Raw genomic sequence first — 55,408 nt, 5'->3', positions numbered from 1 at the left:
GCTCGCCGATCGCGTGCTCGACCTTGACCGGGTCCTCCTCGGTCGTCCAGCCCCAGCGCCGGACCAGCCGGCCGAAGTGGGTGTCGACGGTGATGCCCGGGATGTCGAAGGCGTTGCCGAGGACGACGTTGGCCGTCTTGCGGCCGACGCCGGGCAGGGTGACCAGGTCCTCGAGCTTGGCCGGGACCTCGCCGTCGAAGCGCTCGACCAGCGCCGCGCCGAGGCCCATCACGGAGTTCGCCTTGGCCCGGTAGAAGCCGGTGCTCCGGAGGTATTCCTCCAGCTCGGTGCGGTCGGCACCGGCGTAGTCGGCGGCGGTCCGGTAGCGCTTGAACAGCGCGGGCGTGACGAGGTTCACCCGGACGTCGGTGGTCTGGGCGGACAGCACGACCGCGACCAGCAGTTCCAGTGGTGTGGTGAAGTCGAGCTCGCAGTGGGCGTCCGGATACACGTCGTCGAGGCAACGCTTCATCCGCCTGGCGCGTCTCACCAGAGCTAACCGGCTTTCACCAGCGCCCGCACGGGGGGCGTTCGTGGTGGCAGGTGGCACCCCGATAGCCTACGGGCGCCGTCGGACGAGCCGGGCACTGCACCGGTGGACGACCGACACGCCAGAGCACCACCTCGGCGCGTTTTCCGGCCGCCATGAGCGAGGATCTGGAGTACATGCTTCTCACTGAGTGTTTCGGGATGTGTCTGGGGGTTCGGTCGTGACCGTCTGGTTCGTCATCCTGGTCCCCCTGGTCATCATGTTCTTCGCGCTCTTCATGGAGCGGGTGGAGAGCCGGCTCAAGCACGTCGCGGTGCAGGAGAACGAGGTCGAAGAGTTCCTCGAGCAGGCGCAGCCCAACGAGGTCAGGGCGCTCTACGGGCACGGCATCGGCCGCGCGCTGGAGCTGTTCCGGCTGCGTAGGCTGGGCGGACGGGCAGCCAGGCTACGCGCGCGTCGCGTGCGGAGTTAGGCTCCACGTTCGAACGAGATCGTTTCCGCCGTGCGCGAGTCCGGCGAGCGATCTCGGGAGTACGCCCTAGACTGACGCGCAAGTGATCGGCGTCACGCTCCTCCAGCCAAGGGGGAGCGTGATCGTTTCTCGACGAGGAGGCACCCGAGGTGGACGAAACCCTGGCCCGTGCGGGCATTTTCCAGGGTGTGGAGCCGGCAGCGGCGGAGGCGCTGGCCCAGACCTTGGAATCCGTGGAGTTCCCCCGCGGCCATGTCATCTTCAACGAGGGTGAGCCCGGCGACAAGCTGTACATCATCCAGTCCGGCAAGGTGAAGATCGGCCGCAAGTCCCCGGACGGCCGCGAGAACCTGCTGGGCATCTTCGGCCCGTCCGACATGTTCGGCGAGCTGTCCATCTTCGACCCCGGCCCCCGGACGTCGAGCGCGACCACGGTCACCGAGGTCCGCGCGGTCACCATGGATCGCCCGGCCCTTCGCCAGTGGATCTCGACCCGCCCGGAGATCGCCGAGCAGCTGCTGCGCGTCGTCGCGCGCCGCCTGCGCCGGACGAACAACATGGTCGCCGAGCTGATCTTCACCGACGTCCCGGGCCGCGTGGCGCGGGCGCTGCTGCAGCTCGCGCAGCGGTTCGGCAGCCAGGAGGCGGGTCTGCTGCGGGTCACGCACGACCTGACCCAGGAAGAGATCGCCCAGTACGTCGGGGCGTCGCGCGAGACCGTCAACAAGGCGCTCGCCGACTTCGCCCACCGCGGCTGGCTGCGGCTCGAGGGCAAGAGCGTGCTGATCCTGGACCCGGAGCGCCTGGCCCGCCGCGCTCGCTAGCCGTCTTACGTCGAAGGCCTCCTCACCCAGGCAGGGTGAGGAGGCCTTCTTCATGGCACACAACTCTTCTTGACACATAACAAAGAGCCGGGCGCCACCCCCGACGTGGCGCACCGGCTCTTCGTTGTTGCGCGGACCATCCCCCGACGATCCGCGCTCCCCGCCCTCCGGGCCAGGCCCCGACCCGTGTGCCGGAGGGAGCTGGGTTTTTCTGTGCTGTTGTTCAACCATCACGGCCCATACCCACGAATTCAAGGCCATTCACTCTCAAGGACGCCGCCTGGGCCGTTTCGTTGCAGGAGTCCACGGAGAATATCGTGAGTGTTACCTGATCGAGACCTGCGCCTCGATCCGAAGATCTGCCACCAGTCTGCCGGTGACGCACCTGACCGTCAAATAACTGGTACTGACGTACCAGTATGCGGCATACTTGTACGCGTGTCCCAGTCTGTCTCGAACCACGAAAGCCGCACTTCTCTCGCCGACTACCGCACCGCGCTGACGACCCGCGCGGCCCGGTGGCCGGTCGTCGCGGCCGTGCTCGCCCGCCTGCCGATCGCCATGATCGGCATCTCCGCCCTGCTCTACGTCCAGCGGGAGACGGGCTCCTTCGCCGTCGCCGGGCTCGTCTCGGCCGGTTCACTCGTCGGTGTGTCGGTGGGTGCGGTGGTGCAGGGCAGGCTGATCGACCGGTTCGGGCCGACACGGCCGCTGCTCACCGTCGCGGTTCTGCTGGCGCTGTCGATGACCGCGCTGGTCACGGCCATCGAGTCGCACGCCGCGACCGCCGTGCTGGTCCCGCTCGCCACCCTCACCGGGCTGACCGAGCCGATGGTCGGGTCGGCGTCGCGGGCGCTGTGGGGGCGGCTGCTCCCGCCGGGCGGCCCGCGCAACGCCGCCTACTCGTACGAGGCGATCAGCATGGAGGTCTTCTTCATCCTCGGCCCCGGCGTGGCCGGGCTGCTGGTCATGGCGCCGTGGGCGGGCACCGGCCTGGTGCTCGGGGTCGCCCTGCAGTTCACCGGGGCGGTGCTGTTCGCGCTGAGCCCGGCTGTGCGGCAGTGGGGCCCGGTTCCGGGTTCTTCGGGGTCGCTGCTGGGCGCGCTGGCCGGCCCGGGCATGCGCACGTTGGCCATCGCCGCGCTGGGCTTCGGCGTCGTGATCGGGTTCGTCGAGGTCGCGGTGCCGGCGGCGGCCACCGAGGCGGGCTCCCCTTCGACGGGCGGGTTGCTGCTGTCGGCGTGGTCGCTGAGCTCGGTGGCGTTCGGCGTCGCCTACAGCCTGCGCCCGTGGCCGCGGCAGCTGGGCCTGCGGCTGCCGGTGCTGCTGGGCGGGTTCGGCGCGCTGGTCGCGCTGCTCGCGTGGCCGTCCTCGCTGTGGGGCCTGGCGCTGATGATGCTGCTGGCGGGCGCGTTGATCACGCCGCAGTCGACGTCCCACTCGGCGGCGATCGAGGTGGTCGCCCCCGCGGGGACGGCGGCGGAGGCGTTCGGCTGGGTCCTCACCGCCGTGACGCTGGGGCTGGCGGCCGGCCAGTCGATCAGCGGGTACGTCGTCGAGCACGCCGGCCCGGGCGCGGCCTTCCTGGCGGCGAGCGTGGCCGGGCTGGTGCTCGCGCTGGTCGTGTGGCTGCTGCGCGGCACGGTCCGGGCTCCCCGGTCCGCGCCCGTTCCCGAGCTGGTCAACGCGTAGCCCGCCGGTTTTTGTCGGTGCCGGCCGGTACCTTCCGGGCATGGACGTCACCGCGCCTGCCCACCGCCTCTCGGCGGCCGTCTCCGCCGCGTCACGCCTGCTCCCGGCCCGCGCCGGGCTGCGGCTGGCGGCGGACGCGGCCGGCCTAACGGTCGCCGGTGCGGCGCCGGACCTCGCCGTCCGGTTCGGCTGCCCGGCGACCACGCACACGGACGGTTCGGTCGTCATCCCCGCGGCCCCGCTGGCGGAGACGCTGAAGGTGCTCGAGACGGAGCTGGTCCGCTTGGTCGTCGAAGGCACCCGCCTGGCGTTGCGGCTGGACAACGCCCGGTTCGCGCTGCCGCTGCTGCCCGAAACCGGTGTCGTTCCGGACCCACCGGCCCAGGTGTCCGAAGTGGACGGAGCAGCGTTCGCATCGGCGTTGCGCATCGTCGCGGGCACGGCGGCGAAGGACGACCCGCTGCCGCTGTTCACCGGGGTCCGGGTCCAGGCGTCCGGTACTGGGTTGACGTTGACGGCGTCCGACCGCTACCGGATGGCGGTGGCCCGGCTGCCGCTGTCGTCCCCGGGTGCCCTGGACGTCCTGGTCCCGGCGGCACTGCTGTCGGAGGCGGCCCGGCAGGCGCGCGGCCGGGTGGGCCTGCACATCGGCCCGGGCCGGTTCGGGCTGAGCTGGCAGGAGGGCCTGGTCGCGACGGCGGTCCTCGACGCGGGCTTCCTCTCGGAGGACTCGATCCCGTCGGGCGCGGTGGACACGAAGGTGACGCTGCCGGCGGAAGCGCTGGCGGCGGCGGTCCGCCGGGTGGGGGTGTACGCGGAGGACAGGCGAGTGCTGACGCTCGAGGTCGGTGACGCCCAGGTCCGCTTGGCAAGCGCCCGGCAGGACACGGGCGAGGCGGAGGAAGTGCTGAAGGCCGACGTCAGCGGCGGTCGGACGTCACCGTCGTTCCAGGCGAGGTACCTGCTGGACGCGCTGGCGGCGTTCGCGGGTGAGCGGGTGGTGCTGTCGATCCAGCCGGGGATGCGGGCGTGCATCCTGCGGGCCGCGGAGCCTGGGGAGGTCGAGCTGACGTACTACCTGATGCCGATGCTCAGCCGATGATCTCGGTCCGGGAGGTGTGGGCCGCTTTCCTCAACGGAGAACGGCCCAGCACACTCACCCCGCCGAAGCTGAAGCTGCCTTGACCGCCGCCTCGACCTCGGCGAAGGAGGGGTTGACCATCGCCCGGGAGCCGACGATCACCGTCGGCACGGTCTCGTTGCCGTTCGCGACCTCGCGCACCCGCGCGGCCGCCGCCGGGTCCTCCCAGATGTTGATCGCGCGGATGGTGAAGCCGCTCTTCGACAACGGGCGCTCCAGCGCGGCGCAGAACCCGCACCCCGGCCGCCAATAGAACTCGACTTCGACGTTGCTCATCCGTTCTCCTCCGACCGCAAGTAGTCCAGCTGCGCCTGCACGCTCCACTCGGCGGGCGCCCACAGCGCCCGGTCGACGTCGGCGTAGACGACCTCGACGACCTGGCGCGGGGTGGCGTCCGCCCCGAGCGTCTTCAAGGCCGAACGCACCTGGTCGAGCCGCTGTTCCCGGTGGGCGAGGTATTCGCGTGCGGTCGCGGGCAGATCGGGGAGCTCCGGGCCGTGGCCGGGCAGGCCGGCCGTCCCGGCCGGCAGCTCGATCAGCTTCCGCAGCGAACGCAGGTAGTCGCCGAGGTCGTGCAGCACCGTCGTGCCGCGCCCGAGGATGGTGTCGCCGGTCAGCACCTGGCCGTCGAGGACCAGCGACACCGAGTCGCCGGTGTGCCCGGGGGTGTGCAGGACGCGGAGGGAAAGGCCGCCCGCCGAAATCACTTCGCCGTCCACAAAGGACGACGCGCCGAGGCACAGCGCGGGGTCGAACGCCCGCACCGGCGCGCCGGTGCGCTCGGCGAACCACGGCGCGCCCTCGGCGTGGTCGGGGTGGTGGTGCGTGAGCAGGATCAGCTCGACCGGAGCAACAGAAGCCAGCAGCTCGAGGTGCTCGAGGTCGCGGTAGCCCGGGTCGACGACCACGGCCGGGCTCGACGGCGTCGCCCGCAGCACCCAGCTGTTGGTGCCTTCGAGCGTCATCGACGACGGGTTGTTCTCCAGCAGCACCGACGCCGTCGCGGACACCTGGCGCAGCACGCCGTACGCCGGGGCGCTCATCGCCGCTCCAGCACGACGCGGACGTGGTCGTTCTCACGGATCAGCGTCGGGGCGATCCGGACGATTTCGCGCGGCGCGTTCAGGACGTCGTCCGCGGTGGCGAACGCCGCCAGCTCGCTCAACGTCAGCCAGGTCGGCGGCATCAGCATCCGGCGGCCCTCGCGCGCGTCGGCGATGGCGTCTTCCGGGCGCTGCCAGCCGGAGCTCGACGCCTCCGAAGTCGCCCCGTCGGCCTCCTGGCCTTCGGGCAGCTTCGCGACGTAGAACCGGGTGTCGTACCGGCGCGGTTCCTGCTCGGGCGTGATCCAGTGCGCCCACGGGCGCAGCAGATCGGCCCGCAGGGTCAGGCCCGCGCCGGCGAGGAACCCGGCCAGTGACACCTCCCGCGTCTCCAGGGCCTGGCGGGCCGCCGCGTACGGCGTGACGTCGGTGAGCACCGCGTTCGCGCCGCCCGCGAGCAGCACGCCGGACTCCTCGAACGTCTCGCGCACGGCCGCGCAGGTCAGTGCCCGCGCGAGCGCGTCGTCGCAGCCGAACCGCGAAGCCCACCACGACGGGTCGGGCCCGGCCCACGCCACCGACGTGTCGGCGTCGCGCCGGTCGACGCCGCCGCCGGGGAAGACGGTCATCCCGCCGGCGAACGGCATGCCCTTGACCCGGTGCTGGAGGAAGACCTCGACGCCGTCGGCGCCGTCCCGGACCAGGATGACGGTGGCCGCGTCCTTCGGCGTCGCCGGCGGGCCGTCGGCGTTGGCGCGGGTGGCTACCCCGGCGCCGACCGGGATGTCGAAGACGAACTCCGTTGGCTGCTCCACCCGGGCAACATACCTCCGCCACCCGACGTCCCGTCGCGCAGTTGTGGCACGCCGGACACGGAAAAGGCGGCACCTCCCGGAGGGGAAGTGCCGCCTTCTCACGAAAAGCGTCCTACGGAGCGGTCCAGCCGCGCTGGTCGCCACCGGAGCGGGACGCGCCGTTGAGACGCATCTTCGCCGCCTCGGCCCGTTCGCGCTCGGCCAGCTCGGCGTGCAGCTCGCGCAGCAGCGCCCGGTCGCGCTCGCTCAGGCTCGGGTCGTCCAGGTCCAGCGCCGGCAGCTCGACGACCTCGTGCATCGACGGCTTGCCCGCGGCGATCTCGCGGCCCTTCTCCGGGTCCTCGGCCAGCGCCTGCCGCAGCTGCGCCACCTCGGCCGGGGTCAGGTCGGCGGTGCGCTCCGCCCGCGTCTCGGACCGCGCCTTGCGGGGCGGCTCGGGTGCGGGCGGCGGCGACACGATCGGCACCACCGGGGCGACCGGCTCGGGCGGCGCCGTCGTGGTGCTGCTCGACCGCATGCTGTGCCGGCTGCCCGACTCCGCGAGCGGCTCCGACGTCACCGGGGGCGGCGGCTTCACGGGCTCCGAGCGGTACGACGACGAACTCGACGTCGTGCTCCCGGTCACCCACGCCGGCGACGCGGCGGCCGAAGCGGCCTGGTGGTACTCGGAGTGCGCGACGCCGGGGCCGCTGACCTCGACGACCGAGTGGATCCCGGCCCGGCGCAACGCCGTGTCGACGCGGAAGGCGACGGCGGGCGGGTTGCCCTCCGGCCCCAGCTCGACCAGCACCACCCGCTGCGGCAGCGCGCCCGGCACGCTGCCGGCCGGGGTGTTGCGCCACACCGCGTGCACCGACCGGACGTCCGGCAGCACCTGCAGGGTCCGGTCGAGCGCCTCGGCGATGCCGAACTCCGGGCCGTTCTCGCCGGTGAACCGGTGCGTGCTGACCGGCTCGGCCTCGTCGACCAGCAGATCGTTCGCCAGCGTCGCGTCCGACCGGCTCATCTCGAGGACCAGCGCCAGCTCGCGCTGCTCGGCGGAGCTGACCGGGATCCGGCCCGCGATGAGCGTGCCGGTGGTCAGCTCGACCGCCTCGTCGATGTGGGCCCGGGCGATCAGCTCACGGGCTTCCGTGAGCGCGCTGTCGTCGATCCGGCCCGCCAGGGCCAGCAACAGGTTGTGCAGGCGCAGGGGCACCGAGAACCCGTCCATGGGCGGGCCGTCGTGGACCTCCACCATTGCCTTGCTCCCTCCCAGCTCGCTGGCGGGCGAGCGTTATGCGGCTACTAGCCGGCTTCCCGTCACCGCGCCCACGCAGACCAGCTCTGAGTCGGCCAGCGCGGCCCGGTGGTAACCCGGCAGGTCGAAGCGCGGCGGGATGACCTCGACGCTGGGCTCTTCGTCGCCCAGAACGCGCAGCACGCGCTGCAGTTCGCCGGTCAGCCTCGGCAGCCCCGCCTGCGCGGTGATGAGCAGGACGCGCTTGGCGGTCCCCTGCCCGACCACACCGACGTGCCGCCAGCTCTGCCGCACTTCCCCCACGTCCGGGCGACCCCGCAACGTTGCGTGGATCAGAACGGACACGGAGTCGACCGAGTTAACCCATTCGGGCGCACTCGACGTGAATGTGTACCGGTTCTCGGAGACGTCGTCTACCCCCAGCGTCGAACTGACCTGGTGCCAGTCGGCGCCGTGCGGGATGAGCCCGGCCACGAGCAGGCGGTACTCCGTCTGGTCGAGGTCAATCCTGTGCTTAAGCAAAGACCTCGGCAGGGTCCGGGCGAGGGTGCCCATGGCCCCTTCGCCGAGCCAGTCGCGGAACCGCCACAGCAGCTGGTCGGGCAGCCGCCCGGCGAGCCGGATCAGCAGCTCGTGGGTGGACTGCTCGATGTCCGGGTCCATCACTGCACCTCCACGATCAGTTCGACCTCCACCGGCGAGCCGATGGGCAGCTCCGCGACGCCGACGGCCGAGCGGGCGTGGATGCCCGCGTCGCCGAAGACCTCGCCGAGCAGTTCGGACGCGCCGTTGACGACCGCGGGCTGACCGGTGAAGCCCTCCGCGGAAGCCACGAAGCCGACAACCTTGACGATCCGCGCGACGTTGTCAATGCCGACCAGCGCGTGCACGGCCGCGAGCGCGTTGAGCGCCGAGGTGCGGGCGTGGCCCTTCGCCTCTTCGGGGCTGATCTCCGCGCCGACCTTGCCGGTCGCGGCGAGCACGCCGTCGACGAAGGGCAGCTGGCCGGAGGTGTAGACGTGCTTCCCGCTCTGGACGGCGGGCACGTACGCGGCCAGCGGGGCCGCGACGCCGGGCAGCTCGATGCCGAGCTCCTTCAGCCGTTCGCTCCAGGTCACCGGGTCAGCCCTTCGGACGCTTCAGGTAGGCGACGTGCTGCTCGCCGCTCGGGTTCGGCAGCACGGTGACCAGCTCCCAGCCGTCCTCGCCCCACTGGTCGAGGATCTGCTTCGTGGCGTGGATCAGCAGAGGGACGGTGGCGTACTCCCACTTGGTGGCGCTCATGGATCGGAGCGTAGCCAAGCGGGCAAGACCGCCGGGGAGGGCCGCCGGATTTCGGTCCGCGACGCGCCGTCGCCACCCCGGACTGTGGCCCATCTCACGTCCGGTTCGAACCGCTAGCGTGGGTCCGTGGACACCTGGCGCGTGATCGCGACGGCACTGCTCGCGGCGGCCGGGCTGCCGCTGATGCTCGTCGTGATGGCGAAGGTGCGCGACCGGACGCAGAGTTCCGGCCAGGTCGCGCTCGGCGGGGTGATCACCTTCACCCTGCTGGCCGTGGTGGGCGTGCTCACCCTCACCGTGCTGCCCGGCCTCGTGAGCTGGGCGCTCGTCGCGGCGGTCGCCGCTGCGGTCAGCGTCATGCTGCTGGCCAGCTGAGCACTGATTTAGGGTGAAGAAGTGACCATTTCCCATGCCGGCTGGACCGACGAGCTTGCCCGCGCCCGGCTGCACTTCGTCACCGGCAAGGGCGGGACGGGCAAGACGACGCTGGCCGCCGCGCTCGGCCTCGCGCTCGCCCGCGAAGGCCGTCGCGTGCTGCTCATCGAGGTCGAGGGCCGCCAGGGCATCGCCCAGCTCTTCGACACCGAGCCGCTGCCCTACGCCGAGCAGCGCATCGCGTCCGTCCCGGGTGGCGGGGAGCTGCGCGCGCTGCACATCGACGTCGAAGCCGCGCTGCTCGAGTACTTCGAGATGTTCTACAACCTGGGCTTCGCCGGCCGGACGCTGCGGCGGATGGGCGCGATCGAGTTCGCGACCACGCTCGCGCCGGGCCTGCGTGACGTCCTGCTCACCGGGAAGATCAAGGAGTGCGTCGGCCGGACCGAGTCCGACGGGCGGCACACCTACGACGCCGTCGTCGTCGACTCGCCGCCGACCGGCCGGGTCGTCAAGTTCCTCGACGTCACCAAGGCGCTGACCGACCTCGCCAAGACCGGCCCGATCCGCGGCCAGGCCGACGGCGTCGTCCGCCTGCTGCACTCCGGGGAGACCGCCGTGCACCTGGCCACGCTGCTGGAGGAGATGCCGGTGCGCGAAACCGTCGAGGCCGTGGCCGAGCTGGACGGCGCCGACCTGCGCCCGGGCGCGGTGCTGGTCAACCGGGTCCGGCCGCCGCGGCTGCCCGCCCGTTCGGTGACCGCCGCCGCGGACGGGCGCGTCGACGCCTCCCGCGTCCGCACCGGGCTGGCCTCCGCCGGGTTGAAGCTGCCGCAGGAAACCCTGGACGCGCTGGTCGACGAGACCGTCGAGCACGCCGTGCGGGTCGCCGCCGAACAGCGGGCCCGCGAGCAGCTCGCCGAGGCCGACCTGCCGACCCTCGAGCTGCCCGACATCACCGACGGCATCGACGTCGCCGCCCTCTACGAGCTGGCCGAAGCCCTGACCGACCAGGGGGTGCGGTTGTGACCACCATCGACATCGACGCGTTGCTCGATGCCCCGGAAAGCCGCGTGATCGTCTGCTGCGGCTCCGGGGGCGTCGGCAAGACGACCACGGCCGCGGCACTGGCCCTGCGCGCGGCCGAGCGCGGCCGCCAGACCGTGGTGCTGACGATCGACCCCGCGCGCCGGCTGGCCCAGGCGCTCGGCCTGCGCGAACTCGGCAACCACCCGCGGCAGGTGCAGGTCGAGGGGTTCGAGCCGAAGGGCGAGCTCTGGGCGATGATGCTCGACATGCGCCGCACCTTCGACGACATGGTGCGCGTGCACGCCGGCCCCGAGCGCGCCGAGCAGCTGCTCCAGAACCCCTTCTACCAGACGATTTCCACGTCGTTCTCCGGCACGCAGGAGTACATGGCGATGGAGAAGCTGGGCCAGCTCGCCGCCACCGGCGAGTGGGACCTGATCATCGTGGACACCCCGCCGAGCCGGTCCGCGCTGGACTTCCTGGACGCGCCGACGCGGCTTTCCTCCGCGCTGGACGGCCGGATGATCCGGCTGCTCACCGCCCCGGCGAAGGCCGGCGGCTGGGGCCTGCGCAAGGTGGTCAACGCCGGGTTCTCGATGTTCGCCAAGGCGGTGTCGACGATCATCGGCGGCCAGCTGCTGACCGACGCGTCGGCGTTCATGCAGGCCTTCGACAGCATGTTCGGCGGCTTCCGCGAGCGCGCCCGCAAGACCGCGGAGCTGCTGCGTTCGTCCGGGACGTCGTTCCTGGTGGTGGCCGCGCCGGAGCCGGACGCGCTGCGCGAGGCGTCCTACTTCGTGGAGCGGCTGTCGGCCGAGTCGATGCCGCTGGGCGGGCTGATCGCGAACCGGACGCACCCGGTGCTCGCGAAGCTTTCGGGCGCGGAGGCGCTGGCGGCGGCCGAGTCGCTGCAGGAGGGCGACACGAACGCACCGCTGGCCGAGGCGGTGCTGCGACTGCACGCCGACCGCGTTGAGCTGGCGGCGCGCGAGGAACGGCTGCTGGCGCGCTTCACCCGGGCGCACCCGGAGGTGGCGCTGGCGAAGGTGCCGGCACTGGCCGGCGACGTGCACGACCTCGAGGGCCTGCACGACATCGGCGTGAAGCTCGCCGGCTGACCTGCCCACACCCGTCGTGAGTGGTAACGAGGGTTCTAACCCGCCTTACCACTCACGACCGGGTGCGGCAGGACGTTCAGCCGACCGAGACGCGCTCTTCCGCGTCCCTCTTGGCCGCTTCGAGCAGTTCGGCCCAGCTCACCACGTCGGGACGGCGGCGCAGCAGAGCTCGCCGCTCCCGTTCGGTCATGCCGCCCCAAACGCCGAAGTTGATCCGGCCGTCGAGCGCTTCGGCGAGGCATTCCGTGCGGACCGGGCAGCCCATGCAGACCGCTTTCGCGCGGTTCTGCTCCGCACCCCGGACGAACAGGCCGTCCGGATCGGCGTCCCGGCAGGACGCGTTGATTCGCCAGCTCGACTGGTTGGTTTCCATACCCCCAGCTCCCTACCCTGGTGATCGACGCACCAGCGGGGGAAAGGCACTGCGCTCCTTGCCCCCGCGAGCGTGTCTCCCTCAGCTCACGTCGGTTACCCGGGCACCTCCCCGGTGCCGGTGCCGCCGTTCGGACCAGGCGAGCTCCCACCCGCGTTGATCCATCCGTCGGCTTTTCTTCGTGAGACGTTGACGGACTGTAGGGGCCCTCGGTTCCCCCCGTCGAGACCCAGAATGCCCTCCGTTACCAGTTGTCACCGAAGGGGGGCTGTTTTGTCACTGAATTCACACCTCCGGAGACACGGCGTCACCGCCGCCCGATCCGTTCCGGGTAGCCTGGCCCTCGTGCGAAAAGCGGATGGTTTGTTCAAGCTCATCGGCCTCTGCCTGCTCGCGGGGGTGCTCGTCGCCGGCATGCTCTTCCCCGTCGTGGGGGCCGCCGGGGTCATGTCCAACCAGGCCAGCGAGACGGTGGAGAAGACCTCCTCCGACCTCGCGGACATCCCGCCACCGCTGGTGACGACGGTCACCGACAGCACCGGCAAGCCGATCGCGACCCTGTACAGCCAGTACCGGCTGCCGATCAACGAGAACCAGATCAACGAGGCCATGAAGTGGGCCCTGGTCTCGGTCGAGGACAAGCGGTTCTACGAGCACCACGGCGTCGACTGGCAGGGCACGCTGCGCGCGGCCGTCAGCAACAGCACCGGCGCCGACACCCAGGGCGCCTCGTCGCTGACCCAGCAGCTCACCAAGAACTACCTGATCAACGTCGTCTACCGGAACGACCCGATCGGCCAGAAGAAGGCTCAGGAACAGTCGATCTCCCGCAAGCTCAAGGAAGCGCGGATCGCGATCAACCTCGAGACGAAGCTGACCAAGCAGCAGATCCTGGCCAACTACCTCAACATCGTCGAATTCTCCCGGCAGATCTTCGGGATCGGCGCGGCGGCGCACGCGTACTTCGACACCACCCCGGAGAAGCTCACGGTGCCGCAGGCCGCGCTGCTGGCCGGCCTGGTGAACAACCCGATCAACAACGACCCGTGGAACCACCCGGACAAGGCCACCGCGCGCCGCAACCTGGTGCTCGACCGGATGGTGGACAACAAGAAGCTGGCGAAGGCCGACGCGGACCGCTTCAAGGCCGAGCCGCTGGGCGTGGTCCCGGACAACCCGAAGAAGCCGCCGGCCAACTGCATCGGCGCGGGCCCGGAGGCGGGCTTCTTCTGCCAGTACGTCGAGGACTACCTCCTCAAGGCCGGCGGGATGACGAAGGACCAGCTCTACTCCGGCGGCTACACGATCAAGAGCACGCTGGACGAGCGCGCCAACCACGAGGCGAAGGCCTCGGCGGAGGCGCAGGTCAACAAGACCCAGCCGTACGTCGCGAACACGTTGTCGCTGATCAAACCGGGCAAGGACCGGCACGAAGTGGTCGCCTTGGCGGCGAACCGCGACTACGGGCAGAACCAGGCCGCCGGTCAGACGACGTACGCGTTGCCGGCGGGTGTGTACAACACCGGTGGCGCGGGGTCGACGTTCAAGATCTTCACGTCCGCGGCCGTACTCGACAAGGGCATCGCGGGGATCTACTCACCGGTGGAAATGCCGGACAGTTACACCTCGCACGTGTTCACCACCCAGAAGGGCGGGTGCAGCACCATTCCGACCGGGAAGCCGGCCAGCTACTGGTACTGCGTCGGCAACGCGGGCGACTACAGCAAGGCCGCCGCGAACGCGACGCTCCAGACGGCGCTCGCGACGTCTCCGAACACCACGTTCGTGGGGCTCGAGGACCAGCTCGGCAGCACCGGGCCGGCCATCGACATGGCCAAGCGGCTCGGCCTGCGTGAAACGATGGCCAGCAACACCGGCGGCGGCCCCGTCGACCCGAACGTCAAGGCGAAGAGCCAGAGCCAGGCGGAGGCTTACGGCCCCACCGGGAACAGCCCGGGGCTCGGCGCGTTCACGCTCGGGTTCAGCCCGGTGAGCGGCTTGGAGATGGGCAACGTCGCCGCGACGATCCTCTCCGGCGGCGTCTGGTGCCCGCCGACACCGATCGCCGCGGTGACCGACCGCAACGGGGCACCGGTGCCGATCAAGGAAGCCCCGTGTGAGCAGGCGGTGCCGGAAGGCTTGGCGAACACCCTCGCTGTCGGCATGAGCAAGGACGACCAGCCGGGCGGCACCTCGTTCGCGGCGGCCAACGGCGTCGGCTGGGACCGCCCGCTGATCGGCAAGACGGGCACGACGCAGGGCAACGTGTCGGCGGCCTTCGTCGGCGGCACCCCCCAGCTGGCCGGCGCGGCGATGACGTTCAAGTTCGGCGGCGGCCAGGGCGGTATCTGCGACGCCGGCCCGGGCAACGTCCGCGTCTGCGGCGGCGGCAACATCTTCGGTGGCAAGTCCCCCGCGCGCACGTGGTTCGGCGCGATGAAGAACATCCTGGACGCCAGCCAGCCGGTGATGCAGCTGCCGGCTCCGGACCCGAAGTACATGGGCGGCGGCCCCCGCTAGATCCGGCCGCGGCGGCGGGGCGGGAGGTGCGGAACCTCCCGCCCCGCTTTCGTCTCGGTCAGCCGCTTCCCATGTCCACCAGGATCAACGAGTTCCACCACGCGTAGAGCTTGTCGAGGTCGTCGGCGGTGCTGACCTTCGTGGACAGCAGGATGCCCGCCACCAGGTTCTTCTTCTCGGTCCACACCAGCTGGGCCGGGTCGCCCAGGAAGCAGGTCAGGTACTCGCCCGGGACCGGGTTGCGGACCTCCGCCCGGTAGTACGTGCCCCAGATCTTGGGGTACGTCTTGGGGCGGCACGCACCTTGGGCGTCGTTGCGGGCGAGGCCCTGCGTCCTCACGATGTTCTGGAAGAACGCGTCCATCGCCGCGGCGTCGGCGAAGCGGAGGAATCGCGCGCCGGTCGGCTCGGCGAACCACACGTTGCCGATCTTGACGTCTCCGACGGTCGAACCGGCGCACTCGACCGCCGCGACCGCTCCGGCGGGCGCTGCCGCGTCGGTGCACGTCCGGTAGATCGGCGGTACCGCGGCGGCCAGGCGCTCGTCGTGGGCCGGCTTCGATTCCGAAGTGGACGGTGGAGCCGACGTCTCCGGGGACGGTTCCGTCGGCGGCGTGGACGGCTCACCGGTCGTCGGGGGGTTCGTCGTCGGTCCCGGTCCGGCCGTCTGCGTCGTCCTGTCCCGCGTCACGACGTACGTGATCACCAGCGCCACCACGACGATGCCCGCCAGCACGGCGCACAGCGCGATCCACCGGTTCCGCTGCGACTTCGCGGGCGGCGCCGGCGGCGGCGCGACCGGGGCCGGGAACCGGGCGCTCGGCGGTCCGGTGAACGGTCCCGTCGGCGGGCCCGGGTGCGGCGCGGTCGGGAGCGGCATCGGCCGCGGCGGGGTCATCGGCGCCGGAGCAGCTTGCGGCACCACGCCCGGCAGCGTCTTCTGCCACGTCGGGATGGGCGGTGCCGGTGCGGTCACCGCCGCGGAGACGGCGTCGGCGAACGCCCCCGCCGTCGGGTACCGGTCCGCCGGGTTCTTCGCCATCCCGCGCGCCACCACCGCGTCCAACGCCGGCGGCAGGCCCGGGCGCGCCCGGGAGAGCACCGGCGGCGGGGCGGTCAGGTGCGCACCCATCTGCGCCGCCGCGCCCTCCGCCGGGAACGGGCGGTGCCCGGTGAGGCACTCGAAGAACACGCACGCCAGCGCGTAGACGTCGACGAGCCCGGTGATCGGGGCGTCGCCGAAGCGTTCCGGCGCCATGTAGTCGAGGGTGCCGATCACGTTGCCGGTGCCGGTGATCGACGTCCCCTCGGCGGTCATCGACCGCGCGATGCCGAAGTCCACCAGGTACACGAAGCCGGCGCTCGTCACGAGCACGTTCGACGGCTTGACGTCGCGGTGCACCAGGCCGTCCACGTGAGCGGCGTCGAGCGCGCCCGCGACCTGCGCCACGATCCCGGCGGCCCGCGCGGGGTCGAGCGGCCCGTCCGCCAGGAGCTCCTTGAGGTCGCGGCCCTCGACCAGCCGCATGTCGAGGTACAGGCGGCCGTCGATCTCGCCGTAGGCGTGGATCGGAATCACGTGCGGTTCCCGCAGCCGCGCGACGATCTGCGACTCGCGGCGGAAGCGCGCGCGGAAGGCTTCGTCGGTGACGAACGGCTCGGACAACAGCTTCAGCGCGACGACGCGGTCGTGCGCCGTGTCGTAGGCGCGGTGGACCTCGCCCATGCCACCGCGGCCCAGCAGGCCCTCGATCCGGTACGGCCCGAACTGCTCCATCGTTCTCCCCAAGCCCCCCGGCTCAAGACCCGTGACAACCGGGGCTTCGCCCCGAGCCGGGGGCTCCGCCACCCGGAACCCCCGAAAGACCCCATTCAGGCCGACGCAGATGCTAAGCGCGAGGTTCCCCGGAACGGCGGCGAAGTCATCCAACTGTTGAGCACGTATCCTGGACTTCGTGAGCACGCTCAGTAACACACGCACGTCGGGGGCGACGGCCGCGCGCCTCGCCGCGGGGACGGTCGCGCTGGGAGCCGCGACCCTCGGTTACGCCGTGGGCATCGAACGGCGCCGCTGGACCCTCCGCACCGCCGAACTCCCGGTGCTGGCGCCCGGGTCCCGGCCGTTCACCATCCTGCACGTCTCGGACCTGCACATGCTGCCCGGCCACCACAGCAAGCAGCGCTGGGTCGCCGCGCTCGACGAGCTGAACCCGGACCTCGTCGTCAACACCGGCGACAACCTCTCGCACCGGACAGCCGTCCCGGCGGTGCTGCGGGCGCTGGGCCCGCTGCTCGACCGGCCCGGCGTGTTCATCTTCGGCAGCAACGACTACTACGCGCCCAAGCCGAAGAACCCGGCTCGCTACCTGATGCCGCGGGGCAAGAAGAAGCGCATCCACGGCGTCCAGCTGCCGTGGCGCGACCTGCGCGCGGCGTTCGTCGAACACGGCTGGACCGACCTGACGCACGTCCGCCGCACGATCGACGTCGGCGGGCAGCGGGTCTTCGCGGCCGGCGTCGACGACCCCCACCTGCGCCGCGACCGCTATGCCGACATCGCGGGCCCGGCCGACAGCGGCGCGGCCGTGCGCCTCGGCGTGACGCACTCGCCGGAGCCGCGGGTGCTGGACACGTTCGCCACGGACGGTTACGACCTCGTCCTCGCGGGCCACACCCACGGCGGCCAGCTCCGGCTCCCGGGCTACGGCGCCATCGTCACCAACTGTGACCTGGATCGCAGCCGGGCACGGGGGGCGTCGCGGTGGGGAGCGCACATGTGGCTGCACGTCTCGGCCGGGCTGGGGACGTCGCCGTGGGCCCCGGCCAGGTTCGCGTGCCCGCCGGAAGCGAGCCTGTTGACGCTGGTCCCGCGCGGATCAGGCACCGAGGAACCGCGTAAGGCGGCCCGCCGGAAAGCCCGTGACACGGTCCGCTAGACTTCTCCACGACCCGTTAAGCAGTACCTCGGGGTGTGGCGCAGCTTGGTAGCGTGCCTCGTTCGGGTCGAGGAGGTCGTGGGTTCGAATCCCGCCACCCCGACGAGAGCGCCGAGAGGGCCGGTGTGCTGGCGGAAAACGCCAACCACTCCGGCCCTCTCGGTGTTTTTTGGGGTCGAACCCCAAACCCCGCCGGGCGGCTTCGCCCCCGGACCCCCGCGCGTCCCGGCTATCGCGTGGCCGTCACCTCGACCCAGCACTGGCTGAAGTCGCCGTCCCCGCTGCGCACCCACGTCTGCGCCGAACGAGCTGCGCTCGCCAGCTGGTCGCGGTCGCGGCCGAACTGCGGGTCCGCCACCGCCTCGCTCAGCCGGGACTCCACGTACTTCGCCAGCCCCCGGTACGTCATGTCCTCGCGGTAGCGGGCGCGCGAGACGATCCCGGTGAACCCCGCGGACGCGCAGTGGTCCGTGATCGAGCGGCCGGCGAACGGGTCGCCGCCCGCGCGGCGGCGCAGCAGGTAGTGGCCGCGCAGCGCGGCGTCGACGTTCGCCGTCTTCGGGCGCAGGCGGGCCTTGCTCCAGTCCGATGTGGACAAGGCCAGCCGGCCGCCGGGGCGAAGCACCCGGTGCAGCTCGGCCAGCGCGTCCCGCGGGGCGGCCAGGTGCTCGAACAGCGCATGGGAAAACGCCACGTCCACGCTGCCGTCCGCGAACGGCAGGTCGTACGCCGACGCCACCAGGAAGTCCACTGTGGAGCGTCCAGCGCGGCGGGCCGCGTCCCGGGCCATCGCCACCTGGCCCGCGTCGCGGTCGACGCCCGTCACCCGGCCCTCCGCGGCCAGGCCCAGGGTGATCGAGCCGGGGCCGCAGCCGAGGTCGACCACCCACATCCCCGGCCGGAACAGGGGCTGGGCGAACGTCGCGCGCTCCGCCGACGTGCGCGCGGACATCATCGACACCGCGTCTCGCCCGTAGCCCGGCGCGTAACCCTCCAGCACCCCGCACACAGTACGGCCAGAAGGTGGCAGGATCGAGGGGTGAGCACGCAGTCAGCCAAGCAATTCCCGCCCGCGGTGGTCCCGGACCGGCTGTTCGACGACGCCGAAGCCGAAGCCCGCTGGCGCGCCCGCTTCCACGCCCCGCGCATCTCCGTGCCCGAGTGGGCCCGCGACGCCCCTGACGCCAACGTCTACGTCTCCAACGCCAGCGGCGTCTGGGAGGTGTACGCCTGGAACCGCGCGACGGACGAGCACCGCCGCGTCACCGACCGGCCCAACGGCACCCTGCACTCGACGCCGTCCCCGGACGGCGAGTGGATCTGGTGGTTCGACGACACCGACGGCGACGAGTTCGGCGCCTGGGTCCGCGAGCCGTTCGCCGCGACCGAGGGCAGCAAGCCGGAGAAGGCCGTCCCGGACGTCCACGACGGCTACCAGGCCGGGCTCGAGATCGGCGCGAAGATCGTCGCGGTCGGCGTCTCGACCGACGACGGCAGCGAGCTGTTCGCCCGGATCGGCGGCGAGACGCGCCGTTTCTACAGCCACCCGGACGACGCCGGCATCGCGTCCCTGTCCCGCGACGAGAGCCTGATCGCGATCTCGCACTCCGAGCACGGCGACTCGCGCCACCCCGCGCTGCGGGTGCTCGCGACCGACGGGTTCGAAGCCGTCGCCGAAAAGTGGGACGGCGAGGGCAAGGGTCTCTCCGCGCTCGAATTCTCCCCGCGGCCCGGCGACCAGCGGCTGCTGGTGGTGCACGAGCGGCGCGGCCGCGAGGAGCTGCTGGTCTGGGACGTCCAGGCGGACACCGAGACCGAAATCGAGCTGGACCTGCCCGGCGAGGTCGTCGCGGGCTGGTACCCGGACGCGCGCGCCCTGCTCGTCGTCCAGTTCCACGAGGGCCGCAGTTCGTTGTACCGCTACGACCTCGACACGGCTGCATTGTCCTCAGTGGACACTCCGGCCGGCCGGATCGGCGGGGCGGGCGTCCGCCCGGACGGCACGGTCGAGTACTCGTGGTCCAGTGCCGCCGAGCCGACCGCGGTGCGGGCGCGGACCACCGACGGCGCCGACGCGATCCTGCTCGAACCGCCGGGTGAGCGGGCGCCGGGGTCGGAGCCGGTGACCGACGCGTTCGTCGAAGGCGTCGGCGGCCGGATCCACGCGCTGTTCTCGCGGCCTTCGGGCGCGCCGGACGGCCCGCTGCCCACGGTGTTCTCCCTGCACGGCGGCCCGCACGCGGCGGACGAGGACCGCTTCTCCGCCTACCGCGCGACCTGGCTCGACGCCGGGTTCGCCGTGGTCGAGGTCAACTACCGCGGCTCGACCGGCTACGGCTCGGCCTGGCGCGACGCCATCGAGGGCCGTCCCGGGCTGACCGAGCTCGAGGACGTCGCCGCGGTCCACGACTGGGCCGTCCAAACCGGACTCAGCGACCCGGCGAAGTGCGTCGTGAACGGTGCTTCGTGGGGCGGCTACCTGTCCCTGCTCGCGCTCGGCACGCAGCCGACGCGGTGGGCGGCGGGTGTCGCCGGGGTGCCGGTGGCGGACTACGTCGCCGCGTACGAGGACGAGATGGAGCAGTTGCGCTCGTTCGACCGCGGGATCTTCGGCGGCTCGCCGGAGGACGTGCCCGCGGTGTACCGGGAGTGCTCGCCGATCACGTACGTCGACGCCGTGACGGCGCCGGTGCTCGTGCTGGCCGGCGACAACGACCCGCGTTGCCCGATCCGCCAGATCGAGAACTACCTCGAGCGGCTCGGCGGCCGCGACCTGCACCACGAGTTCTACCGCTACGACGCGGGCCACGGCTCGCTGGTGATCGCCGAGACGATCAAGCAGACGTCGATCGAGGTCCACTTCGCACTGCGGGCCCTCGGCCTCCGCTGACGCACCCGCCGGGAGACCTGCCCGGTCTCCCGGCGGCGGCTCAGCGTTCGGAGTGCAGGACGCCGCCGGTGGCCCAGTGGTCGGCACCGACCTCGACGAGCGTCACCTGGACACCTTCGGGCTTGCCGCCGCAGGTGCGGATGAAGGCGTCGGTCAGCTCCCGGACCAGGGCGCTCTTCTGGGCCGGCGTGCGGCCGGGGAACATGGCAACGCTGATCATCGGCATGGCGGCTCCTGCAGGTAGGCGACGCCCGGAAGCTAGCACCACGCCGGGATGGCGGCCGCGTACTGGGGTACGAGCCGCGCCCCCAGTGACGCCTTCATCTCGGCCATCTTCTTGCCGAACACCACGGACGCGCGCCCGTTCTCGATCGCCCAGCGCACCGCTTCGCCGTAGAAGTGGAAGTACAGGTTGGGCCGGCCGCCGTCCTCCGGCCGGAGCGCACCCCAGTGCCGCGCGATCGGCTGCGCCGGGTGGTCGAACAACGTCGCCAGGGCGAGCAGCCGGCCGGTACGCGTGTCCCGGTACTCGATCACCCCGACATCGGGCTGACGCAGCAGCGCCGTCAGGTAGCCGGTGAAGTGCGGCAGCGGCACGATCGGCACGTCGCGGTGCTTGCGCTCGTTCACCCGGAGCACCTCCGCGACGGCGACCGGGTCGGCGTCCTTCCCCGGCACGAACCGCACCTCGGCCGACGGATCGGCGTCGAAGGTGCGGAAGATCTTGCGCAGGTTCTGCTTCCGCTTCCGGGCCAGGGAGTTCATCCAGTCGTCGCGGCAGCCGAACCCCGCGAGGTCGAGCACGGCGATGTCCTCGGTCTGCCGCACCAGCCGGAACCGGCCGGAGACGGCGTCCCGCCCCGCCGCGCCGATCTGCCGCAGCAGCAGCCCGCCGAACCCGGGCCCGAGCACGGCCCGCATCGCCGGGACGTACGTTTCGAGCAGCCGCCGCACGCCGCCGTCGGCGTCGTCCTCCGCGAACCACCAGCCGGGTTGCGAACTCGCGCCGGGCCCCCGGACGTCGAGCCCGCCCACGCGGCCCCGGCCGGCACCGGCGAACCGGTACCGCCGGGTGCGGCCGGTCACCCACGCGGCGCTGACCACCCCGCACGGCCGGTCGCCGTCCCGGAACACCGTGATCGGCTGCGGGGTCCGCGCGGCCCAGGCCTGGGTGACGAGCACCTCCCAGCTCCAGTCCGCCCGGAGCCCGGCTCGCTCGCGCAACGCCGTCCAGTACGCCGGTTCCGGGTCGTGGCGCGGGTCGAGGACGTCGATCATCGGCCCAGCACCGGCCGGGGCACGGCCACCGAGAACAGGCTCCGCGTGCCGAAGCCCAGCGCGGACTTCTCGGGCAGCATGGCCCGGCCCGCGGTCAGTTCCGGCCGGCGGGCGGCGATCATGTGCGCCACGCACTTCGCGTAACAGTCGACATAGAGCCCCTTCCGGCCACCGGCGGCGCTCGGCCGCGCCGCCCAGTGGTGGACCGCGCAGCCGCTCTCGTGGTCGATCATCGTGTTGAAGCCGAGCAGCCGGCCGGCGCCGTCGCGGTAGGTGCGGGTCAGCACGTCCGGCCGCCGGACGAGCGCGTCGAGGTACCCGGACGCGATCGGGCTGCGGGTGTCCAGGTGCAGGCCGCCGACACGCGAGCGCTGGCCGCCCGCCCAGGCGCGTTCGTCCTGCCGGGCGCGGTGGGCGTTGAGGAGCACCGCCAGCTCGTGCGGGTCGAGGTCGGTGCGCCCGAACGCGGCTTCGGTGGCGACGTCGGCGCGCAGGTACCGCCGGACCTCGGGGCTCAGCGACGCCTCCCACTCGGCCGGCGTGGCGTACGTGTTGCGCAGCACGGCGGCCGGATCGATCTCGCGGCTGATCCGGCCGCGGCCCGCCAGCGCCGGCACCAGCTCCGGGTTCATCGCCCGGTAGACCACCCCGAGCAGGCCGGCCCCGACGTACCGCCGCAGTGCCCGTTCGAACTCGCGGATCGCCTCGCGCCGCGAAGGCGCGTCGACGTCGTCGTCGAACACGCACGCGGGATAGCCGCTCAGCAGCGGGAGGTAGACCTCGGCCCAGCGCAGCGGGAACCGGCCACCGGACACCGGCGCGAACTCCCGCGCACCCCAGCCGCGGCACACCATCACCGACAGCCCGCCGACGACCCGGGCGCCCCGCCGGACGACCGCGAGCACCGGCGGGTTCTTCGCCAGCCACGCCTCGCGGCGCAGCAGCTCGTAATCCCACACGGGCGGCAGGCAGCGGCCGCGGAAGCCGGCCCACCCCTCGGGCGGCGGATCGGTCCGGGGGTCGTGGACGTCCACGACCGACGTCGTCGAGGCGGGCGCGGTCACCGGCCGAGCACCGGCCTCGGTGCCGCCGCCGCGTACAGCTTGCGCGGCAGGAAACCCAGCTCCTCCTTGAGCTCGTTCATCCCCCGGCCAGCCGACAGCTCCTTCGCCCCGCGCTGCGTCATGAACCGCACCGCGCGGACGTAGGAATCGAAGTACAGGCCCGAACCCCGGCCGCGCTCGTCCAGCGGCAGCGCCGCCCAGTGCTGCATGCAGGGGCTGTCCGGGTGGTCGAGCAGGGTGTTCACCGCGAGCAGCCGGCCGCTGGGGTCGGCGTAGGTGAGCGTGTGCACGTCCGGGCGCCGGACGAACCGGTGCAGGAAGCCCGCCGACGGGACCGTGCGCGTGTCCAGCGGCAGCTTCCCGTAGCGCTCCCGGTGCGCCTTGACCAAGGCGGCGACCTCGGCGCCGTCGACGTCGTCGCGGCCGGGGCCCCCGCGGACGACCAGCTCCGGGTCTTCGGCGATCCGGCGGCGCCGCCGGCGCAGGCTGGAGCGCCGGGCACCGGGGAGCGTCTTGAGCCAGTCCTCTTCGGACTCGAACCGGTTCTCCAGCACGGCCGTGGGCTGCGCGAGCCGGACCAGGCGGCCCCGGCCCGCCGTGTGCCCCGCGAACTCCTCGTCGATCGCGCGGTAGAGGACGCCGAGCAGGCCGGGCCCGAGGTGGCGCCGCAGCGCCCGTTCGAACTCCCGGAGCAGCCCGGCCCGGTCGCCTACCGGGAAACCCGGTGCGAACACGATGCCCGGGTAGCCGCTCAGCCACGGCAGGAACACTTCGGCCCAGAACGGCCGCAGCGATCGCCGCCCCGGCGCGGGCGCGAACCGCGGAGCCAGCCGCGGGTAGCAGACCAGGACGGACATTCCGGCCACGACCTCGCCGCCGTCCGTCGCGACGGCGATCCGCTGCGGGTTGCGCGCGCCCCACGCTTCGAGCCCCAGCAGCTCGTAGTCCCACACCGGGTGCAGCCGCGCGGTCCGGAAGAAGTCCGCCCAGCCCGCGGGGGCCGGGTCCACGCGGGGGTCGTGGAACTCGAACCTCATGTGAGGACGACCGGGGTGCCGTGGCGCGGGCAGGGAGCGATCTCGCCGCGCACCCCGCCGGCCGGGAGGATGTCCACGAACCGCGGGGAATCCTGGCGCAGCAGGGTGAAGGCGAGCCCGCCGTCCGTCGGCCGCGCGTAGACGTGCGGCCAGTCGAGGTGCCAGCGGCCGCAGTTCCCCAGTGCGCCGAGGTACCCGAGCACCGGGTCGTGCAGCACGCCGTAGGGACCGCTGTCCAGCGAGTCGAGTTCGCGGTGCGGCACGGCCTCGACGCGGTCTTCGCCGGGGAACGCGGCGATGGCCTTGTCGTCACCGACCACGAGCACGCGGTGCCCCCGGTGCAGGGCGGCCGTCAGCTCGCGAAGCACCGGCGCGTTCGGCCCGTCCGGGTCCGCGACGCAGCCGCGCACCCCCTTCGGCAGGTCGGCCGGCGGCCGCAGGTCGTCCGGTCCGAGCAGGACGACCAGGCTCCCGGGCCCGGGAGCCCGTGCCGTCCGCAGCACCCGGCCGAGACCGCGCACGGGATCGGGCCGGGACGCGCCGCCGGCGAGCGGGACGAGGTCGACGAGCTTGTGCACGGCTTCCGCGAGGGGCGCCGCGCCACCGTTCGTCCCGGTGCGACCGGGCACGACGACCGGGTCCTCCCGGCCGTCGAGCGCCCAGCGCTCGCGGTAGAACGGCACGGTGGCGAACGCCGACCGCACCGCCCGCCGATAGGCGGCACGCCACACCAAGGACACCCCCGGATTCCCCATGGCGCAGGAGTCTGAGCCATCCGGTCGGCTTTGGGAAGCAACTTCACGGAAGAACAGACCGAATGCCCTAAAGTCGCGACTTCCTCCCTGGGCTGAAAGGAGGAATTCCCGCCGAAGCCGTCCCCAAACGGAACCTTTTCTGCTTATAACTCGCAGGTCGCACAGACAGGCAAGCCGTCTTACCGGATCCACTGGGGGATTCATGAGTAGTAATACCACGTTCGGTGACCGAATGACCACGAGACCGGCCCTGCGCGCCAGGCGCCGTCGATGACCAGGACTTTCCCTGGACCAACCCAAAGTGGACTCAGCGTAGTCATTCCGTGCTTCAACGAAGTTGAAAACCTCGAACCGTCCTATCGGGAAATAACCAACGAACTAGGTCACTACCCGCTGGAACTGTTTTACGTCGACGACGGGAGCACCGACGGGTCACTGGAAGTGATCCGTTCACTGGCGGCCGGTGACCCGCGCGTGCGCTATCTGTCCTTTTCCCGCAACTTCGGGTTCGAGGCCGCCTTCTCGGCCGGTTACCGGTATGCGGCGAAGCCGTGGATCCTGCACGTCGACGCCGATCAGCAGTTCCCCGCCGCCGAGGCGGAGAAGCTGATCGCGGCGGCCGAGCAGGGCAACGACGCGGTGTTCGGCGTCCGCACCAACCGCCAGGACCCGCGGCTGCGGCGCTGGGGCACCGCCGCGTTCCACTTCCTCGGCCGGCGCGTGCTGCGCATCGAGATCCCGCCGGGGGCCACGGCGTTCCGGCTGGTCCGCGCCGAGCTGGCCCGGAAGATCGTCGACCTGCGGCTCGGCACGCCGTACTTCCTGGCCACGGTCCCCCGGCTGACCAGCCGGTACACCTGCGTCCAGGTGGCGCACCGGGCCCGGGAACGCGGCGAGTCGAAGGTGGGCTTCGGCTTCCTGGCTTCGCACGCCATCGAGCTGTTCGTCGGCTTCACCAGACGATTGACGACGGCGGCGTCCGTGACGGCCCTGGTCGCCGGCGGGCTCGGGGTACTGGCCGCCGGCGCGGCCACCTTCGGGCTGCTCGGCGCGAGCGCCACGGCCGCGCTGCTGTTCGCGCTGCTCAGCGTGCTCCTGGTCGTCCTGTCGCTGACCGTGCGCTACCTCGTCGTGGTCGGCGCCGGGCAACCGCGGCCGCGGCAGTTCTACGTCCGGGAAGCGAACGTCGCCGTCGACGCGGACGACCGGCTCTTCACCTCGGCGGACCCGGCGGGTCCCCGGCTCATCGATGTGCAACTGGGGAAAGGCGTTTCAGCGTGACGAGTTCGAACAACGACCCGGCGAGAACCCTGGTGATCCTGGGGGGCGCGGACGGTTCGGTCAGCACCTACGAGCGCGCGCGGGAACTGGGGTTCCGCACGCTCTGCGTCGACGTCCGGCCGGGTGCGCCGGCGGTGGCGTACGCGGACGAGTTCCTGCAGGTCAGCGTGCGCGCACCGGAGCAGATCGCGGCCGCGCTCGACGGCCGCCGTGACCTCGCCGGCGTGCTGAGCCCGGCCAGCGACGTCGGGCTGCCCGCCCTGGCGTGGCTGACCCGGCACTGGGGCATGCCGGACCCGCTGCCCGTGGCCGCGGTCGAAGCCTCGACCGACAAGTCCGTGTTCCGCGCCCTCTGCGACCACCTCGGCCTGCCGGGCTACCGCAGCGTCAGCGGCCGTCCCGGACCGGAACTGGTCCACGCGGCCCAGCAGCTGCGGTTCCCCGCCCTGGTCAAGCCGGTCGACTCCTCCGGCAGCCGCGGGGTCGTCTCCTGCGCCGGTCCGGGCCGGTTGACCGCGGCGTTCAGCGAGTCGCTCGCGTTCTCCCCCTCCGGACGGCTGGTCGTCGAGGAACACCTCGACGGCTCCCACTTCACGATCGAGGCGCTGGTCGTCGGCGGCCGGATCGTCTTCCACGCCGTCACCGAACGAACGCTCACCCCGCCGCCGTTCTTCGTGACGTCGTCGCACCTGCTGCCCGCCGAGCTGCCGGCGGACGCCGAGCTCCAGCTGGTCGAGGCCCTCGACCTGATCTGCACCGAGCTCGGCTACCGGAGCGGGCCGCTCACGCTCGACGCCGTGCTCGGCCGGGACGGGCAGCTGTACCTCGTCGAGATGGGCGCGCGCATGGGCGGGAACGGGCTCGCGGAAGCGATCGCGCAGTGCCACGGCGCCGACCTGATCGCCGCCGGGATCGCCACCGCGACCGGCGACGAGGTGCGGCTGGAGCTGCACGAACCGAAGCCGACGCTGGTGCACGTCCTCGCGTCCGACCGCGGCGGGCACCTGTCCCGGGTGGACGGTGCCGAGGACGTGCGCGCCATGCCCGGAGTGGTCGGGCTCCACCTGTTCGCCGACGAGGGTTCGTTCGTCCGGCCGTACGAGCAGGCTGGGCACAAGCTGGGTTACGTCGTGCTCACCGCCGGCTCGGTGCCCGAGCTGCTCACCGCGGAGAACGCCGTGCGCGGCACGCTCAAGTTCCTGCTCCACGAGCAGGACATGGCGGTACCGCTGCCGTGACGGGCCCCTCGGTCGCCGCCGCACCGGCCGTGGCGCCGCCACGGCCGGCGGTGGTGCTGCGGCTGCTCGCCGGCCGGGGCGCGTTCCGGCTGTCGGTCCAGCTGATGGGGCTCGTCCTGATCACCGCGTGGGGCGCCGGCGACTACGGGCGGTTCGCCACCGCGCTCGGCCTGGTGACCTGGCTGAACTTCATCCCGGGCGCGGCGGAGAAGTCCGCGCTCAAGGCCCTCCCGCGGCTGCGGCTGACCCGGGACGCGGTCGCCGCGCTCGCGGTCCGGCTCGCCGCGGTGCCGGTGCTGGTGGTGCTGGCCGCCATGGCCGTCGCCCTCGTGGTGGCACCGCGGTCGGACGCGGCGCTGTACCTGACGGCGGCGGCGTGGTCGATCTCCGGCGGGCTGCTGATGACCGTGTCCGGTCTGCACCGGCTGCGCGGTAAGTCCACTTTGGACGCGGCGGCGTTTACCGCCGGTTCGGCCGTGGTCGCCGCCGTCACCTGCGTGACGTGGGCGGTGCGGTGGCCGCCCGGGGCGCACCTGGCGATGCTGCTCGGCGGTCTCCTGGTGATCCTCGGGGTTTCGGTCGCCCTGCTGCCCCGGCCGTGGCTGCGCGGCGGGGGGCTGCCGGGGCACCGGCTGCTGCCCGCGTTCGGGCGCAGCACGGTCCTGCTCGGCCTGACCGAAGTGCTCGACGTGCTCGCGACTTCGGTGGTGTTCGGCGTGTTCGCGCTGTCCGGGCGGACCACCGAAAGCGGCCCGTTCTACCTGGCCCTGCTGGTTTCGAGCGCGTTCTGCTCGCTGCTGTTCTACCAGCTGAGGGTGCACCAGCCGACGGCGTCGTGGCGGATGCGCGGGACCGGCGCGGCGGCCGGCCGGGCCCGGGCGGCCGAGCTGCTGAAGCTGGTCGAACGCGGCGGGATCGCGTTCGCGGTGCTGCTGGCCGCCGGTCTCGCCGTGCCGTCGACCCGGGCGGTGCTCACGGCCGACAGCTACGTCGTGCTCGGGGTGCTCGTGCTCGTCGAGACGGCGTTGTACGCGACCGGCATCTACGCGAGCTTCCTCGTCGAAAACACCAACAGCAAGGTGCTGACGCTGACGTCGGGCGCCGCCGTCGTCTCACTGGCCGCGACCGCCGTCGCCGCGGCCCTGCTCGTCCCGCCGCTCGGGCCGGTGGGCGGGTTCGCCGCGCTCGTCCTCGCACTCACGGTCAAGGCCGCCGTCCTGCGGCGCCTGGTCCGCCGTCACTGATGTCTGCACAAGGGGAGAAGGAAGTCATGTACGTACTGGGCATCAGCAGGGTCCACGACTCGGCCGCGGCACTCGTGCGCGACGGCGAGATCATCGCCTTCGCCGAAGAAGAACGCTTCACCCGCGTCAAGCACGACGGCGGCTTCCCCGCCGAGGCCATCAAGTTCTGCCTCGACCGCGGCGGGATCACCCTCGCCGACGTCGACCACGTCGCCTACTACTGGCAGCGCTGGAAGGAAGGCATCCACGCGGCCAAGGTGTTCGCGCGGTACTTCCCGGGCACCCTGGACGTCTTCCGCAACGACAACGGCGACGAGGGCGGCAAGTCGGCGGGGATGGTGGACACGTTCAAGACCGGCGGTGGCTCGGGCAGCGACGACTACCACGTCGGCGGCGCGGTCCTGGCGCACATCAAGCGGTCCTACACCCTCGCGCAGGACGTCAAGGACGCCGCGGAGTGGACCGGCCCCACGAAGTTCAAGACGCACCTGGTCGACCACCACCGGGCGCACGCGGCCAGCGGCTACTTCATCTCGCCGTGGGACGAGTCGGCCGTGCTCACGTTCGACGGCATCGGCAGCGACGGCACGGCCACGTACCTCGCGCACGGTCGCGGCGACCGGATCGCCGACCTGCGGCGCATCAAGTTCCCGCACTCCCTCGGCGCGATGTACGCCGGCGTCACCGGCTACCTCGGCTTCTACCCGACTCGCGACGAGGGCAAGATCATGGGACTCGCGCCGCTGGGCGAGGACACCTACGTCGACGCGTTCAAGCAGCTGATCCACCTCGACGACGACGGCGGCTTCGAGCTGGACCTGAGCTGGTTCGGCCACCACCGGACCGGCAAGCACGTGATGGCGAAGAAGTTCACCGACACCTTCGGCCCGGCGCGGCCGAAGACCCGCGTGACGGCCGAGAACCCGGTGCCGCAGCACTACTGCGACATCGCCTACGCCCTCCAGGTGACGCTGGAGGAAGCCGGCCTCCACCTCGCGCGGTGGCTCCAGCGCGAGACCGGTTCGAAGCGGCTGTGCGTCGCCGGCGGCGTCGCGCTGAACAGCGTCATGAACGGCCGGATCCTGCTGGAGACGCCGTTCGAGGACTTCTTCGCCCAGCCCGCGGCCGCCGACGACGGCTGCGCGCTCGGGGCCGCGCTCGAGGTCTCGGTCGGCAAGTACCACCGCCCCCGGCCGCGGGACGGCTACACCTACACCGGCCCGGACTACACCGAGGCCGAGATGGAGGTGGCGTTGCAGGACGCCGGAGTCGAGTACACCCGCGTCGCCGACATCGCCGCGCACACGGCCGCGAAGGTGGCGGAGGGGCGCATCGTCGGCTGGGTGCAGGGCCGGATGGAGTGCGGGCCGCGGGCGCTCGGCAACCGCTCCCTCGTCGCCGACCCGCGCGACCCCGAGTCGAAGACCCGGATGAACGAGAAGGTCAAGCACCGCGAGGCGTTCCGCCCGTTCGCGCCGTCGTGCCTGGCCGAACGCGCGGGCGAGTACTTCGTCAGCGACTACCCGTCGCCGGTGATGCTGCTGGTGTTCGACGTGCTGCCGGACAAGCGCGCCGAGGTCCCCGCGATCACCCACGTCGACGGGACCGCGCGGGTCCAGACCGTCAGCCAGGAGGACAATCCGCTGTACTACCGGATGATCAGCGAGTTCGAGAAGCTCACCGGCGTGCCGATGGTGGTCAACACGTCGTTCAACGACAACAACGAGCCGATCGTCGCCAGCCCGCAGGACGCCATCGCCTGCTACCTGAAGACCGACGTCGACGCGCTGGCGCTCGGACCGTTCTGGGTGGAGAAGGAACTGTGACGCTCTTGGAATCGCCCGGCCTGGTCGCCGCCCTCTACCGGCGGCGGCAATGGCTGTGGCTGGTGGCCGCCGTACCCGCGGTGGTCACCACACTGCTGATCATGGTGGTGCTGCCGCCGGACCAGACGCTGGACAACGTCGGCGACTGGGCGTTCAAGCTGTGCCCGTTCGTCTTCGCGGTGCTGACGGTTTCGCTGTTCCCGCGGGGCCGCTTCGGGCCCGCGTTGCTCGTGTTCGCCGTGTTCGTCTACATGTCCTATTTGGACACTGAGCTGGTGATGCGAGTGCAGGGCTTCGCGCGCTCACCGGACCAGGACTTCCAGCCCGTGTACCAGTTCGAGCTGTTCGTGACGACGTTCATCGTGCTGTTCGCGCTGCTGGCCTACCGCCTCGGCGGCGGCCGGACGGCGAACGTGCTCAAGGTGGGTGTCGCGTCGATCCTGGTGGTCATCTCCGGCGTCAACGACCTGACGTTCTGGGCGCTCAACGACGTCTGGTCGGCCGGCACGAAGCCGACCGAGCTGAAGTGGGCGTCGCACATGATCGTGTTCCTCGGCGGGCCGCCGAGCATCCCGGCCGCGGTCGCGTTCATGGCCGTGCACCTGGTGCTGGCCGCGATCGTGGTCGCGCTGCCGGTGGGGCGGTGGGTGACGGTCAGAGTCCGCGGTTCGCAGCCTGCAGCTTCGTGACGGCGGCCGCGTCGCCCTCGAAGTCCAGGGTGACGGCGTCGCGGCCGAACACGAACAGCAGCAGGTCGACGGGGTCGCCGACCACGGTGACCGGGTCCGGCCCGGTCTTCACGGCGGCCTCGCGGCCGTCGCGCGTCTTGAGCGTCACGCCGACGGGCGCCTTGCGGAGGTTGAGCTTGGCGCCCTGTTTGGCCGCGCGCCAGGCGGCGGCGTCCCGGGTGGGGTCCGCGGGCCGCGGTTCCCAGCCGTCCTGCGCGCGCCGGACGTCCTCGTGGTGGACGAGGAACTCGGCGGTGTTGGTGAGCTCGTCGAGCGGGCCGATCGCGGTGGGCCAGAACTTCGACGGGCCGCTCCGCACCTGCTCGACCAGGTTCGCCCACGGTTTCGCGGCGTACCGGTCCTGCACCTTCTTGGTGTACCCGGCGAGCGCGGGCACGACGATGCCGGGAGCGGCATCCGCCCGGTGTTCACGCACGACGAGGTGCGCGGCGAGGTCCCGCGTGGTCCACCCCTCGCACAACGTCGGCGCGTCCGGCCCGAGATCTTCGAAGAGCGCACTCAGCGCCCGGCGTTCGTCAGCAGCGACACCCATGACGTCGACGCTACCCGCCGGTAGCCGCCCTGGCGACGCGATGTGAGCTAGTGGTGGAACGCGGTCGCCTTCGCCGGGTCCTTCGGGCGGCCACCCAGCTGCTCCAGTTCCGGGAGCACCCGCTTCAAATCGGCCAGCAGCAGGTCCGCCAGGTCGTGCGTGAAGCCGTTGCGGACCACGATCCGCAGCACCGCCAGGTCCGTCCGGTTCTCGGGGAACGTGTACGCCGGGACCAGCCAGCCGCGCTCACGCAGCCGGCGGGACACGTCGAAGACGTCGAAGCCGACGTCCGGGTGGGTGGTGAACGCGAACACCGGCAGCTGATCGCCTCGCGTCAGCAAGGAGAACGGCCCGAGCGCGGCGATTCCTGAAGACAGGTGCAGGGCGACGTCACGGGAAGCCTGCTGGACGGCCTGGAACCCGGAGCGGCCGAGCCGGACGAACGTGTAGTACTGGGCCGCGACCTCGGCGCCCGGGCGGGAGAAGTTCAGCGCGAACGTCGGCATGTCGCCGCCGAGGTAGTTCACGTTGAACACCAGCTCGGCCGGCAGGGCGGCCTTGTCGCGCCAGATCACCCAGCCGACGCCCGGGTACACCAGGCCGTACTTGTGGCCCGACGTGTTGATCGACGCCACGCGCGGCAGGCGGAAGTCCCACTCCAGGTCCGGGTCGAGGAAGGGGGCGATCATCGCGCCCGAAGCGCCGTCGACGTGCACCGGGATGTCCCAGCCGGTGCGCTCCTCCAGCGAGTCCAGGGCCGCGGCGATCTCCGCGACCGGCTCGTAGCTGCCGTCGAACGTCGAGCCGAGGATCGCCACCACGCCGATGGTGTTCTCGTCGCAGCGCGCCACGGCTTCGTCGGCGGTCAGGTGGTACCGGTCGCCGTCCATCGGGACCAGCCGCGGCTCGACTTCCCAGTACTCGCAGAACTTCTCCCAGCACACCTGGACGTTCGCGCCCATGACCAGGTTCGGCTTGCCCGCGCGGCCGAGGCGGGCCCAGCGCCGCTTCAGCGCCATCCCGGCGAGCATGCACGCTTCCGACGACCCGGTCGTCGAGCAGCCCATGATGTCGGCCGGGTCGGGCGCGTGCCACAGGTCGGCCAGCATGTTCACGCAGCGCCGCTCCAGCTCGGCCGTCTGCGGGTACTCGTCCTTGTCGATCATGTTCTTGTCGACGCACTCGGCCATCAGCTCGCGGGCCTGCGGCTCCATCCACGTCGTGACGAACGTGGCGAGGTTGAGCCGCGCGTTGCCGTCCAGCATCAGCTCGTCGCGCACGAGCTGCAGCGCGGTGTCCGGCGGCAGCGAGTCCTCGCGCAGCTTGTCGTGCGGCATGACGAAGCCCGCCGCGAGGGCCGGGTTCGCCCCGGCGTAGAGCGGGTTCGTCCCCGCCGTGCGGTCCGGGCGGTCGGCTTTCCCCTGATGCAAGACCATGCCACCGAACGTACTGGGCCCGGGCGCACAAAAAGGGCCGCTCCGTCCGGAACGGCCCCTTTGGTGGAAAAATCGGTTGGCGGGAAATCAGGCCTGCTGGGCCTGCCACATCCAGTGCGCCTCTTCCAGCGCCCGGGTGATCTCGATCAGCAGGTCCTGCGTGACGAGGTCACTCTTGTCGGTCTCGTCGATGCGCTGGCGCAGCCGCTCGATGAGCGCGGCCAGGATGTCGACGATCGCGGCGACCGTGGCCTCGACCGACTGCCAGTTGTCCGGGTAGTCGGGCACACCCGAGCTCTCGACGACGGTCTTCGCCTTGCCGTTCGGCGAGATGCCGATGGCGTTGGCGCGCTCGGCGACCTCGTCGACGTACTGGCGCGCGGTGTTCACGAGCTCGTCGAGCTGCAGGTGCGCGCTGCGGAAGTTCGAGCCGACGACGTTCCAGTGCGCCTGCTTGGCGATGAGGGACAGGTCGACCAGGTCGACCAGCGTCGCCTGGAGGGCGTTGCCGGTGATCTCCTTGTCGGCCTCGGAAAGCGGGCTCTTGATCGGAGACTTGCTCATCTGGCGTGATCCTTTCCTCGGACTCGTGCGGAGTGTCGGGGGTCAGACGGTGGCGGAGAGCGCGACCTCGATGTTGCCGCGGGTCGCGTTGGAGTAGGGGCACACCTGGTGCGCCTGCTCGACCAGCTGGTCGGCCTGGGCCTGGTCGAGGCCCGGAAGCGAGACGTTCAGCGCGACGCCGAGGCCGAACCCGACCTCCTGCTTGAGCACGCTGACCTCCGCGGTCACGGTCGAGCCGTTCAGCGGGACCTTGGCCTGACGCGCGACCAGCTGCAAAGCGCTGTGGAAGCAGGCCGAGTAGCCGGCGGCGAACAGCTGCTCGGGGTTGGTCTTGTCCCCACCGGGGCCGCCCATCTCCTTCGGGATGGCCAGCGACTCGTCGATGACGCCGTCGGACGACGTCACTTCGCCGTTGCGGCCGTCGCCGCGCGCCGTTGCCACCGCGGTGTAGATCGCCTGACCCATGCTCAGCCTGCCTTCTGTCGCGGACGCTCCACAGCGAGCGTCTCACTGGGCACAACATCCCGCACCCGCGGAACAGTGCCCCCACATGGCGGGCATCACGTCTGATGGCGTACCCGGCTACCCCGAGGCGAAACGCTATGCGGCGCGGGTCACCGCGAACTCGGCGACCTGTCGCCCGATCAGGCGAAGGGTGCGGATGCTCTTCTCGTCTGAAGCCCCGCCGGCCTCGTCGAACTTGGTTTCGGCCGAGTTGATCGAGCCGCCCAGCGGGGTGGCCCAGCCGCGCAGGGCGTGCGTGATCGTGCGGAGCTGATCGAGCGTGGTGACCGCGGCCTGCCAGCCGAACGCGACGGCGGCGAGGCCGACCGCGCGGCCGTCCAGGTAGGGGCGGCGGTCTTCCCGCAGGTCCTCGACGTAGTCCAGGGCGTTCTTGACCAGGCCGGACAGCGCGCCGTGGTAGCCCGGCGAGACGACGATGATCCCGTCCGCCTCCCGGATGGCGGCCACCAGCCGGGTGGCGCGCTCGTCGCGCTCCGGGACGCCGGCGTCGTAGAACGGCAGCACGAGTTCCGGGCCGGTGATCAGCCGGGTCCGGACGCCCGCTTCGGCCGCGCCGTCGAGCGCGATCTTCAGCGCGCATTCGGACTGCGAGCCCTCACGCAGAGAGCCGCCGATCCCGAGCACGTTGACCGTCCTGGCTGAAGTCACGTTTTCCAGGCTAACCCCTCGACATAACTGGAGGACCAGAGTCTGGGACGGAGGTCCCGGTCACACCTGGACCAGCTACCTACTGGCAAGTAACCTGACCCGCATCCCGAGGCTGATGGAGGAACCATGGCGATCCCGCTCCCGGTCCGTGTCCAAGCGGCCGCGTCACAGCTGGCGTTCTGGCTGCCCACGCCGGTGCGGCGGGCCGCCGCGGGCCGGACCGTCCGCATCGACGGCCAGGACCTCGCGCTCGACGCCCAGCTTCTCCTCCGGCTCCAGAGGATCGCTCGAGCCGAGCTGGTGCGCGGGTCGGTCGAGCGGTCACGCACGCTGCTCGACGCGGCCAGGCACCTGGTCAGCGGCAAGCCGATCGAGCCGGTTTCGGTGCGCGAAATCGCCGTCCCGACGCCTGATGGCGAGCTCCCGGCCACGCTGTACACGCCGGTGGGGCTGCCCGAGGAGTCGCCGCTGCTGGTGTTCTTCCACGGCGGCGGCTGGGTGATCGGCACCCGCGCGAGCCACGACAACGCCGTCCGCTTCCTGGCCAAGCACGCCGGGGTGCGGGTGCTGTCGATCGAGTACCGGCTGGCCCCGGAGTTCCCGTTCCCGGCGGCGACGGAAGACGCGCTGGCGGCGTTCGACTACGCGGTGGCGAAGGCGGGCGACCTGGGTGCCGACCCGGCGCGGATCGCGGTCGGCGGCGACAGCGCGGGCGGCAACCTCGCCGCCGTCACGGCCCAGCAGGCCGTCCGCCGCGGCGGCCCGGTGCCGGCGTTCCAGCTGCTGATCTACCCGGCGACGGACTTCGCGCGGCGCTACCGCTCGCAGGACCTGTTCGCCGAGAACCTGTTCCTGACCGACGTGCACATGAAGTGGTTCGAGGGCCACTACGTGCCCGAAGGCACCGATCTGACCGACCCGCGGCTCTCTCCGTTGCGCGCGGACGACCTGAGCGGCCTGCCGCCGGCCTTGATCGTCACGGCGGGGTTCGACCCGCTGCGCGACGAAGGGGAGGCGTACGCGGAGAAGCTGCGCGAGGCGGGGGTCGAGGTGGCGCTGCGCCGGCACGAGGACCTGATCCACGGGTTCATCAACTTCACCGGCGTCGGCACCCGGTTCCGGGAAGCGCTGGCGGAGATGGCGGGTGCCCTGCGGCAGGGATTGTCCAAAGTGCACTGAACCGCCGGGAACGCCGGAGCCCGGCGGCGGAGAAATGTCCGCGGCCGGGCTCCGGGCCCCCGGTTTCCTTCGGTGGCTACGACCCCGGCAGCGGCGGCACCGGGAGGGGCAGCGGCGGCACCGGCAGCCCGCCGAGCAGCCCGCCCAGGATGCCGGTGACGGCCGCGAGCAGCGCCTTCACCAGGTCGCTGACGATCTTCAGCGGGCCGGGCAGATCGGGCAGGGACGGGATCGGCAACGGCAGCGGCGGCAGCTGGCGCGCCTTCGCCGTCGGGTCGGCCAGCAGCCGGGTGGACTCGTCGGCACGGCCCTTGGCCAGGCCCGCCAGCTGCCCGGTCTCGGTCTGGATCGTGTAGCGCTTGCCGGCCGCGATGTCCCCGAGCACCGGGCTCAGCTGACCGAGGTCCGTCCGCGTGGCACCGACGTTGCCCGCGTAGGCCACCTTGGTGAGGTCGTCACGCATCTGGAGCACCTGCGCGGCGAGGGCCTGGGTGCTGGAGGAACCCTTGCCCCCTCCCGGGCTCGCCGACGCGTTCCCCGCCGTCGCCACCGCCAGCAGACTGCCGGCCGCCACCAGGGCGATGACTCGCCCGAACTTGGCTTTCATTCCTTACCTCCTGGCATCGAGACCTGACGAGGTAAATCGATACCCCCCGTGTCGGAGATAAGCCACCCGATCACCGATTCGGGATGTTTAACACCCTTACGTGCCGGATCTGCATGAGGCGAACTGGCCCGCATTGGATTAACCCCGAAACCTTGCCCGTCCCCCCGAAGATCATCATGACCGATTCCGAGGATCACCGCTGGTAGCATCCGTCCACTATGGAACGCTTCGGTAACCCACACGAGTGTAAACAGTGATCATTTAGCTTCATCACTCCGTCGGACCGCGTGTCCCGACTGCTCCAGATGGGGCGTCCCCCACGCTCGCCCCGCCACCCACACGGTTCCCCCCGAGGTGGCCGGGAAAAGGCGAAATCAATTCCGGAATGCACGCCCGATCAGAGCGGCAGGCCCGCTTCCAGGTGAGCCAGCGCCTGGTCGAGGATCACCAGGGTGTCGGCGCCGGGGTCCGCCGCGGCCCCGGCGAACGCGGCCATGACCACCCCGACCACCGCGCCCGCCCAGTTGCGGACCTCGAAGTCGTCCGCCGACCGGCCGGTGCGGCGCGCGGCCATCCCGGCCAGCAGGTCGATGCCCTCCGCGAACTTGTCCATCACCGCGGTGCGGAGCTCGGGCTCGCGGAACACGAGCACCTGCCGCCGGCGTTCCCGCTCCCACTCCTCGGCGGGGATCTGCGCGCGGATGGTGTCCGCGGTGGCCCGCAGCGCGGCGGCCGGGCTGAGTTCGGGCGGCTGCGCCAGCGCGGCCTCGATGAGCACCGGGTCGAACGGGTCGTAGAGCACCGTCGCTTCCTTCGTCGGGAAGTACCGGAAGAAGGTGCTGGGCGAGATCTCCGCCGCGGCCGCGATCTGGTCGACCGTCGTGGCGCTGTAGCCCTGCTCGTGGAACAGCCGCAACGCGTGCCGCTGGATCGCGGCGCGCGTCTTGGCCTTCTTCCGCTCCCGCAGCCCCGTGGGCTCAGCTGGCGACGACGTCATGCTCCGATTCTCGCGGCTGCGCTCCCGCCGCCGCCCGGCCGGGCAGGAACACCAGCGCGAGCAGCGCTCCGGCGACGCCGAGGCCGGTGCACACCCACAGCGTCGCGGCCATGCCGTCGGTGAACGCGGCCCGCGCGGACGCGGCGAGCTCGGGCCGGTGGAGCTGCTCCGCGACGGCGACCGCGGCCGAGGCGCTGCCCCGCACCGCGTCGGCGACGGGCGCGGGCAGGCCTCGCACGTCGACGCCGTCGCGGTAGCCGCCGCTGAGCACCGTGCCCAGCACCGCGACGCCGATGGTGCCGCCGACCTGGCGCAGTACCTGGATCAGCGCCGAACCGGCCCCCGAGCGGCCTTCGGTGAGCGCGCCCATGGCCATCGTCATCAGCGGCGGGAGCGTGGCGCCGGTGCCCAGCCCGATCACGAGCTCCCAGCCCACGGTGGCGCCGTAGCCGCCCGACGGCGACGTCGTCGAGCCCCACGCCAGCCCGGCCGCGAGCAGCACGAACCCGCCCGTGACGACCCCGCGCACGCCCAGGGCGGCGACCAGCCGCTCGGCGAGCTTCGCCGACACCAGCATCCCGCCGATCAGCGGCAGCAGCCGCACGCCGGTCTGCAGCGCGTCGGCGCCCTGCACCGCCTGGAACAGCTGCGGCAGCACGAACAACAGGCCCATCAGCGCGAACGACGCCACCGTGGCCAGCACCGCGCCCCAGACGAACCGCGGCTCGCGGAACAGCGCGAGGTCGGTGAGGGGCGCGGCCACCCGCGTCTGCGCCCAGCAGAACGCCGCCACCAGCGCGGCACCCAGGCCGATCAGGCCGTACGTCGCCGGGTCGGCCCAGCCGTGCTCGCCGGCGTGGACGAACCCGTAGGTGAGCGCGAGCAGCCCGGCCGCCGAGAGCGCGATACCGGTGAAGTCGATCGCGCCGCGCCCGGAACCCGGCGTGCGGGGCAGGAGGAACAGCACCGCGGCGACGCCGATCGCGGTCATCGGGACGTTGATGAGGAACACCGAGCCCCACGCGAAGTGGTCGAGCAGCCAGCCGCCGAGCAGCGGCCCGAGCGGGATGCCGGCGAACATCGCCATCACCCAGGTCGTCAGCGCCTTCGCCCGCTCCTCCGGCGGGAACAGGACGTTCAGCAGCGAGAGCGACAACGGGATGAGGAACGCGGCCCCGGCGCCGAGCGCGACGCGAGCGGCGATCAGCTCGCCCGGCGAACCGGCGTAGGCGCACCACAGCGAGGCCAGGCCAAACTCCGCAAGGGCTCCGAGCAGCAGTTTCTTCGGGCCGAACCGGTCGCCGAGCAGGCCCGCGGGCAGCAGCAGCGCGGCCAGCGCCAGCGTGTAGGCGTTGCCGAACCACTGCAGCTGCGTGGTCGTGGCGCCGAGGTCGACGGCCAGCGTCGGGACGGCGACGTTGAGCACCGTCAGGTCGAGGCCGATGGTCAGCAGGCTCACCGCGAGCGCGCCGAGCGCCCACCACCTGCGTGGATGTCCTTGAGTCATAGTGACCCCCAATTGATAGCGACTACCAACTGAGAGTAGCTATCATAATTTCCCGGCACCAGGGGGAACGGCCGGAAATATGTTGCACGGACGTACCACCTTGGGTTCTCATCGAGGACGTGCCGCTGCAGCCCTACCGCCGGGTGCTCTCCGTCCCCCGCGTCCCGTCGACGATGGCCCTGATGTTCCTGGCACGCCTTCCGATGACCATGAACGGCGTGCTGATGACGCTGTACATCGTCACCGGGCTCGGCCGCGGCTACGGCGCCGCCGGGCTGGTCGGCGGCGGTGTCACGCTCGGGATGGCGCTCGGCGCGCCGATGCTCGGCCGCTGCTTCGACCGGTACGGGCTGCGCCCGGTCGTCGCGATCTGCGGCATCGGCACGACCGTGTTCTGGATCGCCGCGCCGCACCTGCCGTTCGAGGCGCTCGCCGTGGTCGCGATCCCGGCCGGGATGCTTTCGGTGCCGGCGGGCTCGCTGGCCCGGCAGGCCCTGGCCACGCTCGTGCCGCCCGAGCAGCGCCGCGCGGCCTACTCGCTCGACACGATTTCGATCGAAGCGACGTTCATGATCGGCCCCGCGGCCGGCATCGCGGCCATCACGGCGTTGTCCCCGATGTGGACGCTGACCGCGCTCGGCGTGCTGTTCGGCGGCACGGCGTTCCTGATCTGGCTCGTCGACCCGCCGATCCGCGAGGGCGCCGGCCAGGCGGACGAACTCGGCCCGCGGCCGCCGCTGCGGAGCTGGCTCACCGGCCGGCTGGTGGGGACGCTGCTGATCGCGGGCGGCACGTTGTTCGTGCTCGTCGGCACCGAACTGGCGACGCTGGCGGCCCTGCGCGCGAACGGCGAGCTCGGCGTGACCGGCCTGGTCATCGCGGTGATGTGCATCGCCTCGATCACCGGCGGCATCGTGCACGGCGTGGTGAAGCGGTCGCTGCCGCAGGGCGTGCTGATGCTGCTGCTCGCGCTGCTGGTGATCCCGGTCGGCCTGGCGGACCACCCGTGGTGGCTGCTGATGCTGGCGCTGATCCCGACCAACCTGATGTGCGCGCCGACGCTGTCGGCCACGACCGAGACGGTCAGCCGGCTCGCCCCGGCGCAGGTCCGCGGCGAGGCGATGGGCCTGCAGGACGCGTTCACCCGGCTCGGCCTGGCCGTGGGCGGCCCGGTGGTCGGCTTCGCGATCGACCACTCGACCCCGGAATGGGGTTTCGTGGCGGCCGGGGTCGGCGGCCTGGTGATCGCCTCGGCCGGCCTGCTCCGCCGCCGGGCCCCGGCCACCGCCGCGGAACCGGCCCTCGCCGAGACCTGCAACTAACGCTGTCGTGAGTGGTAATTCGGGTTAGAACCCTGATTACCACTCACGACAGCCGCGGCAGACTGCTCAGCCGCAGGCGGCGCGGAGCGCGTCGAGCTTGACCACGTTGCGCTGCACCCACTGGGCGACGACGCCGGCGTCCTCGATGCGTTCCTTCTGCACCTGGACGTAGGAGTCGGCCATGCCGAGCAGCGCGTTCTTGACGTCCTGGTCCTGGACGTCGCCCGCGAGCTCGCGCAGCCGCTTCTCCTTGTCCTCGGCGCGTGCCTTGAGCTTGGCCGGGTCGACCAGGGGGTTCAGGTCGGCGAGCCCGAGCGCCTCGGCGCACGCCGCGACCTTGTCCGCCGTCCTGCCCCCCTGGTCGACCGCGTTGCCGACCTCGGTGCACCCGCCCAGCAGCAGTGCGACCCCGGCCAGCAACGCGGCCGTCGTTCCACCCCTCGTCATGGCGCCAAAGGTACCCGTCAGCCCTTGACGCAGACCACCTGCTTGAGGTGCGCCACCACCTCGACCAGGTCCGTCTGCGCGCGGATCACCGTTTCGATGTCCTTGTAGGCCGCCGGGATCTCGTCGACCACGCCGGAGTCCTTGCGGCACTCGACGCCGGCCGTCTGCGCCGCGAGGTCGTCGGCGGTGTACAGCTTCTTGGCCTTGGTGCGCGACATCCGCCGCCCGGCGCCGTGCGAAGCCGACTGGAACGACGAGCTGTTGCCCAGCCCGCGGACGATGTACGAACCGGTCCCCATGCTGCCCGGGATGATCCCGAGATCACCCGATCCGGCGCGGATCGCGCCCTTCCGGGTGACGAGCAGCTCGACGCCGTCGTAGGTCTCTTCGGTGACGTAGTTGTGGTGGCACGAGATCGCGTCGTCGAAGGTCGTGCCGGGCACGACGTCCGCGAGCGCCAGCTTCACCAGCGCGACCATCGTGGCCCGGTTGCGCGCCGCGTAGTCCTGCGCCCAGAACAGATCGCGCCGGTAGGCGTGCATCTCCGGCGTGCCCGCGACGAACACCGCGAGGTCCCGGTCGGGCAGGTCGGCGTTGTGCGGAAGCTTGCGCGCGACGGCCATGTGCCGCTCGGCCAGCTCCTTGCCGATGTTGCGCGAACCCGAGTGCAGCATCAGCCAGACCCGGCCCTCGTCGGCGCCGCCTTCCTCGAGGCAGACCTCGATGAAGTGGTTCCCGCCGCCGAGGCTCCCGATCTGCCGCGCGGCCCGGTCGTGCAGGTCCTGGACGCCGGTGTGCAGCTCGCCGAACTGCTTCCAGAACGCGTCCCAGCCGCCGACGCCGTGCACCTTCGCCGGGTTCACGGGCGTCTTGTGCAGCCCGAAACCGACGGGCACGGCGCTTTCGATGCGCCGGCGCAGCTTCCCGAGGTCGTCGGGCAGGTCGCTCGCGGTGAGCGACGTCCGGACGGCGCTCATCCCGCACCCGATGTCGACCCCGACCGCGGCGGGCGAGACGGCGTCGCGCATGGCGATGACGCTGCCGACGGTGGCCCCCTTGCCGTAGTGGACATCGGGCATCACGGCGACGCCGTGCACCCACGGCAGGTTCGCGACGTTGTGCAGCTGCCGCATGGCCTGCTCTTCGACCGACGCGGGATCCGCCCACATCCGGATCGGGACGCGGGCCCCTTCGACCGCGGTGTACATGATTTCCTCCCCTTGAAAAGCGTTTCGCGGTGCCCAGGATCCCCCGGGCACCGCGAAACGGCCAAGCGAGTTTTCAGTTGTCCACTGTGGTCACTACAGCTGCTGCGCCACCAGCTCCGCGATCTGCACGGCGTTGAGCGCCGCGCCCTTGCGCAGGTTGTCGTTCGAAATGAACAGCGCCAGGCCGCGGCCGCCCTCGATGCCCTGGTCCACCCGGATCCGGCCGACGTAGCTCGGGTCGTTGCCCGCCGCCTGCAGCGGGGTCGGGATCTCCGACAGCTCGACGCCCGGCGCGTGGTTCAGCAGCTCCGTCGCGCGCTCGACCGACAGCGGCCGCTCGAACTCCGCGTTCACCGAGATCGAGTGGCCCGAGAACACCGGCACGCGCACGCAGGTGCACGAGACGCCCAGCCCTGGGATGCTGAGGATCTTGCGGCTCTCGTTGCGGAACTTCTTCTCCTCGTCCGTCTCGAATTCGCCGTCGTCCACAATGGACCCGGCCATCGGCAGGACGTTGAACGCGATGGGCCGGACGTACTTCTCCGGCGTCGGGAATTCGATCGCCGCGCCGTCGTGGGTCAGCAGCGACGCGTGCTCGGCGGCCGCCCGCACCTGGCCGGCGAGCTCGTCGACACCGGCCAGGCCGCTGCCGGACACCGCCTGGTACGTCGACGCGACCAGCCGGACCAGCCCGGCTTCGTCGTGCAGCGGCTTCAGCACCGGCATCGCCGCCATGGTGGTGCAGTTGGGGTTCGCGATGATCCCCTTCCGCGCCTCCTTGATGGCCTGCGGATTTACCTCGCTGACGACCAGCGGCACGTCCGGGTCCATCCGGAACGCCGAGGAGTTGTCGATCACCGTGACCCCGGCCGCGGCGAACCGCGGCGCCTGCGCCTTCGACGTCGATCCGCCCGCCGAGAACAGCGCGATGTCCAAACCGGACGGATCCGCCGTCGAGGCGTCCTCGATGGTGATTTCGGTGTCGCGCCAAGGGAGTTTCGTCCCCGCCGAGCGCGCCGAGGCGAAGTAGCGCAGCTCGGCGACCGGGAATTCCCGCTCCGCCAGCAGCTTGCGCATCACCGCACCGACCTGGCCGGTCGCGCCGACCACTCCGACCCGTAGCCCGTCCGCCATCAGCGACCACTCCCCGCGTAGACGACGGCTTCTTCGTCGCCGCCGAGTTCGAACGCCTCGTGGATCGCGCGCACGGCGTCGTCGAGCTGCGCGTCCCGGATCAGCACCGAGATGCGGATCTCCGAGGTGTTGATGATTTCGATGTTGACGCCGGCCTCGGCCAGCGCCTCGCAGAACGTCGCCGTGACACCCGGGTGCGAGCGCATCCCGGCGCCGACGAGCGACACCTTGCCGACGTGGTCGTCGTAGAGGACCGACTCGAAGCCGATCTCCGCCTTGACCTTCTCGAGTTCCTTGACGGCCTTCGCACCGTTGGCCTTCGACAGCGTGAACGTGATGTCCGTACGGCCCGAGACGGTGCTGGACACGTTCTGCAGCACCATGTCGATGTCGATCTCGGCGTCGGCGATCACGCGGAAGATCCGGGCCGCGGCACCGGTATGGTCCGGCACCCCGGTGACCGTGATCTTGGCTTCGGAGCGGTCGTGCGCCACACCGGTGATCAGGGCTTGTTCCACGGGGATCTCCTCGATAGAACCGGTCACCGTCGTGCCCGGCTTGTCACTGTAGGAAGAACGGACTCGGATGGGGACGCCGTAGCGGCGCGCGTACTCGACCGACCGCAGGTGCAGGATCTTCGACCCGCTCGCGGCGAGCTCGAGCATCTCTTCGTACGTGACGGTGTCGAGCTTCTTCGCGTCCGGCACCACCCGCGGGTCGGCCGTGTACACACCGTCCACATCGGAGTAGATCTCGCAGACGTCGGCGTTCAGCGCGGCGGCCAGCGCGACGGCGGTGGTGTCCGAGCCGCCGCGGCCCAGCGTGGTGATGTCCTTGGTGTCCTGCGCGACGCCCTGGAAGCCCGCGACCAGCGCGATGTAGCCCTGCTCGAGCGCCTCGGTGACCCGGCTCGGCGTGACGTCGATGATGCGCGCGTTGCCGTGCACCGACGTCGTGACGACGCCGGCCTGCGAACCGGTGAACGACCACGCCTCGGCGCCCTGGGCCGCGATCGCCATCGCGACCAGCGAGTTCGAGATGCGCTCACCGGCGGTGAGCAGCATGTCCATTTCCCGCTCCGGCGGCGCCGGGTTGACCTGCTGCGCCAGGTCGAGCAGCTCGTCGGTGGTGTCACCCATCGCCGAGCAGACGACGACGACGTCGTTGCCCGCCTTCTTGGTCGCGACGATCCGCTCCGCCACGCGCTTGATCCGGTCGGCACTTTCCAGCGACGATCCGCCGTACTTCTGGACCACGAGGGCCACGCCCGAACCTCCTCGCGGGCCGGGCGGCTCCCTGGTGGGCACCGGAGAGCCCCCGCGTCCCATGATTTGAACTGGAGCCTACCGGGGCTTCGGCGGCCCGCCACCCTCTTGACGTGGGGCGGACCCCGCCGGTGGGTGTCGGGGAAGTAAATCTTCCGCAACACCAACGAAATGCGCGGAGCCCTTCCTCCCGAGTGATGCAGCGCACGCCTGGGTACGGTGAGGGACGTGCGGAAACCAGCTGTGACGAGCGTCCCGATCGCAACCCTGATGGCGGAACGGTGGAGCCCGCGGGCTTACGACGAGTCGGCCGCGGTCACCCCGGAACAGGTGCGGGCCCTCCTCGAGGCGGCCCGCTGGGCGCCGTCGTTCGGCAACACCCAGCCGGCCCGCTACCTGGTGGGCGTCCGCGGCACGACGACGTTCGACGACATCCTCGCGACGCTCAATTCGGGCAACCGGGCCTGGGCGCACCGGGCGAGCCTGCTGCTGATCGGCGTGATGATGACGACGAACGAGAAGGGGGAAGTCCCCTACGCCGAATACGGGCTCGGGCTGGCTTCGGAGAACCTCGTGCTGCAGGCGGTCGAGCTGGGGCTGATCGCCCACCAGATGGCGGGCTTCTCCCCGGACGCCGTCCAGGCGGCTTTCGCCCTCCCGGAGGACGCGGTGCCGAAGGTGGCGATCGCGGTGGGGTCGCCGGCCGAGCCGGACGTGCTGGCGGAGGACTGGCGGATCGAGCGCGAGAAGGCGGACCGGGTGCGGCTGCCGCTGGCGGAGTTCGCGTTCAGCGGCCAGTGGGGCAAACCGGCGCTATGACGCCCCGCCGGCGCGGCGGATGACCTTGGCCAGGATCCCGGACACCACGAGCCAGAAGATCGCCGCGATGCCGTAGTTCACCAGGACGCGCAGCTTTTGGTCACTCGGGGTGAACAGGTCGCTGAAGCCGAGCGCGAGGCTGTCGGCCCAGGACTTCACGAACGAGACGATGCCGTTGTCCGGGTTGGCCGAGCCGACCGTGAAGATCACGTGGATCACCAGGATCGCGGCGAAGACCAGGCCCACCCAGCGGACGATCGACGCGACCAGCGAGGCCACCCGGCCCCCGGTCCGGCGCCAGTCGACGGCGGCGCGACGGGAGACACGGGTCTCCTCCGACGACTCTGCGTGCTCACCCATGCCCGCAGTTTCGCACGGTGCCACGCCGATTGCTACCCACAGGTAACCGACCGGGTCACGGTTATGTTGCGGCCCGGCTTCCCTCCGCCCGCGTTCCCTGGTTATGGTGGGTCCGTGGCGCGTGCTCTCCTGCTTCGCTGCCGCGACGGGGCCTGACCGGACCGGCTCCCCGTCGCGGGGCTTCGTGGTGCCGGTCGCACCCGTCGATCTGGAGACACCCCTTTCATGAGCTCGCGCATCCGCAAACCCTCTCGCCCGGCTCCCGCCGACCAGCCCGCCTGGAACACCCAGCGCGGCACGTCCATGCCGGTGCACCGCTACCGCCCCTGGTACGACCTGATCGAGAACATCGATCTGCCCGACCGCACCTGGCCCGAGAAGCGCATCGACCGCGCGCCGCTGTGGTGCGCCGTCGACCTGCGTGACGGCAACCAGGCCCTGATCGACCCGATGTCGCCCGCGCGCAAGCGCAAGTTCTTCGACCTGCTCGTACGCATGGGCTACAAGGAGATCGAGGTCGGCTTCCCGGCCGCGTCGCAGACCGACTTCGACTTCGTCCGCGAGATCATCGAAGAGCACGCCATCCCGGACGACGTCAGCATCCAGGTGCTGACCCAGTGCCGTCCCGAGCTGATCGAGCGGACCTTCAAGTCGCTCGAAGGCGCCCCGCGGGCGATCGTCCACATCTACAACTCGACGTCGATCCTGCAGCGCCGCGTGGTCTTCCGCGAGGAGCGCGAGGGCATCAAGAAGATCGCGACGCAGGCCGCGGAAATGGTCGTCGAGCTGGCCGCGAAGCAGCCGGACACCGACTTCCGGTTCCAGTACTCGCCGGAGTCCTACACCGGCACCGAGCTGTCCTACGCGCTCGAGGTCTGCAACGCCGTCACCGAGATCTGGCAGCCGACGCCGGAGAAGTCGGTCATCCTGAACCTGCCGGCGACCGTCGAGATGGCCACCCCGAACGTCTACGCCGACTCGATCGAGTGGATGTCCCGGAACCTGGAACGCCGCGACTCGGTGATCCTGTCGCTGCACCCGCACAACGACCGCGGCACCGGCATCGCCGCCGCCGAGCTGGGCTACCAGGCCGGCGCCGACCGGATCGAGGGCTGCCTGTTCGGCAACGGGGAGCGCACCGGCAACGTCGACCTGGTCGCGCTGGGCATGAACCTCTACAGCCAGGGCATCGACCCGCAGATCGACTTCTCCGACATGGACGAGATCAAGCGGACGGTCGAGTACTGCAACCAGCTGCCGGTCGGCGAGCGCTCGCCGTGGGGCGGTGACCTGGTGTTCACCGCGTTCTCGGGCAGCCACCAGGACGCGATCAACAAGGGCCTCGACGCGCTGAAGGACGCCGCCGGCAAGCAGGGCGTGCCGATCGACGAGTACCCGTGGGAGGTCCCGTACCTGCCGATCGACCCGAAGGACGTCGGCCGCACGTACGAGGCCGTGATCCGGGTGAACTCGCAGTCCGGCAAGGGCGGCGTCGCCTACATCATGAAGGCCGAGCACCAGCTCGACCTGCCGCGGCGGCTGCAGATCGAGTTCTCGAAGGTCATCCAGCGCTACACCGACACCGAGGGCGGCGAGGTCGACCCGGCCACGATGTACAACGCCTTCTCGGCCGAGTACCTGGAGCTCAAGACGCCGCTGGAGCTGGTCCGCCAGCACGTCCGCGACAACGGCGACGGCGAGTACGACATCACCGCGACCGTGCGCGTGGAGGGTGACGAGCACGAGGTCACCGGCCGCGGCAACGGTCCGATCGCGGCGTTCTTCGACGCGCTGTCGACGGTGGGCTTCGACCTGCGCCTGCTGGACTACAGCGAGCACACGCTCTCGCCGGGCGACGACGCGCGCGCCGCGTCGTACATCGAGTGCGCGATCTCGGACCGGGTGTTCTGGGGCATCGGCATCGACCCGTCGATCGTCACGGCGTCGCTGCGCGCGGTCGTTTCGGCGGTGAACCGCGCCAACCGCTAGCTGGTGAAAGCCGAGCGGCTGGTCGCGCTGCTGTTCACGCTGCAACGGCGGCGCAGCGCGACCGCCGCCGAGCTCGCGGTGGAGCTCGGCGTCTCCGAGCGCACGATGCACCGCGACCTGGCGGCCCTGCGCGAAGCGGGCGTTCCGCTGTGGACGGAGCAGGGGCGGCACGGCGGCTTCCGCCTGGTCGACGGCTGGCGCTCCGGGCTCGACGGCCTCACCGCGCGGGAGGCCGTCGCGCTGTTCGCGCTGGGGGTGCCGGACGCGCTCGCCGGGCTCGGTCTCGACACCGCGGGCAGCGCGGCGCGGGCGAAGGTGTCCGCGGGAATGCCCGCCGAGCTGCGGGAACACGCGGCTCTGGTGGCGGGCCGGTTCCACCTGGACGCACCGGGCTGGTTCGGCTCGCCGGACGAGCCGCCGGCGCTGGCGGCGGTGGTGCGCGCGGTGTGGTCGCAGCGGCGGATCTCGGTGGCGTACCGGCGCCGGGACAAGGTGGCGTCGCGGGAGCTGGAGCCGCTGGGGCTCGTGCTGAAGGCAGGGGTCTGGTACCTGGTGGCGCGCGTGGTCCCGGACGACGCTGTGCGTACTTACCGGGTGTCGCGGATCTTGGAGGTCGTCGCTTCGGAAACCGCCTTCTCGCGGCCGTCATCGTTCGACCTGGCCGACTGGTGGCGTTCATCGTCGGCGGCGTTCGAGCAGGTGCCGCGGCCGCTGCGGGTACGCGCGCGCCTGAACCGCACGGCGGTGCGGGAACTGCGTCGCGTGTTCGGGGACGAGCACCTGGCGGACACGCTGGTCTCGCTCGGGACGCCGGACGCGGACGGCTGGGCCGAGGCCGAGCTCGCCCTGGAAGACGACGAGATCGGCCTCGGCCAGCTGGTGGCGTTGAGCCCGGGCGTGGAGGTGCTGGAGCCGGCTTCGCTGCGGGCGGCGCTGGCCGCGATCGGCGCGGAACTGGCCGCCCGCAACGACTGATCCACAGGGGTTGGCGAATGTGGACAACTCCCGGCCGCAGTGGGCGTTCGGCCGGTTTTGTCGCCCCTCACCGATAGACTGGACTCGGGGACGCCCCCCAGGGAGGGCAGGGTTCCGGCAAAGTCGTGGTGTTGTCATGTGGGGATTCCGAGCAGGGTGAGGGCTCGGGCGGTGTGGCGCAGGGCTTGGGCGATGTTGGTGTGCCCGGCTTGCCGGTGTGCGCTGGTGGCGAGGTTGCGGAGGCTGGCCATCACCCGGGGTACGGTGCCGGTGCGGGCTCGGGATTGGTCTTCGTTGTAGGTGACGTCGCGGACCCAGTGCAGTGTGTTTTCGATGTGCCAGTGCCCGCGGACGTAGCCTCCGATGTGGGCGGGGTGGGCATAGCGGCCGGTGAGGCTGGTGAGTCCGAATGCGGTGTGGGCGGAGCGTTTCCGGCTGGGTGTGGTGGGTGGTGTAGCGCTCGATGAGGAACGCGTGCCTCGCATGCGGGAAGTCGATGACCGGGTAGCCGAGGAACTCGCCCAGGGATGCGAGCTGGACGGTGCGGCGTTCGCTGCGGCCGTGGCCGTGGCCGGTGGTGATGTGGGCGGGGATCTCGTGCCAGGGCAGGGTGTCGAGCAGGCCATGGAGACGGTGCTGGTTCTCCTTGACGGTGAAGACGTAGTCGGCGCCGCGTCGATGCAGGTAGCGGGCATGGTCGGCGGTGGTGTGCAGGGCATCGGCGGTGACCACCCGCCCGGCCAGGTCGATGGTGTCCAGCAGCGGCTGGAACCAGGTGATTTCGCTGCTGCCGGCCGGTACCTGGCGTTGCCCGACGACGACGGCGTTGTCGTGGGTGATCGCGGCCAGCAGGTGCACTCCGGCGCCTCCGGTGCGGGTGAAGGTGCCGCGCAGGGATTTGCCGTCCACCGCGATCGCGGTCGGCGCGGTTTCGGCCGGATCAGTGTTGCCGCTGGTGTCGTGTCCGGTGAGCCAGCTGCTGATCACGTCGTCGAGGATGTCGCCGTCGACCCGGCCGGCCACGCGCCGCACAGTGGCCTCATCGGGTGCTGCGTACCGGGCTTGGCGGGAATCGAATCGGGCGCCCAATGCGGCCAGTACTGGTTGTGGGGCGTCGGCGGCCCATTCGCCGATCGCGGTGAAGGATTGTGCGCCCGCGACGACGGCTGCGGCGGCGAGCGCCACGATCGACCCGATCGAATGCCGCACACCACGCCGATCTCGTGGATCAGGCACCCCGGCGAGATGTTTCCGCAGGTCAGGCATCCATAGTGGGTCGGTGGCGGGATCAACGACCGGGGCCAGGCGATCACGTACGACAGGGATCAGGCACGATTGGGCAGCGGGCACGGCTCTCTCACACGATCATGGGACTTCGACAATCACATGATCAACGAGAGCCGTGCCCGCCCTGCAACCAGGCCACAAGACTTTGCCGGAACCCTGCCAGGGAGGGCGGGGGGCGCGTCAGCGGTAGCCGGTGGTGTCCGCGGGCTTTCCCGCGTCCGCCACCTCCGTCATGTACCGCCAGCCGTCCGGCCGGCTGCCGTCCACATCGTCCACGCCGTATTCCTTCGCCAGCTGCCCGCTGTTCAACGTCCGCCCGGTCCACCGGTGCCGGTCCGGGTCCGCGGCCAGCGCCGCCACCGTGCGGCCGACGAACGTCGGCGTCTCGGAAATCGCGAAGTGCGGCACGCGCTCGCAAGCGTCGCGCCAGTTCTCCTCCGTGACCCCGTAGTCCTCCAGCATCGCCTCCGACCGCAGGTATCCCGGGGTGAAGGCCACCGCCGTCGCACCGTGGGCGGCCAGCTCGGCCGCCTCACCGATCGCGAGCAGGTGCGCCGACGCCTTCGCCAGGTAGAACGGCAGCGAAGTGCCTTCGCGGTACTCCGCGTTGTACTCGGCCGTCCCGTCGGTCAGCTCGACGACCAGCCCGCCCGGCCGGCCGATCAGCAGCGGGAGCAGGAAGTGGCTGGTGATCAGGTGCGCGTCGATGCCGAGGCGGATCATCCGCAGGCCCGCGTCGAGGTCGTGCTCCCACACCGGCTTGCCCCAGCCCAGGTGCTGGTCACCGCCCCACAGGCCGTCGACCAGGATGTCGAGGCGATCGATGCGCTTGGCCAGGGCTTCGACCTCGGCCGGCACCAGGTGGTCGACGCGGATCGCTTCCGCCGCCCCGCCCGCCCGCTCGATCAGCTCGGCCGTCTCTTCGATCGTTTCGGGGCGGTCCACTTCGGACCGTCCGGCGCGCGTCGTCCGGCCGGTCACGTAGACGAAGGCGCCCGCGCGGCCCAGTTCGACGGCGATCGCCCGGCTCGCGCCGCGCGTACCGCCCGCCACCAGGGCGACTTTTCCGGAAAGTGTGTTCATGCGCCCCAGCCTCACGGCGAACCATGACAACTCCTGGCATGGTTTCGGCGAGTCTGTGGACGAGCTGTCGGGTTGCTGTGAGTCCCCGCTGATCGGGAGTGCTTCACGGGGAGCGGGCGGTTAATGGAGGTGTGAACGGATCGACGGCGGGCCTGCTGGTGCTGTTCGTCGTCGCGCTCGTGCCGCTGCTGCCCACCGAGGTGACCATCCTCGGCATGGGCATCGAGGCCGCGCAGGGCGGGACGTCGCTGGCGCTGGTGATCGCCGTGGCGAGTGCCGGGTGCCTGGCGTCCGACCAGGCGCTCTACGCCCTCGGCCGGTTCGGTGGCCGGGCGGCGCTGGACCGGCTGAGCCGGCGGAAGAAGATCGCCGCCGGCCTCGGCTGGCTCGACGGGCGGCTGCAGCGCCATCCCCGGCCGGTGCTGGTGGTCGCCCGCTGGCTGCCGTCGGGCGGGACCCTCGGCGCCCTCCTCGCCGGATCACTCCGGTGGCCGATGGCGGAGTTCTTCACCGCCTCGGCCGTCGGCGTCACTCTCTGGACGTCGTACGTGGCCTTCCTCGGCTACGCGGGCGGCCGGATCGTCACCGAACCCGGGATCAGCCTGCTGCTCTCCCTGGCCGTGGCCCTGGTCCTGGGTTCGGTGATCACCTACAGCGTGAAACACAGCGCTAAAGCGACTTGACCGCTTCCAGGATGTCCGCCGGTTCGGTGCGCGTGACGAAGTCCGGGTGGACGTCGATGTAGCGGATCACCCGGTCGCGGTCGACCACGACCACCGCCGGGTGGACCAGTTCCCAGGTGCCGTTGACCTTCTCGAGGTCGGTGCCGAGCGACTCCATGGCGTCGCGCACGGGCTCGGACACCGGGTAGCTCAGCCCGAGTCCGCGCGCGACCGTGCTGCCCACGTCCGAAAGCACCGGGAACCCCAGGTCTTCGACCGGCACCGAGCCGTCCGGCCGCTGCGGGCTGATCGCGGCCAGCGTCGCGCCGTACTTCCCCAGCTCGGGCAGCACTTCCTGCTGGTAGGTGCGCAGTGTCAGGTTGCAGTACGGGCACCACTGGCCGCGGTAGAACACGAGCACCGCCGGCCCGGCCGCCACCAGCTCGCCGAGGCTCGCCGGCACCCCGTCGGCGCCGGGCAGCGTGAAGTCTTCGATCTTGCCACCCGCTTCGGCGAACTCGGTCGCGCCGCCGCGGCGGCGGTCGGCTTCGAGGATCGCGAAGATCTCCGGCGGCAGGGCCCCGCGGGCTTGGTCGTTGACCCCGATCAGGGCGTTCTCGAGTGTCATGGATCCCCCTAGCAGTTGTACTGATTGGTACAGTGAAGCAGACTGTACTATCCGGTACATGGACACGCAAGCGGCTTCGACCCCGCGCGGCAGGCGGACCCGCGAGGCGATCGTCGACGCGGCGGCCACGCTGATGTACGTCGACGGCGTCGCGGGCACGAGCGTCGACAAGGTGCTCGCCGCGAGCGGGGCCGGGAAATCGCAGATGTACCACTACTTCAAGAACAAGGAACAGCTGGTCGGGGCGGTGATCGATCGCTACCTCGAGCAGGTCCTCGGCAACCAGCCGGCGATCTTCACGCTGGCCTCCTGGGCCGATCTGGAAACGTGGACCGAGCAGCTGCTGGACGTCCACCGCCGCGCGGGCGCCCCGATCGCCTGCCCGCTGGGCAACCTCGCCGGCGAAGTGGGCGACAACCCGAAGCTCGCGCCGCTGGTCGACCAGGCCTACCGGACGTGGGAGTCCCATCTCGCGCGCGGACTGAAAACCCTGCAGGACAACGGCGAACTGGCCGCGGACGCCGACCCGGCGCGGCTGGCGCAGGCGGCGATGACGTCCGTCCAAGGTGGACTGCTGCTGGCGCACATCCGGCACGACCTCACAGCGCTGGAGGACGCGCTCGCCATCGCGCTGGCCTACCTGCGCTCCCACGCTCGTGAGTGGTAAGGCGGGTTAGAACCCGCCTTGCCACTCACGAGCCGGTGAGCTGACCGATCTCTGCGCGCAGTTCCTCGATTACCTGGGCCACCGCAGGGCGCTGACGGGCGCCGGTCCGGCAGACCGCCTCCACCAGGCGGGCCGCGCGGATGCCGGCGAGCGGCCGCCCGACCAGCCCGCTGCCGGGGCCGGTGTTCATCGTGTACCGGGGCAGCAGGGCGATGCCGTGGCCGGCGGCGACCAGCCGTTCGGTGATCCGGAAGTCGTTGATCCGCTGCACCACGACCGGCCGCACGCCGGTGCGGGTGGTCAGCGAGCGCAGCACGTCGTCCACCGGGAAGCCGAAGTCGACGCTGATCCAGCGTTCGTCCGCCAGCTCCGCCAGCTCCACGCGGCGCTGGTCCGCCAGCCGGTGCCCGGCCGGCAGCGCGACGTCGAGCGGTTCACGCAGCAGCGGCACCACGTCGAGGCGGCTCGAGGCGAACTCCGGCGCGTGCTCGTCGCGGTGCGCCACGACGATGTCGTAGTCCGCGACCAGGCCGGGCACCTCGGGCGGCGTCATGTCGACGTCCCGGACGTCGATCTCCAGGCCGTCGTACCCGGCGACGCGGGTCAGCAGCCCCGGCAGCAGCATCAGGCCGGCCGACTGGAAGATCGCGATCCGCACCCGCCCGCGCGGCGCGCTGCGGTAGGTGTCCAATTCGGACTCCGCCCGCTCGAGCGCGGCGAGCACCTCGTCGGCGCGGGCGACCAGCGCGCGGCCGGCGTCGGTCAGCCGCAGGCCGCGGCCCGCCGGCTCGGTGAGCGGGAGGCCGACCTCGCCCTGCAACGCGCGCAGCTGCTGCGAGACCGCCGACGGCGTGCAGTGCAGCGCCCGCGCGGCCGCCGTCACGCTCCCGCGGTCGGCGAACTCCCGCAGCGTACGCAACCGGCCCAGATCCACGCCGACACTGTACTTGAAGCACCGCTACAAGGTTCCTGCAGATATTCTCGCTGGTCCTTCACTGTCCTCGTTGTCACAGTGGAGGCATGCCCGCCCGTGATCGCCTGCTCGCCGTGCTCGTCGCCGTCCTCTGGGGCCTCAACTTCCTGGCCATCCACGCCACGCTCGGCCAGTTCCCGCCGGTGTTCGCGGGCGCGCTGCGGTTCGCCGTGATCGCCGTCCCGACGATCTTGTTCGTGCCGTGGCCGAAGGTGCCGGTGCGGCACCTGCTCGGGTACGGCCTCGGCTTCGGCACCGGCCAGTTCGCGTTCCTGTTCATCGCGATGGACACCGGCATGCCGACCGGGCTCGCGTCGCTGGTGCTGCAGGCGTCGGCGCCGTTCACGGTGCTCCTCGGCGCTGTTTTCCTGGGCGAACGCGTCACGCCGCAGCAGCTGGCCGGCATCGCGCTGGCGGTGGCCGGGATGGCCGCGATCGCGTGGCAGCGGTCCGGGCACGCCGCGCTGCTGCCGATGATCCTGACGCTGCTGGCCGCGCTGAGCTGGGCGTTCGGCAACCTGAGCACGCGCCAGGCCAAGCCGGACAACCCGCTGCACTTCACGCTGTGGATGTCGGTGGTGCCGCCGCTGCCGATGTTCGCGCTTTCGCTGGTCATGGAGGGCCCGGCCGCGCAGTGGCGGTCGCTGACGACGCTCGGGACCCCGGTCGGCCTGACCGCGCTGGGCGGCCTGACCTACGTCGTGCTGATCGGCACGGTCGTCGGATCGGGCCTGTGGACGACGCTGATGCGGCGCAACCCGGCCGGCGTGGTGTCGCCGTTCTCGCTGCTGGTGCCGGTGGTCGGGCTGACGGCGTCGTTCCTGCTGCTGGGCGAGCGGCCGACCTGGCCGGAGGTCGGCGCCGCCGTCGTCGTGATCGCGGGCGTGCTGCTCGGCTCCCTGAAACGGCCCGCACCCAAGCCCGAGCTAGTCGCGGTCTAGGCGGCGGTCTCTTCCTGCTTCGGGGTTTCCGCGTCGCTCTCGCCCTTGTGCTCGCGGCCGAGCCGCTTCTTCATGACGATGAAGACGACGACGCCGAGGACGATCGCGGCGATCAGGCCGTACTTGGAGAAGTCGCCGAGCCACTTCTCGGCGGCCTCCCCGACGTAGTAGATGAGGGCGGTGGTGCCGCCTGCCCAGGCGATGCCGCCGAGCGCGTTGGCGATCAGGAATTTCGGGTAGTGCATGCGCAGCGACCCGGCGAGCGGACCGGCGAGGATGCGCAGGAACGCGATGAACCGGCCGAAGAAGACGGCCCACATGCCACGCTTGTTGAAGATCCGTTCGGCGTTGGCGATGTGCGTCGGCCCGAAGTGCTTGGGGAACTTCCGGCCGGCCCAGGCGAACAGCCGCTGACCGCCGGTTTTCCCGATCAGATAGCCGATGCTGTCCCCGATGATGGCACCGGCACTGGCCACAACGCCGACCCACAACGGGCTCAGGTTCGGGTGGCTCAGCGTGAGCAGGGCGGCGCTGACCAGCACCACCTCGCCGGGCAGGGGAATACCGAGGCTTTCGATCATGATCACCGCACCGACGATCAGGTACACCGAGATCGGCGGGATCGCCTCCAGCCACTGGTCGATGTGCACAGCCCGTACCCCCTGCAACGTACGTCGGGATTGGTGTTCGCTTTCCGAAGAGTACCGGGACGGCCCGCGCCGGGCGGCATCCTCAGGTATTGACCGAGGTACGACTTAGGTCGGGGTCACCCAGTGGGGCGAGCGACGGAGCTGCCGGAAAACGGCGCTCCCGGAGCCCCAGCGAGCACACCCCCCTGCCGAACCGATACGCGGCCGCATCAGCGGACGGCACGCCGGGTCAAGGCACGCTTTCCCGCCTTGACGCGGCGTGACGGCCGTTGAACAATCCGGCGTTCGG

General features: G+C 71.3%; 56 protein-coding genes, 1 tRNA gene and 1 pseudogene (1 of these 58 cut by a window edge). 24 read left to right on the top strand and 34 right to left on the bottom strand.

What is annotated here, in order from left to right:
• Window positions 1-472, bottom strand: the 5' portion of a protein-coding gene (gene nth / locus C2L58_RS25570; protein ID WP_103340139.1) for an endonuclease III. 212 nt of this gene lie to the left of the window's left edge; the window shows 472 of its 684 coding nt (coding positions 1-472); it begins with the start codon at window positions 470-472; its stop codon lies off the left edge, out of view.
• 238 nt (window positions 473-710) lie between these two features.
• Here nth and C2L58_RS25565 point away from each other — a divergent pair, with 238 nt between their 5' ends.
• The 4 genes from C2L58_RS25565 to C2L58_RS25550 all read left to right on the top strand — a co-directional run bounded on the left by C2L58_RS25565 (window position 711) and on the right by C2L58_RS25550 (window position 4,580).
• Window positions 711-962 (top strand): hypothetical protein, encoded by a 252-nt coding sequence (locus tag C2L58_RS25565; RefSeq protein WP_013230551.1) that lies wholly within the window; start codon window positions 711-713, stop codon window positions 960-962.
• 149 nt (window positions 963-1,111) lie between these two features.
• Window positions 1,112-1,786 (top strand): Crp/Fnr family transcriptional regulator, encoded by a 675-nt coding sequence (locus C2L58_RS25560; RefSeq protein WP_003081747.1) that lies wholly within the window; start codon window positions 1,112-1,114, stop codon window positions 1,784-1,786.
• A 438-nt stretch (window positions 1,787-2,224) separates the two neighbouring features.
• Complete coding sequence (locus C2L58_RS25555; protein WP_103340138.1) at window positions 2,225-3,478, top strand: MFS transporter; 1,254 nt, start codon at window positions 2,225-2,227, stop codon at window positions 3,476-3,478.
• Window positions 3,479-3,518: 40 nt separating this feature from the next.
• Window positions 3,519-4,580 carry a DNA polymerase III subunit beta gene (locus C2L58_RS25550; RefSeq protein WP_103340137.1) on the top strand — a complete coding sequence of 354 codons (1,062 nt, stop codon included), beginning with the start codon at window positions 3,519-3,521 and terminating at the stop codon, window positions 4,578-4,580.
• A gap of 54 nt (window positions 4,581-4,634) precedes the next feature.
• Here the strand turns inward: C2L58_RS25550 and C2L58_RS25545 are convergent, their stop codons facing one another.
• From C2L58_RS25545 to C2L58_RS25515, 7 genes are all read right to left on the bottom strand, one after another.
• Window positions 4,635-4,895, bottom strand: a complete 261-nt coding sequence (locus tag C2L58_RS25545; protein ID WP_103340135.1) for a glutaredoxin domain-containing protein — start codon at window positions 4,893-4,895, stop codon at window positions 4,635-4,637.
• A complete protein-coding gene (locus C2L58_RS25540; protein ID WP_103340133.1) occupies window positions 4,892-5,662 on the bottom strand; it encodes an MBL fold metallo-hydrolase in 771 nt (256 codons plus the stop codon). Before C2L58_RS25540 ends, C2L58_RS25545 begins: the two co-directional genes overlap by 4 nt.
• Window positions 5,659-6,477: an NUDIX hydrolase gene (locus tag C2L58_RS25535; protein ID WP_103340131.1), complete on the bottom strand. Its 819-nt coding sequence runs from the start codon at window positions 6,475-6,477 to the stop codon at window positions 5,659-5,661. The genes C2L58_RS25540 and C2L58_RS25535 overlap by 4 nt, the downstream gene beginning before the upstream one ends.
• Before the next feature lie 112 nt (window positions 6,478-6,589).
• The gene (locus tag C2L58_RS25530) at window positions 6,590-7,717 is read right to left on the bottom strand and encodes a hypothetical protein (protein ID WP_103340130.1); all 1,128 of its coding nucleotides are present in this window, start codon (window positions 7,715-7,717) and stop codon (window positions 6,590-6,592) included.
• A gap of 36 nt (window positions 7,718-7,753) precedes the next feature.
• On the bottom strand, window positions 7,754-8,380 hold the full coding sequence (locus tag C2L58_RS25525; RefSeq protein ID WP_103340174.1) for a hypothetical protein: 627 nt from the start codon (window positions 8,378-8,380) through the stop codon (window positions 7,754-7,756).
• A complete protein-coding gene (locus C2L58_RS25520; protein ID WP_103340129.1) occupies window positions 8,380-8,835 on the bottom strand; it encodes a RidA family protein in 456 nt (151 codons plus the stop codon). The genes C2L58_RS25525 and C2L58_RS25520 overlap by 1 nt, the downstream gene beginning before the upstream one ends.
• Before the next feature lie 4 nt (window positions 8,836-8,839).
• Window positions 8,840-9,001: a DUF4177 domain-containing protein gene (locus C2L58_RS25515; protein WP_003068074.1), complete on the bottom strand. Its 162-nt coding sequence runs from the start codon at window positions 8,999-9,001 to the stop codon at window positions 8,840-8,842.
• A 126-nt stretch (window positions 9,002-9,127) separates the two neighbouring features.
• On the opposite strand from C2L58_RS25515, the gene C2L58_RS25510 reads away from it, so the two are divergent.
• The 3 genes from C2L58_RS25510 to C2L58_RS25500 are packed head-to-tail and all read left to right on the top strand — an operon-like array spanning window position 9,128 to window position 11,523.
• Window positions 9,128-9,376 carry a hypothetical protein gene (locus tag C2L58_RS25510; protein ID WP_103340128.1) on the top strand — a complete coding sequence of 83 codons (249 nt, stop codon included), beginning with the start codon at window positions 9,128-9,130 and terminating at the stop codon, window positions 9,374-9,376.
• Between the two features lie 21 nt (window positions 9,377-9,397).
• The gene (locus C2L58_RS25505; RefSeq protein WP_103340127.1) at window positions 9,398-10,405 is read left to right on the top strand and encodes an ArsA-related P-loop ATPase; all 1,008 of its coding nucleotides are present in this window, start codon (window positions 9,398-9,400) and stop codon (window positions 10,403-10,405) included.
• Entirely contained in the window at window positions 10,402-11,523 is a 1,122-nt protein-coding gene (locus C2L58_RS25500; RefSeq protein WP_103340125.1) for an ArsA family ATPase, read from the top strand. The genes C2L58_RS25505 and C2L58_RS25500 overlap by 4 nt, the downstream gene beginning before the upstream one ends.
• A 76-nt stretch (window positions 11,524-11,599) precedes the next feature.
• Here C2L58_RS25500 and C2L58_RS25495 read toward each other — a convergent pair whose 3' ends face one another.
• Window positions 11,600-11,896, bottom strand: a complete 297-nt coding sequence (locus tag C2L58_RS25495; RefSeq protein WP_103340124.1) for a WhiB family transcriptional regulator — start codon at window positions 11,894-11,896, stop codon at window positions 11,600-11,602.
• Window positions 11,897-12,241: 345 nt separating this feature from the next.
• Between C2L58_RS25495 and C2L58_RS25490 the strand changes: the two genes are divergently transcribed.
• Entirely contained in the window at window positions 12,242-14,416 is a 2,175-nt protein-coding gene (locus C2L58_RS25490) for a transglycosylase domain-containing protein (protein ID WP_233225925.1), read from the top strand.
• 58 nt (window positions 14,417-14,474) lie between these two features.
• Here C2L58_RS25490 and C2L58_RS25485 read toward each other — a convergent pair whose 3' ends face one another.
• Window positions 14,475-16,193 (bottom strand): serine/threonine-protein kinase, encoded by a 1,719-nt coding sequence (locus C2L58_RS25485; protein WP_103340120.1) that lies wholly within the window; start codon window positions 16,191-16,193, stop codon window positions 14,475-14,477.
• A 178-nt stretch (window positions 16,194-16,371) separates the two neighbouring features.
• Here C2L58_RS25485 and C2L58_RS25480 point away from each other — a divergent pair, with 178 nt between their 5' ends.
• Together C2L58_RS25480 and C2L58_RS25475 are read left to right on the top strand one after the other, a co-directional pair.
• Window positions 16,372-17,352: a metallophosphoesterase gene (locus C2L58_RS25480; protein ID WP_199191435.1), complete on the top strand. Its 981-nt coding sequence runs from the start codon at window positions 16,372-16,374 to the stop codon at window positions 17,350-17,352.
• A gap of 29 nt (window positions 17,353-17,381) precedes the next feature.
• Window positions 17,382-17,455 (top strand) — tRNA-Pro (locus C2L58_RS25475).
• 126 nt (window positions 17,456-17,581) lie between these two features.
• Here the strand turns inward: C2L58_RS25475 and C2L58_RS25470 are convergent.
• Entirely contained in the window at window positions 17,582-18,352 is a 771-nt protein-coding gene (locus C2L58_RS25470) for a methyltransferase domain-containing protein (RefSeq protein ID WP_103340118.1), read from the bottom strand.
• A gap of 39 nt (window positions 18,353-18,391) precedes the next feature.
• Here C2L58_RS25470 and C2L58_RS25465 point away from each other — a divergent pair, with 39 nt between their 5' ends.
• Window positions 18,392-20,242 (top strand): S9 family peptidase, encoded by a 1,851-nt coding sequence (locus C2L58_RS25465; RefSeq protein WP_103340117.1) that lies wholly within the window; start codon window positions 18,392-18,394, stop codon window positions 20,240-20,242.
• A gap of 40 nt (window positions 20,243-20,282) precedes the next feature.
• Here the strand turns inward: C2L58_RS25465 and C2L58_RS25460 are convergent, their stop codons facing one another.
• The 5 genes from C2L58_RS25460 to C2L58_RS25440 are packed head-to-tail and all read right to left on the bottom strand — an operon-like array spanning window position 20,283 to window position 24,325.
• On the bottom strand, window positions 20,283-20,468 hold the full coding sequence (locus C2L58_RS25460; RefSeq protein WP_013230573.1) for a tautomerase family protein: 186 nt from the start codon (window positions 20,466-20,468) through the stop codon (window positions 20,283-20,285).
• A 32-nt stretch (window positions 20,469-20,500) separates the two neighbouring features.
• Window positions 20,501-21,520, bottom strand: a complete 1,020-nt coding sequence (locus C2L58_RS25455; RefSeq protein ID WP_103340116.1) for a GNAT family N-acetyltransferase — start codon at window positions 21,518-21,520, stop codon at window positions 20,501-20,503.
• Window positions 21,517-22,554: a hypothetical protein gene (locus C2L58_RS25450; RefSeq protein ID WP_103340171.1), complete on the bottom strand. Its 1,038-nt coding sequence runs from the start codon at window positions 22,552-22,554 to the stop codon at window positions 21,517-21,519. Before C2L58_RS25450 ends, C2L58_RS25455 begins: the two co-directional genes overlap by 4 nt.
• A 26-nt stretch (window positions 22,555-22,580) precedes the next feature.
• The gene (locus C2L58_RS25445; protein ID WP_103340115.1) at window positions 22,581-23,621 is read right to left on the bottom strand and encodes a GNAT family N-acetyltransferase; all 1,041 of its coding nucleotides are present in this window, start codon (window positions 23,619-23,621) and stop codon (window positions 22,581-22,583) included.
• A complete protein-coding gene (locus tag C2L58_RS25440; RefSeq protein ID WP_103340169.1) occupies window positions 23,618-24,325 on the bottom strand; it encodes a hypothetical protein in 708 nt (235 codons plus the stop codon). Before C2L58_RS25440 ends, C2L58_RS25445 begins: the two co-directional genes overlap by 4 nt.
• A 321-nt stretch (window positions 24,326-24,646) precedes the next feature.
• Between C2L58_RS25440 and C2L58_RS25435 the strand changes: the two genes are divergently transcribed.
• The 5 genes from C2L58_RS25435 to C2L58_RS25415 are packed head-to-tail and all read left to right on the top strand — an operon-like array spanning window position 24,647 to window position 30,654.
• A complete protein-coding gene (locus C2L58_RS25435; protein WP_103340114.1) occupies window positions 24,647-25,657 on the top strand; it encodes a glycosyltransferase family 2 protein in 1,011 nt (336 codons plus the stop codon).
• Window positions 25,654-26,895, top strand: coding sequence for an ATP-grasp domain-containing protein (locus C2L58_RS25430; protein ID WP_103340113.1), 1,242 nt, complete (start codon window positions 25,654-25,656; stop codon window positions 26,893-26,895). The genes C2L58_RS25435 and C2L58_RS25430 overlap by 4 nt, the downstream gene beginning before the upstream one ends.
• Window positions 26,892-28,139, top strand: coding sequence for a hypothetical protein (locus tag C2L58_RS25425; protein WP_103340112.1), 1,248 nt, complete (start codon window positions 26,892-26,894; stop codon window positions 28,137-28,139). Before C2L58_RS25430 ends, C2L58_RS25425 begins: the two co-directional genes overlap by 4 nt.
• Before the next feature lie 26 nt (window positions 28,140-28,165).
• Entirely contained in the window at window positions 28,166-29,965 is a 1,800-nt protein-coding gene (locus C2L58_RS25420) for a carbamoyltransferase family protein (RefSeq protein ID WP_103340111.1), read from the top strand.
• Window positions 29,962-30,654 (top strand): hypothetical protein, encoded by a 693-nt coding sequence (locus C2L58_RS25415; RefSeq protein ID WP_233225924.1) that lies wholly within the window; start codon window positions 29,962-29,964, stop codon window positions 30,652-30,654. The genes C2L58_RS25420 and C2L58_RS25415 overlap by 4 nt, the downstream gene beginning before the upstream one ends.
• Here the strand turns inward: C2L58_RS25415 and C2L58_RS25410 are convergent.
• The 5 genes from C2L58_RS25410 to C2L58_RS25390 form a co-directional block, all read right to left on the bottom strand.
• Complete coding sequence (locus C2L58_RS25410; RefSeq protein WP_103340110.1) at window positions 30,620-31,246, bottom strand: TIGR03085 family metal-binding protein; 627 nt, start codon at window positions 31,244-31,246, stop codon at window positions 30,620-30,622. The two genes, C2L58_RS25415 and C2L58_RS25410, sit on opposite strands and share 35 nt — an antisense overlap.
• Window positions 31,247-31,293: 47 nt before the next feature.
• The gene (locus C2L58_RS25405) at window positions 31,294-32,682 is read right to left on the bottom strand and encodes a glutamate decarboxylase (protein ID WP_103340109.1); all 1,389 of its coding nucleotides are present in this window, start codon (window positions 32,680-32,682) and stop codon (window positions 31,294-31,296) included.
• Between the two features lie 87 nt (window positions 32,683-32,769).
• Complete coding sequence (locus tag C2L58_RS25400) at window positions 32,770-33,246, bottom strand: Dps family protein (protein ID WP_103340108.1); 477 nt, start codon at window positions 33,244-33,246, stop codon at window positions 32,770-32,772.
• Window positions 33,247-33,288: 42 nt separating this feature from the next.
• Window positions 33,289-33,711, bottom strand: a complete 423-nt coding sequence (locus C2L58_RS25395; RefSeq protein WP_013230586.1) for an organic hydroperoxide resistance protein — start codon at window positions 33,709-33,711, stop codon at window positions 33,289-33,291.
• A 135-nt stretch (window positions 33,712-33,846) separates the two neighbouring features.
• A complete protein-coding gene (locus C2L58_RS25390; protein ID WP_199191434.1) occupies window positions 33,847-34,419 on the bottom strand; it encodes an NADPH-dependent FMN reductase in 573 nt (190 codons plus the stop codon).
• A gap of 126 nt (window positions 34,420-34,545) precedes the next feature.
• Between C2L58_RS25390 and C2L58_RS25385 the strand changes: the two genes are divergently transcribed.
• Entirely contained in the window at window positions 34,546-35,598 is a 1,053-nt protein-coding gene (locus C2L58_RS25385) for an alpha/beta hydrolase (RefSeq protein WP_103340106.1), read from the top strand.
• A 76-nt stretch (window positions 35,599-35,674) separates the two neighbouring features.
• Here C2L58_RS25385 and C2L58_RS25380 read toward each other — a convergent pair whose 3' ends face one another.
• From C2L58_RS25380 to C2L58_RS25370, 3 genes are all read right to left on the bottom strand, one after another.
• Window positions 35,675-36,205, bottom strand: coding sequence for a hypothetical protein (locus C2L58_RS25380; RefSeq protein ID WP_103340105.1), 531 nt, complete (start codon window positions 36,203-36,205; stop codon window positions 35,675-35,677).
• 397 nt (window positions 36,206-36,602) lie between these two features.
• Window positions 36,603-37,202, bottom strand: coding sequence for an acyl-CoA-like ligand-binding transcription factor (locus tag C2L58_RS25375; protein WP_199191433.1), 600 nt, complete (start codon window positions 37,200-37,202; stop codon window positions 36,603-36,605).
• A complete protein-coding gene (locus C2L58_RS25370; protein ID WP_233225923.1) occupies window positions 37,183-38,709 on the bottom strand; it encodes a DHA2 family efflux MFS transporter permease subunit in 1,527 nt (508 codons plus the stop codon). The genes C2L58_RS25375 and C2L58_RS25370 overlap by 20 nt, the downstream gene beginning before the upstream one ends.
• A gap of 182 nt (window positions 38,710-38,891) precedes the next feature.
• Here C2L58_RS25370 and C2L58_RS25365 point away from each other — a divergent pair, with 182 nt between their 5' ends.
• Window positions 38,892-40,031, top strand: a complete 1,140-nt coding sequence (locus C2L58_RS25365; RefSeq protein WP_103340166.1) for an MFS transporter — start codon at window positions 38,892-38,894, stop codon at window positions 40,029-40,031.
• A gap of 66 nt (window positions 40,032-40,097) precedes the next feature.
• Here the strand turns inward: C2L58_RS25365 and C2L58_RS25360 are convergent, their stop codons facing one another.
• The 4 genes from C2L58_RS25360 to C2L58_RS25345 all read right to left on the bottom strand — a co-directional run bounded on the left by C2L58_RS25360 (window position 40,098) and on the right by C2L58_RS25345 (window position 44,085).
• Window positions 40,098-40,478 carry a hypothetical protein gene (locus C2L58_RS25360; RefSeq protein WP_199191432.1) on the bottom strand — a complete coding sequence of 127 codons (381 nt, stop codon included), beginning with the start codon at window positions 40,476-40,478 and terminating at the stop codon, window positions 40,098-40,100.
• Between the two features lie 17 nt (window positions 40,479-40,495).
• The gene (locus tag C2L58_RS25355; protein WP_103340102.1) at window positions 40,496-41,686 is read right to left on the bottom strand and encodes an RtcB family protein; all 1,191 of its coding nucleotides are present in this window, start codon (window positions 41,684-41,686) and stop codon (window positions 40,496-40,498) included.
• Window positions 41,687-41,779: 93 nt separating this feature from the next.
• Window positions 41,780-42,820, bottom strand: a complete 1,041-nt coding sequence (locus tag C2L58_RS25350) for an aspartate-semialdehyde dehydrogenase (protein WP_103340101.1) — start codon at window positions 42,818-42,820, stop codon at window positions 41,780-41,782.
• Window positions 42,820-44,085, bottom strand: coding sequence for an aspartate kinase (locus C2L58_RS25345; protein WP_093946197.1), 1,266 nt, complete (start codon window positions 44,083-44,085; stop codon window positions 42,820-42,822). The genes C2L58_RS25350 and C2L58_RS25345 overlap by 1 nt, the downstream gene beginning before the upstream one ends.
• Window positions 44,086-44,313: 228 nt before the next feature.
• On the opposite strand from C2L58_RS25345, the gene C2L58_RS25340 reads away from it, so the two are divergent.
• Window positions 44,314-44,904 carry a nitroreductase family protein gene (locus C2L58_RS25340; RefSeq protein WP_233225922.1) on the top strand — a complete coding sequence of 197 codons (591 nt, stop codon included), beginning with the start codon at window positions 44,314-44,316 and terminating at the stop codon, window positions 44,902-44,904.
• On the opposite strand, the gene C2L58_RS25335 is transcribed toward C2L58_RS25340, so the two are convergent.
• Window positions 44,899-45,264, bottom strand: a complete 366-nt coding sequence (locus C2L58_RS25335) for a hypothetical protein (protein WP_103340099.1) — start codon at window positions 45,262-45,264, stop codon at window positions 44,899-44,901. The two genes, C2L58_RS25340 and C2L58_RS25335, sit on opposite strands and share 6 nt — an antisense overlap.
• A 225-nt stretch (window positions 45,265-45,489) precedes the next feature.
• Between C2L58_RS25335 and leuA the strand changes: the two genes are divergently transcribed.
• Window positions 45,490-47,253 (top strand): 2-isopropylmalate synthase, encoded by a 1,764-nt coding sequence (leuA, locus tag C2L58_RS25330; protein ID WP_199191431.1) that lies wholly within the window; start codon window positions 45,490-45,492, stop codon window positions 47,251-47,253.
• A gap of 3 nt (window positions 47,254-47,256) precedes the next feature.
• The gene (locus tag C2L58_RS25325) at window positions 47,257-48,228 is read left to right on the top strand and encodes a helix-turn-helix transcriptional regulator (RefSeq protein ID WP_103340097.1); all 972 of its coding nucleotides are present in this window, start codon (window positions 47,257-47,259) and stop codon (window positions 48,226-48,228) included.
• A gap of 492 nt (window positions 48,229-48,720) precedes the next feature.
• Here the strand turns inward: C2L58_RS25325 and C2L58_RS25320 are convergent.
• A pseudogene (locus C2L58_RS25320) lies at window positions 48,721-49,494 on the bottom strand (ISAs1 family transposase); the annotation flags it as partial.
• A 201-nt stretch (window positions 49,495-49,695) separates the two neighbouring features.
• Complete coding sequence (locus C2L58_RS25315) at window positions 49,696-50,598, bottom strand: SDR family oxidoreductase (RefSeq protein WP_103340096.1); 903 nt, start codon at window positions 50,596-50,598, stop codon at window positions 49,696-49,698.
• Between the two features lie 131 nt (window positions 50,599-50,729).
• On the opposite strand from C2L58_RS25315, the gene C2L58_RS25310 reads away from it, so the two are divergent.
• The gene (locus C2L58_RS25310) at window positions 50,730-51,281 is read left to right on the top strand and encodes a DedA family protein (RefSeq protein WP_103340095.1); all 552 of its coding nucleotides are present in this window, start codon (window positions 50,730-50,732) and stop codon (window positions 51,279-51,281) included.
• Here C2L58_RS25310 and C2L58_RS25305 read toward each other — a convergent pair.
• On the bottom strand, window positions 51,268-51,888 hold the full coding sequence (locus C2L58_RS25305) for a peroxiredoxin-like family protein (protein ID WP_103340094.1): 621 nt from the start codon (window positions 51,886-51,888) through the stop codon (window positions 51,268-51,270). The genes C2L58_RS25310 and C2L58_RS25305 overlap by 14 nt on opposite strands.
• A gap of 58 nt (window positions 51,889-51,946) precedes the next feature.
• Here C2L58_RS25305 and C2L58_RS25300 point away from each other — a divergent pair, with 58 nt between their 5' ends.
• Complete coding sequence (locus C2L58_RS25300; protein ID WP_103340093.1) at window positions 51,947-52,555, top strand: TetR/AcrR family transcriptional regulator; 609 nt, start codon at window positions 51,947-51,949, stop codon at window positions 52,553-52,555.
• 25 nt (window positions 52,556-52,580) lie between these two features.
• Here the strand turns inward: C2L58_RS25300 and C2L58_RS25295 are convergent, their stop codons facing one another.
• Complete coding sequence (locus C2L58_RS25295) at window positions 52,581-53,489, bottom strand: LysR family transcriptional regulator (RefSeq protein WP_103340092.1); 909 nt, start codon at window positions 53,487-53,489, stop codon at window positions 52,581-52,583.
• Between the two features lie 86 nt (window positions 53,490-53,575).
• Between C2L58_RS25295 and C2L58_RS25290 the strand changes: the two genes are divergently transcribed.
• The gene (locus tag C2L58_RS25290) at window positions 53,576-54,469 is read left to right on the top strand and encodes an EamA family transporter (protein ID WP_103340091.1); all 894 of its coding nucleotides are present in this window, start codon (window positions 53,576-53,578) and stop codon (window positions 54,467-54,469) included.
• Here C2L58_RS25290 and C2L58_RS25285 read toward each other — a convergent pair.
• The gene (locus tag C2L58_RS25285; protein ID WP_103340090.1) at window positions 54,466-55,119 is read right to left on the bottom strand and encodes a DedA family protein; all 654 of its coding nucleotides are present in this window, start codon (window positions 55,117-55,119) and stop codon (window positions 54,466-54,468) included. The genes C2L58_RS25290 and C2L58_RS25285 overlap by 4 nt on opposite strands.
• Between the last annotated feature and the right edge of the window lie 289 nt (window positions 55,120-55,408).

Source organism: Amycolatopsis sp. CA-126428 (assembly GCF_002904335.1).
Classification (GTDB): domain Bacteria; phylum Actinomycetota; class Actinomycetes; order Mycobacteriales; family Pseudonocardiaceae; genus Amycolatopsis.
This window is presented reverse-complemented; position numbering and strand designations above follow the sequence as displayed.

Bases quoted from the DNA above. Each gene is read 5' to 3' on its own strand.
- C2L58_RS25550 (WP_103340137.1), top strand. From the start codon at position 3,519: ATGGACGTCACCGCGCCTGCCCACCGCCTCTCGGCGGCCGTCTCCGCC.
- C2L58_RS25545 (WP_103340135.1), bottom strand. From the start codon at position 4,895: ATGAGCAACGTCGAAGTCGAGTTCTATTGGCGGCCGGGGTGCGGGTTC.
- C2L58_RS25540 (WP_103340133.1), bottom strand. From the start codon at position 5,662: ATGAGCGCCCCGGCGTACGGCGTGCTGCGCCAGGTGTCCGCGACGGCG.
- C2L58_RS25530 (WP_103340130.1), bottom strand. From the start codon at position 7,717: ATGGTGGAGGTCCACGACGGCCCGCCCATGGACGGGTTCTCGGTGCCC.
- C2L58_RS25525 (WP_103340174.1), bottom strand. From the start codon at position 8,380: ATGGACCCGGACATCGAGCAGTCCACCCACGAGCTGCTGATCCGGCTC.
- C2L58_RS25515 (WP_003068074.1), bottom strand. From the start codon at position 9,001: ATGAGCGCCACCAAGTGGGAGTACGCCACCGTCCCTCTGCTGATCCAC.
- C2L58_RS25495 (WP_103340124.1), bottom strand. From the start codon at position 11,896: ATGGAAACCAACCAGTCGAGCTGGCGAATCAACGCGTCCTGCCGGGAC.
- C2L58_RS25485 (WP_103340120.1), bottom strand. From the start codon at position 16,193: ATGGAGCAGTTCGGGCCGTACCGGATCGAGGGCCTGCTGGGCCGCGGT.
- C2L58_RS25460 (WP_013230573.1), bottom strand. From the start codon at position 20,468: ATGCCGATGATCAGCGTTGCCATGTTCCCCGGCCGCACGCCGGCCCAG.
- C2L58_RS25455 (WP_103340116.1), bottom strand. From the start codon at position 21,520: ATGATCGACGTCCTCGACCCGCGCCACGACCCGGAACCGGCGTACTGG.
- C2L58_RS25445 (WP_103340115.1), bottom strand. From the start codon at position 23,621: ATGAGGTTCGAGTTCCACGACCCCCGCGTGGACCCGGCCCCCGCGGGC.
- C2L58_RS25435 (WP_103340114.1), top strand. From the start codon at position 24,647: ATGACCAGGACTTTCCCTGGACCAACCCAAAGTGGACTCAGCGTAGTC.
- C2L58_RS25420 (WP_103340111.1), top strand. From the start codon at position 28,166: ATGTACGTACTGGGCATCAGCAGGGTCCACGACTCGGCCGCGGCACTC.
- C2L58_RS25410 (WP_103340110.1), bottom strand. From the start codon at position 31,246: ATGGGTGTCGCTGCTGACGAACGCCGGGCGCTGAGTGCGCTCTTCGAA.
- C2L58_RS25405 (WP_103340109.1), bottom strand. From the start codon at position 32,682: ATGGTCTTGCATCAGGGGAAAGCCGACCGCCCGGACCGCACGGCGGGG.
- C2L58_RS25400 (WP_103340108.1), bottom strand. From the start codon at position 33,246: ATGAGCAAGTCTCCGATCAAGAGCCCGCTTTCCGAGGCCGACAAGGAG.
- C2L58_RS25395 (WP_013230586.1), bottom strand. From the start codon at position 33,711: ATGGGTCAGGCGATCTACACCGCGGTGGCAACGGCGCGCGGCGACGGC.
- C2L58_RS25385 (WP_103340106.1), top strand. From the start codon at position 34,546: ATGGCGATCCCGCTCCCGGTCCGTGTCCAAGCGGCCGCGTCACAGCTG.
- C2L58_RS25380 (WP_103340105.1), bottom strand. From the start codon at position 36,205: ATGAAAGCCAAGTTCGGGCGAGTCATCGCCCTGGTGGCGGCCGGCAGT.
- C2L58_RS25375 (WP_199191433.1), bottom strand. From the start codon at position 37,202: ATGACGTCGTCGCCAGCTGAGCCCACGGGGCTGCGGGAGCGGAAGAAG.
- C2L58_RS25370 (WP_233225923.1), bottom strand. From the start codon at position 38,709: ATGACTCAAGGACATCCACGCAGGTGGTGGGCGCTCGGCGCGCTCGCG.
- C2L58_RS25365 (WP_103340166.1), top strand. From the start codon at position 38,892: ATGTTCCTGGCACGCCTTCCGATGACCATGAACGGCGTGCTGATGACG.
- C2L58_RS25360 (WP_199191432.1), bottom strand. From the start codon at position 40,478: ATGACGAGGGGTGGAACGACGGCCGCGTTGCTGGCCGGGGTCGCACTG.
- C2L58_RS25355 (WP_103340102.1), bottom strand. From the start codon at position 41,686: ATGTACACCGCGGTCGAAGGGGCCCGCGTCCCGATCCGGATGTGGGCG.
- C2L58_RS25350 (WP_103340101.1), bottom strand. From the start codon at position 42,820: ATGGCGGACGGGCTACGGGTCGGAGTGGTCGGCGCGACCGGCCAGGTC.
- C2L58_RS25335 (WP_103340099.1), bottom strand. From the start codon at position 45,264: ATGGGTGAGCACGCAGAGTCGTCGGAGGAGACCCGTGTCTCCCGTCGC.
- leuA (WP_199191431.1), top strand. From the start codon at position 45,490: ATGAGCTCGCGCATCCGCAAACCCTCTCGCCCGGCTCCCGCCGACCAG.
- C2L58_RS25315 (WP_103340096.1), bottom strand. From the start codon at position 50,598: ATGAACACACTTTCCGGAAAAGTCGCCCTGGTGGCGGGCGGTACGCGC.
- C2L58_RS25305 (WP_103340094.1), bottom strand. From the start codon at position 51,888: ATGACACTCGAGAACGCCCTGATCGGGGTCAACGACCAAGCCCGCGGG.
- C2L58_RS25300 (WP_103340093.1), top strand. From the start codon at position 51,947: ATGGACACGCAAGCGGCTTCGACCCCGCGCGGCAGGCGGACCCGCGAG.
- C2L58_RS25290 (WP_103340091.1), top strand. From the start codon at position 53,576: ATGCCCGCCCGTGATCGCCTGCTCGCCGTGCTCGTCGCCGTCCTCTGG.